This window comes from Stenotrophomonas sp. YJH_SMC_6 (assembly GCF_059371335.1).
The window spans coordinates 282327-339997 of sequence record NZ_JCAFUM010000002.1; the positions used below are offsets into that span (position 1 = coordinate 282327).

At 67.8% G+C, this 57671-nt stretch carries 46 protein-coding genes (2 of these 46 cut by a window edge); 10 read left to right on the forward strand and 36 right to left on the reverse strand.

All coding sequences use genetic code 11. The annotated features are described in order from the left end of the window. The 11 genes from AC5P9N_RS03065 to AC5P9N_RS03115 form a co-directional block, all read right to left on the reverse strand. A protein-coding gene (locus tag AC5P9N_RS03065) for a hypothetical protein (RefSeq protein WP_005409856.1) crosses the window boundary here: on the reverse strand, window positions 1–474 show its 5' portion. Its footprint begins 141 nt before the window's first position; the window shows 474 of its 615 coding nt (coding positions 1–474); its start codon is at window positions 472–474; the stop codon falls past the left edge of the window. A gap of 105 nt (window positions 475–579) precedes the next feature. Beyond that, window positions 580–1206 (reverse strand): ATPase, encoded by a 627-nt coding sequence (locus AC5P9N_RS03070; RefSeq protein WP_065183960.1) that lies wholly within the window; start codon window positions 1204–1206, stop codon window positions 580–582. A 3-nt stretch (window positions 1207–1209) separates the two neighbouring features. Then, window positions 1210–1551: a type II toxin-antitoxin system prevent-host-death family antitoxin gene (locus AC5P9N_RS03075; protein WP_005413623.1), complete on the reverse strand. Its 342-nt coding sequence runs from the start codon at window positions 1549–1551 to the stop codon at window positions 1210–1212. Window positions 1552–1621: 70 nt separating this feature from the next. Next, complete coding sequence (locus tag AC5P9N_RS03080) at window positions 1622–3217, reverse strand: sensor histidine kinase (RefSeq protein WP_005409859.1); 1596 nt, start codon at window positions 3215–3217, stop codon at window positions 1622–1624. A 9-nt stretch (window positions 3218–3226) separates the two neighbouring features. After that, window positions 3227–3631: a response regulator gene (locus tag AC5P9N_RS03085; RefSeq protein ID WP_024956513.1), complete on the reverse strand. Its 405-nt coding sequence runs from the start codon at window positions 3629–3631 to the stop codon at window positions 3227–3229. A gap of 136 nt (window positions 3632–3767) precedes the next feature. Beyond that, the gene (locus AC5P9N_RS03090; protein WP_099484672.1) at window positions 3768–5222 is read right to left on the reverse strand and encodes a surface lipoprotein assembly modifier; all 1455 of its coding nucleotides are present in this window, start codon (window positions 5220–5222) and stop codon (window positions 3768–3770) included. A 90-nt stretch (window positions 5223–5312) separates the two neighbouring features. Further along, on the reverse strand, window positions 5313–6077 hold the full coding sequence (locus AC5P9N_RS03095; RefSeq protein WP_024956511.1) for a Slam-dependent surface lipoprotein: 765 nt from the start codon (window positions 6075–6077) through the stop codon (window positions 5313–5315). Between the two features lie 53 nt (window positions 6078–6130). Next, on the reverse strand, window positions 6131–9253 hold the full coding sequence (locus tag AC5P9N_RS03100) for a TonB-dependent receptor (protein ID WP_495223809.1): 3123 nt from the start codon (window positions 9251–9253) through the stop codon (window positions 6131–6133). A 182-nt stretch (window positions 9254–9435) separates the two neighbouring features. Beyond that, window positions 9436–10392, reverse strand: coding sequence for a FecR family protein (locus AC5P9N_RS03105; protein WP_044570307.1), 957 nt, complete (start codon window positions 10390–10392; stop codon window positions 9436–9438). A gap of 82 nt (window positions 10393–10474) precedes the next feature. Then, window positions 10475–10978, reverse strand: coding sequence for an RNA polymerase sigma factor (locus AC5P9N_RS03110; protein WP_099484673.1), 504 nt, complete (start codon window positions 10976–10978; stop codon window positions 10475–10477). Window positions 10979–11107: 129 nt separating this feature from the next. Continuing rightward, entirely contained in the window at window positions 11108–12034 is a 927-nt protein-coding gene (locus AC5P9N_RS03115) for a LysR family transcriptional regulator (protein ID WP_099484674.1), read from the reverse strand. A 151-nt stretch (window positions 12035–12185) separates the two neighbouring features. Here AC5P9N_RS03115 and AC5P9N_RS03120 point away from each other — a divergent pair, with 151 nt between their 5' ends. From AC5P9N_RS03120 to AC5P9N_RS03135, 4 genes are all read left to right on the forward strand, one after another. After that, window positions 12186–13052 (forward strand): pirin family protein, encoded by an 867-nt coding sequence (locus AC5P9N_RS03120; RefSeq protein ID WP_099484675.1) that lies wholly within the window; start codon window positions 12186–12188, stop codon window positions 13050–13052. A gap of 72 nt (window positions 13053–13124) precedes the next feature. Further along, entirely contained in the window at window positions 13125–13805 is a 681-nt protein-coding gene (locus AC5P9N_RS03125; protein ID WP_005409868.1) for a hydrolase, read from the forward strand. Between the two features lie 55 nt (window positions 13806–13860). Then, entirely contained in the window at window positions 13861–14502 is a 642-nt protein-coding gene (locus AC5P9N_RS03130; protein ID WP_005409869.1) for a hydrolase, read from the forward strand. An 84-nt stretch (window positions 14503–14586) separates the two neighbouring features. Beyond that, window positions 14587–14985: an OsmC family protein gene (locus tag AC5P9N_RS03135; protein WP_005413631.1), complete on the forward strand. Its 399-nt coding sequence runs from the start codon at window positions 14587–14589 to the stop codon at window positions 14983–14985. 42 nt (window positions 14986–15027) lie between these two features. On the opposite strand, the gene AC5P9N_RS03140 is transcribed toward AC5P9N_RS03135, so the two are convergent. The 6 genes from AC5P9N_RS03140 to AC5P9N_RS03165 all read right to left on the reverse strand — a co-directional run bounded on the left by AC5P9N_RS03140 (window position 15028) and on the right by AC5P9N_RS03165 (window position 21811). Next, entirely contained in the window at window positions 15028–15357 is a 330-nt protein-coding gene (locus AC5P9N_RS03140; protein ID WP_005409871.1) for a hypothetical protein, read from the reverse strand. A 97-nt stretch (window positions 15358–15454) separates the two neighbouring features. Next, window positions 15455–17200, reverse strand: coding sequence for a putative porin (locus tag AC5P9N_RS03145; RefSeq protein ID WP_099484676.1), 1746 nt, complete (start codon window positions 17198–17200; stop codon window positions 15455–15457). A gap of 42 nt (window positions 17201–17242) precedes the next feature. Further along, a complete protein-coding gene (gene tolA, locus AC5P9N_RS03150; RefSeq protein WP_005409873.1) occupies window positions 17243–17908 on the reverse strand; it encodes a cell envelope integrity protein TolA in 666 nt (221 codons plus the stop codon). A gap of 39 nt (window positions 17909–17947) precedes the next feature. Next, the gene (locus tag AC5P9N_RS03155; protein ID WP_005409874.1) at window positions 17948–18361 is read right to left on the reverse strand and encodes an ExbD/TolR family protein; all 414 of its coding nucleotides are present in this window, start codon (window positions 18359–18361) and stop codon (window positions 17948–17950) included. A 10-nt stretch (window positions 18362–18371) separates the two neighbouring features. Next, window positions 18372–20156, reverse strand: coding sequence for a DUF2341 domain-containing protein (locus tag AC5P9N_RS03160; protein ID WP_099484878.1), 1785 nt, complete (start codon window positions 20154–20156; stop codon window positions 18372–18374). Between the two features lie 38 nt (window positions 20157–20194). Then, on the reverse strand, window positions 20195–21811 hold the full coding sequence (locus tag AC5P9N_RS03165; protein WP_099484879.1) for a ShlB/FhaC/HecB family hemolysin secretion/activation protein: 1617 nt from the start codon (window positions 21809–21811) through the stop codon (window positions 20195–20197). Between the two features lie 201 nt (window positions 21812–22012). Here AC5P9N_RS03165 and AC5P9N_RS03170 point away from each other — a divergent pair, with 201 nt between their 5' ends. Then, window positions 22013–22348: a hypothetical protein gene (locus AC5P9N_RS03170; protein ID WP_049396083.1), complete on the forward strand. Its 336-nt coding sequence runs from the start codon at window positions 22013–22015 to the stop codon at window positions 22346–22348. Window positions 22349–22478: 130 nt separating this feature from the next. Here the strand turns inward: AC5P9N_RS03170 and AC5P9N_RS03175 are convergent, their stop codons facing one another. Next, entirely contained in the window at window positions 22479–22940 is a 462-nt protein-coding gene (locus AC5P9N_RS03175) for a general secretion pathway protein (protein WP_180863285.1), read from the reverse strand. Window positions 22941–23043: 103 nt separating this feature from the next. Between AC5P9N_RS03175 and gspH the strand changes: the two genes are divergently transcribed. The 3 genes from gspH to AC5P9N_RS03190 are packed head-to-tail and all read left to right on the forward strand — an operon-like array spanning window position 23044 to window position 24460. Then, a complete protein-coding gene (gene gspH / locus AC5P9N_RS03180) occupies window positions 23044–23490 on the forward strand; it encodes a type II secretion system minor pseudopilin GspH (RefSeq protein ID WP_495223810.1) in 447 nt (148 codons plus the stop codon). Then, window positions 23487–23849: a type II secretion system minor pseudopilin GspI gene (gene gspI, locus AC5P9N_RS03185; RefSeq protein ID WP_005409880.1), complete on the forward strand. Its 363-nt coding sequence runs from the start codon at window positions 23487–23489 to the stop codon at window positions 23847–23849. Before gspH ends, gspI begins: the two co-directional genes overlap by 4 nt. Continuing rightward, a complete protein-coding gene (locus AC5P9N_RS03190) occupies window positions 23846–24460 on the forward strand; it encodes a prepilin-type N-terminal cleavage/methylation domain-containing protein (RefSeq protein WP_032966058.1) in 615 nt (204 codons plus the stop codon). Before gspI ends, AC5P9N_RS03190 begins: the two co-directional genes overlap by 4 nt. Before the next feature lie 558 nt (window positions 24461–25018). Here the strand turns inward: AC5P9N_RS03190 and AC5P9N_RS03195 are convergent. From AC5P9N_RS03195 to AC5P9N_RS03265, 15 genes are all read right to left on the reverse strand, one after another. Further along, on the reverse strand, window positions 25019–37402 hold the full coding sequence (locus AC5P9N_RS03195; RefSeq protein ID WP_164212642.1) for a filamentous hemagglutinin family protein: 12384 nt from the start codon (window positions 37400–37402) through the stop codon (window positions 25019–25021). A gap of 199 nt (window positions 37403–37601) precedes the next feature. After that, on the reverse strand, window positions 37602–38777 hold the full coding sequence (locus AC5P9N_RS03200) for a substrate-binding domain-containing protein (RefSeq protein WP_076740074.1): 1176 nt from the start codon (window positions 38775–38777) through the stop codon (window positions 37602–37604). 452 nt (window positions 38778–39229) lie between these two features. After that, window positions 39230–40429 carry a type II secretion system inner membrane protein GspF gene (gene gspF, locus AC5P9N_RS03205; protein ID WP_076740075.1) on the reverse strand — a complete coding sequence of 400 codons (1200 nt, stop codon included), beginning with the start codon at window positions 40427–40429 and terminating at the stop codon, window positions 39230–39232. Window positions 40430–40436: 7 nt separating this feature from the next. After that, window positions 40437–41870: a type II secretion system ATPase GspE gene (gspE, locus tag AC5P9N_RS03210; protein WP_099484882.1), complete on the reverse strand. Its 1434-nt coding sequence runs from the start codon at window positions 41868–41870 to the stop codon at window positions 40437–40439. Further along, window positions 41867–44248: a type II secretion system secretin GspD gene (gspD, locus tag AC5P9N_RS03215; RefSeq protein WP_099484883.1), complete on the reverse strand. Its 2382-nt coding sequence runs from the start codon at window positions 44246–44248 to the stop codon at window positions 41867–41869. Before gspD ends, gspE begins: the two co-directional genes overlap by 4 nt. Further along, a complete protein-coding gene (locus tag AC5P9N_RS03220; protein ID WP_099484884.1) occupies window positions 44245–44772 on the reverse strand; it encodes a type II secretion system protein M in 528 nt (175 codons plus the stop codon). The genes gspD and AC5P9N_RS03220 overlap by 4 nt, the downstream gene beginning before the upstream one ends. Next, the gene (gene gspL, locus AC5P9N_RS03225) at window positions 44769–45932 is read right to left on the reverse strand and encodes a type II secretion system protein GspL (protein ID WP_099484885.1); all 1164 of its coding nucleotides are present in this window, start codon (window positions 45930–45932) and stop codon (window positions 44769–44771) included. The genes AC5P9N_RS03220 and gspL overlap by 4 nt, the downstream gene beginning before the upstream one ends. Next, a complete protein-coding gene (gene gspK, locus AC5P9N_RS03230) occupies window positions 45929–46834 on the reverse strand; it encodes a type II secretion system minor pseudopilin GspK (protein ID WP_164212641.1) in 906 nt (301 codons plus the stop codon). The genes gspL and gspK overlap by 4 nt, the downstream gene beginning before the upstream one ends. 9 nt (window positions 46835–46843) lie before the next feature. Next, complete coding sequence (gene gspG, locus AC5P9N_RS03235) at window positions 46844–47281, reverse strand: type II secretion system major pseudopilin GspG (protein WP_076740081.1); 438 nt, start codon at window positions 47279–47281, stop codon at window positions 46844–46846. Between the two features lie 57 nt (window positions 47282–47338). Beyond that, a complete protein-coding gene (locus tag AC5P9N_RS03240) occupies window positions 47339–47899 on the reverse strand; it encodes a hypothetical protein (protein ID WP_224481818.1) in 561 nt (186 codons plus the stop codon). Between the two features lie 144 nt (window positions 47900–48043). Then, window positions 48044–48595, reverse strand: a complete 552-nt coding sequence (locus AC5P9N_RS03245; protein ID WP_012480451.1) for a hypothetical protein — start codon at window positions 48593–48595, stop codon at window positions 48044–48046. Between the two features lie 58 nt (window positions 48596–48653). Beyond that, window positions 48654–49634, reverse strand: a complete 981-nt coding sequence (locus tag AC5P9N_RS03250) for a FecR family protein (RefSeq protein WP_005409893.1) — start codon at window positions 49632–49634, stop codon at window positions 48654–48656. 69 nt (window positions 49635–49703) lie between these two features. Then, window positions 49704–50234, reverse strand: coding sequence for an RNA polymerase sigma factor (locus AC5P9N_RS03255; protein WP_012480452.1), 531 nt, complete (start codon window positions 50232–50234; stop codon window positions 49704–49706). 16 nt (window positions 50235–50250) lie between these two features. After that, the gene (locus AC5P9N_RS03260; RefSeq protein WP_099484887.1) at window positions 50251–50931 is read right to left on the reverse strand and encodes a TonB C-terminal domain-containing protein; all 681 of its coding nucleotides are present in this window, start codon (window positions 50929–50931) and stop codon (window positions 50251–50253) included. Window positions 50932–51587: 656 nt separating this feature from the next. After that, window positions 51588–52052 carry an Lrp/AsnC family transcriptional regulator gene (locus AC5P9N_RS03265; protein WP_005409896.1) on the reverse strand — a complete coding sequence of 155 codons (465 nt, stop codon included), beginning with the start codon at window positions 52050–52052 and terminating at the stop codon, window positions 51588–51590. Between the two features lie 127 nt (window positions 52053–52179). On the opposite strand from AC5P9N_RS03265, the gene AC5P9N_RS03270 reads away from it, so the two are divergent. Next, window positions 52180–52911: an AzlC family ABC transporter permease gene (locus AC5P9N_RS03270; protein ID WP_099594703.1), complete on the forward strand. Its 732-nt coding sequence runs from the start codon at window positions 52180–52182 to the stop codon at window positions 52909–52911. After that, window positions 52908–53222: an AzlD family protein gene (locus tag AC5P9N_RS03275; RefSeq protein ID WP_005409898.1), complete on the forward strand. Its 315-nt coding sequence runs from the start codon at window positions 52908–52910 to the stop codon at window positions 53220–53222. Before AC5P9N_RS03270 ends, AC5P9N_RS03275 begins: the two co-directional genes overlap by 4 nt. 52 nt (window positions 53223–53274) lie before the next feature. Here the strand turns inward: AC5P9N_RS03275 and glgX are convergent, their stop codons facing one another. The 3 genes in view from glgX to treY are tightly spaced (each overlapping or abutting the next) and all read right to left on the reverse strand, a layout consistent with a single transcriptional unit that may run on beyond the window. After that, window positions 53275–55395 carry a glycogen debranching protein GlgX gene (glgX, locus tag AC5P9N_RS03280; protein WP_099484134.1) on the reverse strand — a complete coding sequence of 707 codons (2121 nt, stop codon included), beginning with the start codon at window positions 55393–55395 and terminating at the stop codon, window positions 53275–53277. Next, a complete protein-coding gene (locus tag AC5P9N_RS03285; RefSeq protein WP_005413658.1) occupies window positions 55382–55552 on the reverse strand; it encodes a DUF2934 domain-containing protein in 171 nt (56 codons plus the stop codon). Before AC5P9N_RS03285 ends, glgX begins: the two co-directional genes overlap by 14 nt. Continuing rightward, on the reverse strand, window positions 55521–57671 hold the 3' portion of the coding sequence (gene treY / locus AC5P9N_RS03290) for a malto-oligosyltrehalose synthase (protein ID WP_099484135.1). It continues 423 nt past the right edge of the window; the window shows 2151 of its 2574 coding nt (coding positions 424–2574); its start codon lies beyond the right edge, outside the window — the gene reads right to left on this strand; the stop codon is at window positions 55521–55523. Before treY ends, AC5P9N_RS03285 begins: the two co-directional genes overlap by 32 nt.

The following is a 57671-nucleotide window of genomic DNA, read 5'->3' on the forward strand; positions in this document are numbered from 1 at the left end:
GCGATCACCCTGGATGCGGATGGCACGGATGGCGCCTGGAATCTGTTCAGCCGCGTCGTCAGCATAGCCATACCTGCGGATGGCGGCATAGTCCTCTGCTTCCACCGGCGACAGGCTGTTCGGGTTCTCCCGGCCGCGCGGATCGTTTGCCGTCAGCGCCGTCATCACCGCAACAACGTTGCTTTGGGCGAAGCTGCCGCCGGAATAGTCGGACGTGTAGAAATACACGACCTCGGCACGGCCATCACCATCGAGATCGGCAACAGCGGTCCAAACCGGGCGGAAGCCGGATTCAATGTCGCCGCCGGGAATCAGCCGCAGGTTGGCTTCGGCGGCGTGGAAGGCCTGCACCAGGCTGGGCGGCGATGGTCGCTTGGCTGCAGGCGACGCGGCCATCGTCGGCATGCAGGACAGCGCGAGCGCGGCAAGCACCAGGCAGATAGAACTGAAGCGGAACGTCGCAGGTCCGTGCATGTCATCCTCCTTGAGTGTGCGGTCAGTCTAACCGCAGCTCCGGTGGCAGTCGTACACGGCGCGGTTTCGCGCGATGTGTGAAAGGTATCCACATATGGCGTGGCTCTAATCCGAGGTGTTCAATTCCATCGCACGCATCACGATGGGCTTGGCCCAATCCGGCGTATGCAGCAGCTCGGCCACCGAGACCGGGTACTGCAGCTGGCCATGCGCCATTGCCAGCACCGGCAGCGGCTCGACGCAGCCGTCGGCGTCGGCGGGAGCGCTGTTGTCGTAGACATGCAGCTCGGCCAGGTGTGGCAGCAGGTCCAGCAGGTTCTCGCGCGCCGAATCGAAGCGGGCGTGGATCTTCTCCACCGGAATATCGTGGCCACCGGCCGCTACCCGCGCAGCGACGCGGGCGATGTGCAGCTCGACGCTGGACAGGCCGCAGAACCATACCGCCACATGATGCTGCTCACAGGCCTCGCGCAGCAGGCTTGGAATGGTGTTGCCGCCCAGCGTGGTCTCGAAGGCGAAGTCCGTGCCATCAGCCATGGCCTGGCGCAGGCGGCGGGTGCCTTCCTGCCAGGCCTCCGCATTGGCATCGGGCAGCGGCCAGCCGGCCTCCACCAGGCGCCGGGTGAACGAATCTGGGTTGAACCAGCCCAGCCCTTCGGCTTCCAGCCAGGTACCCAGCAGCGAACTCTTGCCGGCGCCATTGACGCCGGCAAGCACCAGGATCCGCCCCATCGGTCAGAGCGGACGGCCGAGGGTGACCTTGCGACCGCGGCGGATCGGCTGGCCCAGCACCTTGCCCAGCCCCTCCCCGCGCTGCAGGCTGGCCAGCGTCTGGTCAAACTCACCGCGCAGGCGCAGCAGTTCTTCGCTGCGCTCACCGGCATCGCCGCCAGCGGCCTTGGCCAGCAGTTCCTGGTAGGTGCGGATGTCCACGATCACCGCTTCGGGGTGGTTGTGGTTGGTGATGACCAGCGCCTGCTTCTCGCGCACGGTGCGCATCAGGCTCGGCCAGCCACGGGTCTTCACCGACGACGCGGGGGCCTTTTCGAGGCCAGGCAGATCCAGCGGCAGGGTCATGGCACGGCTCCAGACGGGGACAGTTGAGGCCATTATGCCCAATTTGGCCCAATTGGGAATAAATGGACTTTTACCTGCCGGAACCGCCCGCCGCCGCGCCGGGAGCATCAGTCTGCAGCAGGCTGTCTCGCTCGCGCAGCGGAAAGCGGATCCAGGCGTCCAGGCCCTGCGGGCCAAAGCGCAGCTCGCCGCTGCCGGCGAGTTCGTAGGGCACGCGCTGCTCGATCAGCGCCCGGCCAAGGCCACGCTGCCGGGGCTGCTCCCAGTCCTCCACTTCGGCATGGCGCTCACACCAGTGCAGACCCAGCCATGGCTGGCCGGCCTGAACCTGCAGATCCCAGGTCACCTCGATCCGGCCATCCTCATGGGTCAGTGCGCCATGCCGCAGGGCATTGCTCGCCAGCTCGTGGATCGCCAGGGACAGTACTTCGGCCGCCTTCGGCGGCAGCAGCACATCCTCGCCCTGCAGGCGGTAGGCCGCCGCTGCCGGCGTCTGCGCCGCGATCTCCTCATCGAGCATGCCACGCAGGCAGACCCCGGCATTGGCGCCGCGGGTCAGCAGGCTCTGCGTGCGCGCCAGCGACATCAGTCGCCCGCACAACCGTTCAGCGTATTCATCCACGCTGCTGACCGACTCGCGGGTCCGCCAGGCAATGGCATGGATGGTGGACATGATGTTGCGCACCCGGTGCTGCAGTTCGGCCAGCAATACAGACTGGCGCTCGGTGGCACGCTTGAGATCGTCGATGTCCACGGCGATGGCAAATACGCCGCTGACCTCACCGTCGCCATCGCGCAGGGGCGCGGCCGCGACCCGGGTCCAGCGCGCGCGTCCATCGTCATGCAGATACTGGAACTCCAGCCCCGGCACCACGGTCTCGCCGCGCATCGCACGGGCGATGGCGAAATCCTCCGGCCCGATGGCGCTGCCGTCCGCATGCCAGCCACGCCAGCGATGCAGGTTCACCTCATCCGTGGACGGCACCTTGCCGCTGGGCAGGTAGGCACGCATCTGGTCGTTGGACAGCTGCAGGCGCCCTTCGGTGTCGACAATGCAGACGCCCACCGGCAGCACCTTGAAGGCCAATGCCAGGCGCCGGTCCGCCTCCCGCCGCTTCTGCTCTTCGCGCTCGCGTGCCGATTGGGCCACATGCGCCGCTGTGGTCTCGAACATGGTCACGAGCACGCCGTTGATGCGCCCTTCCTCGCCACGGATCGGGCTGTAGGTAATGGTGAACCAGACATCCTCCAACCGCCCGCGTCGCGCCAGGGGATAGAGTTTGTCCTCGTAGGTGATGGTTTCGCCCTGCCAGACGCGCTGGTAGATGGGCCCATTGATATGCCAGACCTCGGGCCAGCACTCGCGGGTCGGCTGGCCGAGCCCGCCGGGATGCTTGTCGGCCAGAATCTCGGCATAGCCATCGTTGTAGAGCTGCACCAGCTGCTCACCCCACAGCACGATCATCGGGAAACCATGGGCCAGCATCAGGTCGACGGTGGCGCGCAGGTGGGGCGGCCACTGCTCGCAGGCACCCAACGGCGTGGATGACCAGTCGTGGCGGGCGATGCGCGCGGCCATGCCATCGTGGCGCACATGCAGCTGCGGTGCAGGTGGCATCTGGCCACGCAGCTTGGCGGCGTGGATGTCTTCAGGACGGCGCGACATGCCGCGCAATCAGGCAATGCCCGCAGAGACCTGCGGCGCCGCCACCAGCGCGGCCAGCTGCTGCACCAGCGCTTCGATGTGATAAGGCTTGGTACAGCGCGGCGCGCTGGCAAAGCGGCTGGGCAGGTTGTCGTCGTAACCGGAGGTCAGCAGGAAGGGGATACCCGTCTCGGCCAGCCGATCGGCCAGCGGATAGACCTGCTCACCGCCCAGGTTGATGTCCAGCAATGCCACATCGATGGGATGGGTATCGACCAGCCGCCCCAGCGCCTGCAGGTCACCGGCAGGCCCCACCACCTGTGCGCCTTTCAGCTCCAGATAGTCGACCAGAAACATCGCGATGGCGAATTCATCCTCCGCCACCAGTACACGCAGCCCTTTCAGGCCCTCTGGTTTGTTGCCCGCTTCCAGCACGACCGGCGCTCCTCGATACACGCGGCCCAGCTCTGCCGCAACACCCGAAGGATGCGCGAAACGGGCTACAAGAGCGCGTGATGATGAATGAAGATCGCGGCCACGGCGCGTTCACCGTGGCAGCGCAGCGGCGCGTTCAGAAGGCCCGTTCCCATTTCAGGCTGAGCAGGCTGCGGTCGTGGCTGTACAGCCAGCCGACGTTGCTGTCGATGCGCGCGTAGCGCAGGCTCAGGCTGGGTACCAGCCCGGCCACCGCCAGGTGCTCGCTGCGCACGACAGCAATCAGGTTCTGTTCGCTGTCCTCACGCCGCGCCTCCAGCAGCGGGCTCCACGCATCGTAGTCGCGCTCGCGCAACGACACGAACACGGTGGCGGTGGTGCCCGTCCACTGGCGCGCCGCCCCCAGGCGCAGTCCACGCTGGCGGTAACCGTTGGCCGGATTGGCGGCGCGGCTGTCACTCAGGTCCAGCCCGGCAAAGAGGGTCCAGCGCGGGTTGAGCGCACGGAACCAGGTGGCATACACCGCGGCCAGCTCACCGTCGTAATTGGCGGCCAGGCCGCGCTGGCGATAGCGCTGGCGCTTCCAGTCGGCCTCCAGCCTGAGCAGGCTGCGCGCATCCAATGCATATTGCCATTCGCCATGCAGCCCGCTGCCGCCCTGCAGGGCCCGGTTGCCCAGGCTCTGGTAGTCATAGCTCGGCGCGATCTGCAGGGTATGCCGAGCGCTGCGCCAGCTATAGCCCGCCTGCACGCTCGCATTGAGCTCGTTGTAGGCGCTATGCCCGCGCCATGCCTGGCCGAACGCAAGCCCGCGCACATAGACGCCGTGATGACCGGCCAGTGCCCAGCGACGCTCCAGGTTGCCGTCGTAGTCCAGGCCCATGGCGCGCTGGGCATCGGGAAGATTGCGCTGGATGATGCAGGTGTCGCCCACTCCGAACAGGCAGGTGCGGCTGGCCGAGCTGCGGTTGATGTTGTCGCTCCATGCCGGGCCGGCTGCCAGCGCTCCTTTCCAACGCCTGCGCGCCTGCAGTGCGGCCAGGTAGGCGTCCACCCGTCCGCGTACACCTGCGGTAGTGGGGTCGTCGGCATTGATGCCACCGGCGATGGCCCTGAACAACGCCTCCGCATCGCGGTCGCGCTGGTCCTCGGCATGGACACGTGCAAGCTCAAGGCGGGCCGGCAGGAAATCCGGCTGCGCCGCCAGCAGTGCTTCGTACTCGTTGGCCGCGCGGTGGTGATTGCCGGCCACCCGCGCCAGGCCGCCCTGCGCGTAGTGGCGCAGCATCGGGTCGTGGCCGGGCAGTTCGATGTATTCGTCCAGGAAGCGCTGCGCTGCGCCCCATTGCTGATGCTGCAGCGACAGGTACAGCGCCTGGCCCAGATCGTCGACCGTGCGCTCCACGCGCAGGGTCTGACCGTCGATGGTGATGGTCGGTCGCGCCGACTCGGCCTGCTGCAGGCGCTGCTGGTCCTGCTGCTGGTGGCGCAGCTCGCTGCCCTGCTCCAGCACACGACGAAGATCATCCTGCTGGGCGCGCACATCGGCAGCCGCCAGCAACAGGATCACAAGGAAGATGGGATGGCGCATGGTCGATCCGTGGTGATGCATGCAGCGGGCCGAAGCAGGGACTGGCGGATCGCGGCTTGTCCCTGCCCTGCCCCGTCAGGGGCGTGGCAATCAGTTCTTGCTGCCGCCGAAGGCGGTGTCGTACTGGCTGTTGCCGGCGAAGGTGGCGATGCCGGCCAGGGTGGCGGCGTTGGCGCCGAAGAACTGGCCCTGGGTGGTGCCGTTGACGCTGCCATTGACGTTGGCCGAACCGGCGAACGATGCATCGGCACTGTTGATGTTGGCAACGATGGCCAGGGTCAGGCCATTGCCGGACAGCGCACCATCCAGGGTGCCGGCGCCGAAGTCGGCGTCGAAGGTGCCGCTCAGCAGGTTGCTGCCGTTGAACTTGTTCAGGCCGGCCACGGTGTAGGACGCCACGCCGGCGGGCAGCGTGGTGCCGGCGCGGTCGCCAACGAAGTAGACCTGGCGGTTGTTGAAGCCACCGGCGGCGCCATCCTTGGACCATTCGCCAAACCAGACATCACCACTGCCGACCTTGACGAAGTTGAAGTGGCCCATGCCGGCGTGGCTGCCCGGTGCGCCGGTGATCGGCATGGCCAGGGTACGTACCGTCACGCCATTGACGGTGGTGGGTGCCGAGTAGGCGCTCAGGCCCTGGAAGTCCACCGGCTTGGCCTGGGACACGGTACCGACACCGATGCCGGCCTTGCCAGCGCGGTGCGGGCCGCCATTGACCTGCGATTCGCCAACCGCCACGTACAGCTCGGCATCGGTCCTGGCACTGGCGGCACCGACGATATCGGCAGCATGCGCGGCACCGACCAGAGCCAGCGAGGCGGCAACGGCGAGCACCGAACGGGAGATCATTTTCATGGTATTGCTCCTTGGTTGAGGGAACTACGGGTACAACGCTTGAAGGTGGGAGATCAGAAGCGCGCGGTGACGCCGAGCTTCAGGGTGCGACCCGGGGCTGGCAGCGTGGACCGCGTGGCTGGATCGACGTAGTAGCGGTTGCCGAGGTTGCTGCCGACCAGTTCGACGTTGGCATGCTCGTTGAAGCGCCAGCGCGCATAGGCATCGACAGTGGTGATGTTTCCCCAGGTGAACGGCACGTTCTGCCAGAGCAGGCCGCTGCCCCCGCTCAGCAGGCGATCACGGTAGGCCTGCAGGTCAGGGTTCTCGTGCCGCTGGTAGTGCACGATGCGGCTGCCCAGCTCCAGGCGCTCATCGAACAGGCGGGTGCCCAGCGACCCGTTGATCGACAGCTTGGGGATGGCCTGGGTCAGCAGGTAGCCACCGACGAAACCATCCTGCACGCAGTTCGGAACCAGGCCGCGGTTCGCGTCCAGGAGCACCGCCGTGCTCTCGTCACACACCTCGTTTTCCAGCGTGCGGGTGATGCCCAGATCGGTGAAGAAGCGCCGATTGTCGAAGCGGGCCTGCAGTTCGATACCACGGATGGTCTGCTTGTCGATGTTGTCGAACAGGAAGTTGCCATCGCGTTCGATCACGTCACGGGTCTTGTGCACGTAGTACGCCAGCTTGACGTCGGCATCGGCGGTGTTGCCGAACAGGGCCGACAGGTTGTGCACGTAGCCCACCTCGTAGTTGTAGGCGTGCTCGGGCTTGAGCGCATGCAGCGGATTGAGGCTGCCGGAGAAGGCGATGGTGCTTTCGAACATGCTCGGGAAGCGCACCGCTTCGCTGTAACGCACGTAGGCACGGGCGGCCGGGGACAGGTGTGCAGTGGCCGAGAAGGTCGGCAGCCAGGCATGGTCGCGGCGGCGGCTGTTGCGTCCATCGACCGGCTGCGACTGTACGCTGTTGCCGATGTTGCAGACCTGGTCGCTGCCGGCGAACACCGGCTGCACGCCGGGAATGGCCGCCACTTCGCCATTGAGGCAGGGATTGCCGGCGCGGGTGTAGTTGCCATCGGCATCGGGCAGCCAGGGCCGCGTGTACCGGACCGGACGCGGCGTCTCGTACGGTGCCAGCAACGCACGGATGCTGTCGTCGATGAACCAGCCCATGCCGCGCTTTTCCCATACTGCGCGGCGTGCTTCCAACGCGTCGATGCGGGCCTGCAGATTGGCGGGACGGGGCGGCAATTCGTTCACGGTGTACTGCGCTTCCTTGCCACCTACGCCCTTGGTGAGCAGCTCGGGGTGCGCCTCGAGGAAATCGTCGAAGGCCCAGTAGCGGCTGTAGCGCACGCCTGCATTGAGGGTGAGGAATTCGACCGGCCGCCACTCCAGGGTCAGGTAGCCTTCACCCTCCTGGCGGCGCCCGGCACGCGGGAACATGCGCCAGCCATCGGTGGTGCCGAAGTACGGATCGCGGGACCCCAGCTTCTCGTACTGCCAGTTGCCGCCCACGGTCAGGTCCAAGGTCGAATGCAGCGCGAAGCGGTTGCTCAGGATCAGGCCGGTGCGGTCATTGCGCGCGTTGGCCAGCGCGGTATTGCGCAGGATCGGGCTGGCGTCCGGATTCCATGCCGGATTACCCACTGCGAAGTTCGGGAAGCCGCCAGCGCTGTAGGTATCGCTTTCCGTTTCCGTGCGCCACAGGTTGGCGTACAGGTCCAGCCAACGACTGCCGGCGGGCTGGAAACGGTATTCCAGGTTCCACGCATCCGAATCGACCCGGCTGAGCGGCCACTGGATGCGGCCGTAGTCGGGGGCCGACAGGATGCGAGACGGCATGATCTCGCCGTAGTGCGACAGCGTGCGCCGCCAGGTCGCCTTCAACTGCTGGTCATCGTTGATCTGCCAGCTGCCTTTGACCAGCCAGGACTCCTGTTCGCTGGAGGTATTGGGCACTTCATCGCCGGGCTTGAAGTAGCGCGCCAGCGTGGTGATGTAGTCGATGCCCTGGTACTCGAACTGCTCGCGCTGGTCCTGTTCGTAGTAGGCGCTGCCCTGGGTCCCGGAGAAGTAGTTGCCGCGCTTGCGCCAGGCGTAGGCGGCCATCAGGTCGACGTTGTCGCCACGCACGCCCAGCGCCAGGCGCCAGGCCTGGTCCTCGCCATCGAAGGGATTGTTGCCACTGCGCGACTTCACCGGCACCACCAGGGTGCGGTCGTCGTAGGGTGAGTTCGGCGAGCCCTGCGGGAAACCCGGCACGGTGCGGTAGTCCTCGCCGGTGTGCAGCCGCGGCAGGCGCGGTGCCACCGCATTGCTGCTGCCTTCGATCTTCAGCTCCCCGCCGAAGCGCTCGCCGGCAGCGACGACGTCATCGACGTCGATGGTCTTGATCACCAGCGCGCCACCGATCCCGCTGTGCACATCGCGCACCAGCCCTGGCCCCTTGATGACCTGGATGCCACCAATCAGGTTGGGATCGATGTAGTTGCGATTGCTGACGCCGTTGTAGCCACGCCAGACCGTGAGCGCCTGTTCGCCGCCGTCGATGCTGACCGGCACCCGCCCGGGCCCCTGGATGCCACGGATGTTGACGTCCAGCGCGCCGCTGTTGCGCGCATCGCCACTGAACACGCCGACCAGATCCTTGACCACGTCGGCCGGATTGGAGCCTCGGTGACGCTCAACCCGGTCGCGCCCCGAATACGCCGTGGTCAGGTCCAGCGCGAACACATCGTCGTAGCCACGCCGATCGCGGGCCTCCCCCCCTTCCGACTGAAGGCGACCGGCCACGTCCAGTGTTTCGGTCACCCGCACCCCTTCGCCCTCACCCGCCTCCGCTGCGGCCCGCAGGCTCCAGGTACCGTCCATGCCGCGCTGTGCACGCACGCCGCTGCCGCGCAACAGCTGCTGCAGCGCCTGCATCTGGCTGTACTCACCCTTCACTGCGCTGGAGCGGCGGCCTTCCACCAGGTCGCTGCGGAACACCACCTGCACATCGGCCTGGCGGCCAAAGGCGCGTACGGCATCAGCCAGCGGCTGCTCCGGAATGGTGTACTGCCGCACCGGCGCGACGATCGCCGGCTGCGCCTGCACGGCCGGCACCCAGGCCAGCGGCAGCAATGCGGTGGAAACAGCCAGGGCCAGAGCGGTGGCGCGACGATGACAGGCGGCTGCCGTGGACGGCATGGACGGGAACTCCTCAAGCGTGGCGGAACCACGGGCACATCCGGTGCCGGTGGCATGTCTGGCTTGAGGAGAAACGGTGTTTCGCTCTGGCTATACCTCTATAGACAGCGGGGCACTGCAGTTGCCCACGGTTCTTTCATGTTTTTTTCATGCGACCCGTTCATCCGGGTGCTGCGCGGGCCTCACCACAGCACCAGCGCGCCGCCGGGCAAGCGCTGCACGCGCAGTCCTGCCTGCGAGGCCACCGCGTCGATGGCCGTCTCCGGTTGCTGCAGGTGGAACAGGCCACTGACCCGTACGCTTGCGCCCTGCCCGCCCAGTACCCAGACCGGGGCACGGCGGTAGCGCGCCAGATCGGCGATGGCCTGCGCGGCGGGCTGATCGTCGATCACTACCTCGCCACGCCGCCACGGCGCCATGGTCTCGGCATCTTCCAGCTGCATTGGCTGCAGCCAGCGACCGTCACGGAACACGCGTGACTGCCCCGCATGCAGGCGCTGTACGCTGCCATCGCCCGGACGCACGTCGATCACACCCTCGCTGACCTCGGTGGTGACCGTGGTATCCAGCATCGACACACTGAAGGCGGTACCGATGTCACGGACCAGGCCGCCCGCCGCCTCGACCTGGAACGGTCGCGCCTCATGGGCCACCTGGAACCAGGCTTGGCCGCGCAGCAGGCGCAGGTGCCGCTGCTGGCCATCGAACGCAACCGCCAGTGCGGTGCCCGCATCGAGCACGGCGGTGCTGCCGTCCTCCAATTGCACCACGCGCGGTGCATCGCTGCTGCGCAGGTCACTGCGTGCCAGCAGCAGCGCGTGTGGCGCAGCGGCAACCATCAGCACCACCCCCGCGGCACTGGCCAGCAGCCAGGGCAGGCGGCGGCGCGGTGCGATCGGGCGCAACCCCTGCCGATCTGCGGTCAGCCCGGGCAGCGCGGCCAGCACGTCGGGCCCGGCGGCATCCAACCCTTGCCAGAAGGCCTGCTGCTGGCGCCAGGCCAGCGCATGGCGCGGATCGGCCTGCAGCCAGCGCTGCAGGGCTCGTTGCTGGCGTTCCGGCAGCGGGCCTGCACTGCACTGGATCACCCAGCGCAACGCCTGCCTGGCCTGACGCGGCGAGGGTTCGGACGTGGTCATGGTTGTGGCCTGCCGCACCACGAACGGGTGCGCCTTCCTGTTGTGACAACGGCGGGCGCGATCTGCCCACGGCAATCGCCGCTCATCGATGCAGTCCCTGCTGGTGCTGCTGGATCAACAGCGCCGCGCGCAGCACGTGCTTGCCGACCAGGCTCTTGGAGATACCCAGCCGGGCGGCGATTTCGCGCTCGCTCAGGCCCAGGTAGCGGTTGAGCACGAAGCACTCACGCACCTGCGCCGGCAGCGCGAGGATGGTCCTGGTGATCTCGCGCAGCTGCGCCTGGTCCAGCGCCTGCGCCTCGCCATCGCGACTGGCCTCGGCCATGTCGAGGGCGTACTCGGCCATCGCACGCCGCTCGCGGGCGTCGGACTGGCTGCGGTTGAGCGCGTGATGGTAGGCCATCCGGTACAGATAGCCGCGCGGCTCCAGGATGGGCGGATCGCCGGGCACGCTGCTGGCCTTCAGGTACAGGTTCTGCAGGGTGTCCTCGGTACTGGCCGGGTCGAGATAGCGCGCGATGAAGCGAGACAACGCACGGCGCTCGCGGATCAGCAGCTCGACCAGCGCCAGGGCATTGGGAGACATAGGTGCCAAGGCCGGACCGGGGAATGATGGGCGTGATGGCGACGGTCCGGACGTGGATTGTGGGCTGCACGGCCGCAGGCGGCAAGCCGCGGCCGAGAGCTTCATCCACGCATGGCGTGGATGGAAGAGCTAGGGTTCCTCCAGCGCCTCGAAGCGTTCGGCGAGGTAATCGATCAGTGCACGCACCGCCGGCAACAGGCCGCGTCGCGACGGGAACACCGCGTGCACGATGCCGTGCTTGGGCACCCACTCCGGCAGCACCGGCACCAGCGCGCCACTGGCCAGTTCGTCACTGATCATCATCCGCGGCAGCATCAGCAACCCCACCCCGGCTACCGCAGCGGTGCGCAACGCGATCATGTCATCGCTGACCAGCCGCGGTCGATGGTGCACGCTGGCCAGCACGTCGTCCGGCCCGGTGTATTCCCATACATGCTGCTGGCTGGGCGATGCCAGATCGACGGTCGGCATCATCGCCAGGTCGGCCGGCACCTGCGGCGTGCCCAGCCGCTGCACCAGCGCCGGACTGGCACTGGTACACCAGACGCGACGCGCCAGCACGCGTACCACCAGGTCGCTGTCCTCCAGTGGCGGCGGCCGCACCCGAATCGCCACGTCCACACCCTCGCCCACCACGTCGACGCGCCGGTTGGTGGCGTCCAGCTGCACCGTCACCTGCGGGTGCTGGGCCAGGAAGTCGGCCAGCATCGGGCCGATGCGCGCGTGCAGGATCGCGATCGGGCACGCCAGGCGGATCGTGCCGCGCGGCTCGGCGCGCGACATCGCAATCGCTTCTTCGGCTGCTTCGGCTTCGACCAGCATCGCCTTGCAGTGGCGGTAGTAGTCCTGGCCGACCTCGGTGACCGAGAAACGCCGGGTCGAGCGCTGGATCAGGCGCACGCCCAACCGTTCCTCCAGCAGCGCGATGCGCCGGCTCAGTTTCGACTTCGGCATGGCCAGCGCCCGGCCGGCCTGCGAGAAGCCGCCGTGCTCGACCACCATGGCGAAGTAGAACAGGTCGTTGAGGTCGCAACGGCGGATATCAGCGATGAACACGGGGCGATCTCCTGTGGCGCAAGGCGCGCACCCATTGTTCACTAGATAGGACTATGACGGCAAATATTGGCGTCTACCGGCCCAATTGTCGCGGCGATATCGTCTCCTGCAACGAAGAACAGCGGCCGGCAGCCCCGGCCAGGAGATCGCCATGAAGCGTGTCACCGGTACCTACAGCGCCCCGCGCCCGCACTGGGTGGGCGACGGATTCCCCGCCCGCTCGATGTTTTCCTACAACACCCACGGCCAGCACCTGAGCCCGTTCCTGCTGCTGGACTACGCCGGCCCTTATACCTTTGCCCCCAGCAATACCCCGCGCGGGGTCGGCCAGCATCCGCATCGCGGTTTCGAGACCGTCACCATCGTCTATGAGGGCGAGGTCGCCCACCGCGATTCAACCGGCGCCGGCGGCACCATCGGCCCGGGTGACGTGCAGTGGATGACCGCGGCCTCCGGCATCCTCCACGAGGAGTTCCACACACCGGAGTTCAGCAAGCGGGGCGGCACGCTGGACATGGTCCAGCTGTGGGTGAACCTGCCGGCGCAGGACAAGATGGGTGCACCGGGCTACCAGACCCTGCTCGACGCACAGATCCCCTCGGTTGAACTGCCTGAAGGCGCCGGCCGCGTGCGTGTCATCGCCGGCCGCCTCGACGGTCATGCCGGCCCGGCCCGCACCCACACGCCGATGGATGTCTGGGACATCCGCCTGCGGCAGGGCCACCACGCCGAACTGCCGGTGGCCGATGGCCGCACGCTGGCGCTGGTGGTGCTGAAGGGCACGGTGCGGATCAACGGCGGCCAGCCGGTCGGCGAGGCACAGCTGGTCACCTTCGACCGCAGCGGCGAGGACGTGTTCGTCGACGCCGACAGCGACGCCACCGTGCTGCTGCTCAGCGGTGAACCGATCGACGAGCCGGTGGTGGGCTATGGACCGTTCGTGATGAACAGTCAGGCCGAGATCGCGCAGGCGGTCAAGGACTTCAACAGCGGCCGCTTCGGCCAGATCGCGCACTGATCGTTTCAATGCGGCGGGCATTGGCCCGCCGCACCTTCCGGGCCATCGCCCACCTTCTCCAGGAGACTGACCATGAGTACCCCCGCCAACTTCAACGGTGCCCGCCCGGTGATCGATCCGGACAACGCCGCGATGCTGCTGATCGACCATCAGAGCGGCCTGTTCCAGACCATCGGTGACATGCCGTTCACCAGCGTGCGCGCCCACGCCACCGCGCTGGCGAAGATGGCCACGCTGGCAAAGATGCCAGTGATCACCACCGCCTCTGTTCCGCAGGGCCCGAACGGCCCGCTGATCCCGGAGATCCACGACGCCGCCCCGCATGCCCAGTACGTGGCACGCAAGGGTGAGATCAACGCCTGGGACAACCCGGAATTCGTTGCCGCGGTGAAGGCCACCGGCCGCAAGCAGCTGATCATTGCCGGCACCATCACCAGCGTGTGCATGGCCTTCCCGTCAATCGCCGCCGTTGCCGATGGCTACCAGGTGTTCGCAGTCATCGACGCGTCCGGCACCTACTCGAAGATGGCCGAAGAGATCACCCTGGCCCGCGTGGTGCAGGCAGGCGTGGTGCCGATGGACACCGCCGCGGTGGCCTCGGAGATCCAGCGCACCTGGAACCGCGACGATGCCCAGCAGTGGGCCGAGGTCTACACGAAGATCTTCCCGAACTACCAGCTGCTGATCGAAAGCTACCTGAAGGCGCAGGACGTGCAGAAGAACCACGAACAGCTGGATTCGCAGCGCAGCTGACCTACGCCCGGGGTGCCGGCCCGCTGTCGGCACGCCTCTCAACCGGAGACCCACCATGTCCAGTGAACCGATCCGCGACCCGGCCAGCGATCATCTGCTGACCCCGCAGAATTCCGCCTTCATCATCATCGACTACCAGCCGGTGCAGGTGAACTCCATCGCCTCGATGGACCGCCAGTTGCTGGTCAACAACATCGTCGGCACCGCCAAAGCCGCCGTCGCCTATGGTTTGCCGATCGTGCATTCGACGGTAAACGTCAAGACCGGCCTGAACAAGCCGCCGATTCCACAGCTGCGCAAGGTCCTGGGTGACTACCCCACCTACGACCGCACCACCATCAACTCCTGGGAGGACGTCGAGTTCCGCAAGGCGGTGGAAGCCACCGGCCGCCGCAAGCTGATCATGACCGCGCTGTGGACCGAGGCGTGCCTGACTTTCCCGGCCCTGGATGCGTTGAAGGAAGGCTATGAGGTGTATGTGGTGGTCGACGCCGTCGGCGGCACCTCGCTGGCCGCGCACGATGCGGCGCTGCGCCGCATCGAACAGGCTGGTGGCCAGCTGATCAGCGTGCCGCAGCTGTTCTGCGAGCTGCAGCGCGACTGGGCCCGTTCGGAAACGGTGCCGGCCTTCATGAACCTCTTCATTGAAACCGGTGGTACGGCAGGCATCCAGTTCTCGTACGATCGTACCGAGTGATTGGGTGGCGGCGCCGGTCCCGGCTGGCGCCGCCTTTTGGAGCAGTCGAGCATGGCTCGACGCCACAGACAGATGGAGAACGTGATGGCCTACGCACGTATTGTTTCAACCGCCGACAACTACCTGCACCACATCAGCAATGGCACATTCGCCGTGGATGCGGACGAGCCCGCCTCACTGGGCGGCCAGGGCAAGGGCTTCGCACCGTTCGACCTGTACCTGGCCTCGCTGGCGGCGTGCACCGCCATCACCCTGCGCATGTACGCGCAGCGCAAGGGCTGGGAACTGGGCGAGTTCCATGCCGAGCTGCGCTCGGAACGTGACGCGGATGGTCGCTTCCATGTGCACCGCGTGCTGCATGCCAGCGCCGAGCTGAGCGATGCGCAGTGGCAGCGGTTGCTGGAGGTGGTGGAAAAGACCCCGGTGACCCTGGTGATGCGCGAGGGTGCGCGCATCACCAGTGAGCGTGGGGCTGCAGCGTAACCCCATCCACGCATGGCGTGGATCTACTGTAGAGGCGAAAGCTCAGCGCCGTGAATGCAGCACGGTGCGCTGGCGCATGGCGTTGAATTCCTGCTCCACCTGCTGGATGTCTTCGGCCTGGAAACCGGCCGCATCCAGCAGCTGGTCGGCGGCAGCGGCGGCCAGCGGATCATCGTCACGCTGGCGCCAGCAGCGCGCCGGCAGGAAATAGCCCACCTCGCTGCGCCCGCGCATGATCACCACCGGCCGGCCTGCATACAGCAGGAACTCGGCCAGGTGCTGGCGCAGGCCCTCGACGGAAACATAGGCCGGCCCAACACCCAGCATCTGGCTGGACGGTTCGGGACTCTCGAACAGCTTGCGACGGCTCATCCACTCCTCCTTTTGAACAACGCGTGGTCTCCTTTCCTTAGACGGGCGCATCGCTGCGCCCCCGCCACGCACTACGTGATCCGCATCACGCCGCCACTCAGAAGCCGGTGTTGAACTCCAGCTGGAATACGTCGATCGACAGCGGCGCACCGGACACTTCCTTGGCCGCCATCCACTTGCCGCTGATCCAGCTGCGCGCGTCCAGCGCGTAGGCACCGCCCACGTAGTAGCCGCGGGCGTTGGTACCGCCCAGGTGGAAGTTCGGATCGTTGTAGGCGTCCGGCAGCGCATCGGCCTCGATGTGCTTGTAGCCCAGCAGCGCCTGCCACTGACCCTTCTCCTTCAGCTCGGTGGCTCCGAAGGTGGCCTGCACCATCCAGGCGGTGTCGCCGCTGCGGAAGGTGTGGATGCTGGCGGTACCGCCGGCGCCGTAGTTGTTGACGATGCCGTTCTGGGCGCGACTGAACATGGCCTGCTTGTCGTAGGCCAGGTTGCGGATGTAATCGCCGTCCAGGCGCAGACCGATGCCCTGCGCCAGCTGTGTATCCCAGCGCAGGTTCAGCGTGGCCAGGCGGAAGGCCGAAGCCAGGCCGACATACTGCGGGGTCGGCGTACCGGCCGGGTCCTGCGGATTGCGCGCGATGTTCCGGATCAGCATCAGCGTGTTGCCCTTCTGCATGAACGCCGGGCGCGACCAGTCGGTATCGCAGCCTACCGCGCCCGAATACAGCGAGCACGTTGAGGACAGCCGGCCGCTGATGTTCTTGAAGTCGTAGTAGCCCAGCGCGGCACGCACTGCGTTGTCGTCGTTGAAGCGCCAGTTCACGCCCACCTGGGCACCGGACAGCCACTTGTTCTCGTTCGGAGTCTTGACCTTGCTCTGGCTCGGCGAGCTGTCGGAGGTGTACTCCAGCGGCACCACCGCGAGGTTGCCGAACAGATCGAGATCCCCGCCGTTGAAGTCGTACTTCAGGTTCGCGGCCAGGCCATCGAAGTTGAGGTCGTTGGAGAACAGCGTGTCGCTGGTCCAGAACGGATTGCCGAAGCGGCCACCGCGCACCGTCACCCAATCCGCCGGGCTGTAGGCCAGCCAGGCCTGGTCCAGCCACACGTCCTTCTTGCTCAGGCCGCCACCCAGCTGCTCGGTAGTCGACACCGGGCCATTGCTGCTGCCGCTGGCCAGGCGCACGCCGGCCGTGGTGTGCTGGCCAATGGTTGCCTCGATGCCCAGGCGGGCACGGATGCGCCACAGGTTACGGCGGTCCTGGCGGGTGTTCAGCAGCGGCGGCAGCTGCAGGTTGGTGTTGGTGTTGGTGTCGAAGCCGTTGCCGGAATTGATCGACGACCAGTTGCTCACGATGTCGCTGTTGCGCTCGGAGTAGAAGCGCGACTCGCTGCGCACACGCATGTCACCGGTGACCTTGATGCGCTTGGTCCACTCGGCCACTTCGTTGGGTGCCGCCCAGCCTTCCGATTTCGCCTGCGCCATCACGTCCTGGCGCACCTCATCACGGATGCCGTCGCGCACGCTCTGCGGCACGTAGGGCACGCGCACGTCACCGGCCTCCAGGGCCACGCCACCACTGGCGGCCGAGGGCGCGGCGACTGTACCGCGCTGGGCGGCCGCTGCTTCGGCCTCCGCCTGCACCAGCAATGCCTGGCCGTCTTCGGGCTTCAGCGCACCACTGGCGATCAAGCCCTTGATCAGCTTGACCATGGTGGTTTCGGCGGCCATCGCACCGGCCGGGGCGGCCAGGCTGAGCAGCACGGCGCAGCACAGCAGCGCCCGTCGGGCCGGCCGCAGGCGGCGGGAGTCGGTTCGTGCGCGGACGTGGTCGTTCATCACGGTTCTCATCGAAAGAAGGGAAATCACGGAGGTCGGGAATCAGGCCCCGGGCCGGCGGCCCTGGATCAGCACGCGGGCGGGGAAATCGAGCGACGGCGGCGGTGCCTGGTCGACCTTGCCGATGCGTCGCAGCGCATCGAGCACGGCCGCGTCGGCCTCCTCGTTGCCACTGCCGCGCACCAGCTCGACCTTTTCCAGGCGGCCATCGTTGGCCAGCCACACATTCACCTGCAGCTGGAACGCCAGGCGCTTGACCTTGTCATCGCGCGAGATCGCCTGCTGCATCAGGTAGCCCAGGTAGCGGCCGTAGGTAGCGTTGCCGGCGCCACCACGGCCAACGCCGGACGAACCGCCACCGCTGCCGGACTGGATACCGAAGTTGTCACCGCCGGCCTGCGCATCGGCATTCATCGTTACCGGGTCGGCATTGTCCGGGGTCGGGGTCGGTTCTTCGGCCGGCGTCGGCTGATCCAGCGGCTCCGGCTCGGGAATGGTCTCTTCCGGCGGCGTTTCGGGTTCCGGCGGCTTTTCCGGTGGTGGCGGCGGCGGCGGAGGGGGCGGCGGCAGCGCCAGCATCGGCGGCTGCACCACCGGCCGACGGGTACTGGCAGTGTCCCTGAACAGCATCCACCACACGGCGATGCCGAGCACCAGCAACGCGGCCAGCACCAGCGCGACGGTCACCAGCAACTGGCGGCCGCGCATGCCGGGCTCCGGCCGAGGGGGTTGATGGGCCGTCATGCCTCAGCCCTGCGCCTTGCCGGTGACCAGGCCGACCTGGGCCAGCTCCAGCCGCCGCAGCAGGTCCAGCACCTCGACCACGCGGGCGTACTGCACCTGCGCATCACCGCGCACGATCACCGGGAAATCCGGCGTGGTCGCGCGCTCGGTGCGCAGCCGGTCTTCCAGTTCGGCCATCGTCACCGGGTAGGCATCCAGGAACACCTGTCCACTGGGGTCGATGGTGATCGCCTTGGTCTTCGGCTTCTCCAGCGCGACGCTGTTGCTGGCCTTCGGCAGGTTGACCTCGATGCCGGGGATGGAGGCGTTGCTGGTCAGGATGAAGATCACCAGCACCACCAGCAGCACATCGACGAAGGGCGTCACGTTGATGCCCTTCTCGCGCTTCTTGATGCCGAACTTCGCCTTCTGGCCCATGGCGCGCCCCTCAGCCCTGGACCGCGGCCGGGCCGCGCCCGTCCTGCTCTTCGGCCAGGCGCGCGGCGAACTCGTCGATGAACACCGCCATGTCCGCGCCGATCGCTTCGGCACGCGCGCCCAGGTAGTTGTAGCCGAACAGCGCCGGGATCGCGACGCCGAGGCCGGCAGCGGTACACAGCAGCGCCGCCGCCATGCCGGGCGCCACCGAATTGATGTCCACCGCGCCAGCCATTGCCGCCACCACGAACACCAGCATGATGCCGATCACGGTACCGAACAGGCCCACGTACGGCGCGCCTTCGATGGTGGTCGACAGCCAGTTCATGCGCCGCGCCATCGCTTCCTGCTCGCGCACCATCACCGCATCCATCGAGGCGCGGATCGCCGCAATGGTGGCACCACTGAGATAGCCACCATTGCCGTCGCGCTGGTGACGCTGCTGCATTTCATCGATGGCCACCTGGTAGATGCGCCACAGCGAACCGTCGTGCATCGCGGTGGGGGCCTTGCCCTGGCGATCCATGTCGGACAGGGTGCGCAGCGGCACACCGGACAGCTTGCCGAAGCTCTCGGTGAACACTGCATTGGCCTTGCTGGTACGGCCGAAGTGCCGCCCCTTGGCGATCATGATCGCCCACGACAGCAGCATCATCAGGCCCAGGATGGCGACCACCACCCAGGCGTCGAACGGCATCGCCTTGAGAATGAAGGCGAAGTGGCTCTGCCCGGCGGACTGCTCGTCGGCGCCGTAGCTGATCAGGCGCGAGTCGGCGCCCTGCGCGGTGGCATCGGCCAGCAGCAGCGCGGCCGGACGTGCCACGCGCGAGATACGCAGCTCATCCAGCGCGCCTTCGAAGCTGGCCAGCGGCTGCACCGCGCCCGGCGCATCGGCGCCCACCACCGGCGCGGTGGTCAGCGCCGGCAGCTCGCCGCTCAGCTGGGCGACCACGCGGCCATTGAGGTACAGCTGCAGTGCGCCCTTCTCTGCGGTCAGCGCCACATGCGCCCACTGCCCTTCCGGAACCGGCTGCGCCGGCGTGCTGCGCTGGCCATTGAGCTGCACGAACGGCACCCGGTTTTCGATGCCCAGCACCAGTTCGGACGCACCGTCGCGACGCGCGTAGATCGCCTGTGCAGCGTTGTTGCTGCCTGGCTTGATCCAGGCCGAAACAGTGAGCGGCGCGCCCGCCTCCTGCGCAAGCGATGCGCTGGCCGGCAGCGGCAGCGGGGCTGCACCCAACTGAACGCCGCGGCCGATCACCGAGCCTTCCGATGGCGGCACCACGGCACCGGCATTGTTGCCATAAGCGGTGGTGTCGCGTGCCGGCGCATTGGCCTCGGCGAAGTGGTAGACCAGCGTATAGTCCGGATCGAACACCTGCTGGCCGTTGCCGCTGGCGGGGGCCTTTTCATTGCCGTAGTACATCCAGATCGTCTGCGGTGCCGCAGCGCTGACCGCCGGCACGTCCACCCAGACCAGGGCCAGGCCCAGCTTGGGATCGAACTGTTCGATCTGGTGGGCCAGCACGGTGCGGCCATCACCCGAGACAAAGCGCAGGTCGTTGCCCGCATCCTGGGTGCCGTCGAAGCCGAAGTTGCCGGTGTGCAGGCGCAGCAGCAGCGGCGTGCGACCCGGATCACCGGCCAGGCCCGCGCCCTGCGGGCCGGCGTCGATGGTGATCGGCTTGCGGTACTTCCATTCGGCCTGCCACCAATTGGCATCGGCCGCAGCGGCCGGCAGCGCAACCAGCGCGGCCAGCAGCAACAACACTCGGGAAAGCAAACGGTCCATGCGAAGGGTCTCCGGAGAACGCATGTTCAAGGGAAGGGTCAGTAACTGGTGCTGATGTTGAAATGCAGGCGTGGGTCGTCCTTGCGCGTGACCGGGCCATCGGCGTAGGGCCAGGCGTAGTCCAGGCGCAGTTGCAGGTGTTCACCCAGGCGCAGCTGCGCGCCCAGGCCGACCGAGGCCAGGTTGTACTTGTCACGCTGTTCGGGCAGCGGCTGGCGCAGGCGCAGGTAGGCGGCGTCGGCAAAGCTGTAGACGCGTAGATCCGTGCCGCTCCACAGCGACCATGCCGGGGTGCGCCATTCCAGGCTGGCCAGGCCGCCGTAATCGCCGATCGCCTCGGCCGACAGATAGCCGCGCACGGTGTGCATGCCACCAGCGGCGAACTGCTCGGCCGACACCAGCGGCGCATCGGTCACCTGCAACGAGCCGCGTGCATACCACTGCCAGTCGCTGCTGAACGTGTGCGTGTTGGCGACGTCCACCTTGAACGCGACAAAACTGGGGTCTGCCCAGTAGCGCTTCTGCCCGAACCCGATGGCATCACTGCCATAGCCGAACAGACGACGGGTACCGGCCACCAGCTGCGTATTGATACTCAACTGATCCTGCTCGCCCTGGCGCACACCGACAAACCCCAGAGTGATCGGCGCGTACTTCAGCGGCGTCTTCAGGCTCTCCTTGCCCATCTGCGTGTCTTCCTCGGTGTCCTTGAAGTCCACGCCGAGGCTGAGCTGGCGCCACCACTGGCTGCTGCCGGCCAGTCGATAGTTGAGCTTGAGACCGATCGAATGGCCGTTGCCGATCACATTGGTTCCGGTGCCGGTACCGACCTGTCCGCCCGCGTTCAGCACGCGGCTGTCGGACGTGTAGCCGGAGGCTTCCAGGCTCCACGGCGTGCCTTCGAACGGCATCGTGTACGAGGCCGAGAACACCTTGGCCTGCTTTGCATCTTCCGGCGCCAGGTACACGCCGATGTTGGCGCTGTGCCCCCGCTTCCACAGATTGTCGTAGGCCAGCGACGCACTCAGGCGCAGCTTCTCGGTGTCTGCGCTGTGGTCGTTGTTGAGTGACGCGCTGGCACGCCACGGCGACTTCTCTTCGACCTGCAGGTCCACATCCATCGTGCCCGGCACCTGGCCCTCGCGCACCAGCGGCATCACCTGGCGGCGGCCACCTTCGTTCAGCGCGGTCAGTTCCTTCTGCGCCTGGTCGAAGTCCGGCACCTTGCCTTCCGCCAGTGCCGGCACGCGTTCGCGGATGCGCTCGGGCGATTCGTGCTTCGTTCCCACGACCCGCAGCTGGCCAATCGGTGTCTGCTGTACCTTCAGCAGCACCACGCCGCCGCTGACCTGCTGCTCGGGCAGCTCCACGTAGACCGACTGGTAGCCCGCCTGCTGGTACAGCGCATTGACCGCATCGCGTGCCTTCTCGACATCGGCCAGGGTCTTTCCCGGTCCGAGGAAGGGCTCGACCGCGCGTTCGATCTGGCGCGGATCGAGCACGGTGTTGCCGCGCACGATGTACTCATTGATGTTCACGCTGGGCGCGGGCGCCGCCTCCTGCGCGAACAGCGGCAGCGGCAGCGCCGCCAGGGCCAGCACCAGCGGATGCAGGCGCAGCGGGAGGCGGACGGCTCGGCACGGAACAGGAGTCATCGAAGGCATCGCGTCGTATCGAAGGAAAGGGCCATGGAGCGGCGCGTGGGTCTACCAACAGGACGTGTACGTCGCGTCAAAACCGCCAACAGTTTTGTGACAGCACTGTCATCTTTTGACGGCACCGCAACGCACGCAGGCGGACCCTGCCTTCTCCACACGTCTTCATTGCAGAACGTCGATTGCTGCGTAAGATTCGAGATGCGTGAATCACTGATGGTGGAACTGCGCGCTGCCCTCGCCCTTGCCTTGCTGCTGGTGTTGGCCCCGGTGCGCGCCGACGAGGCGAAGAAGCAGGAAGACGCCGCGCCCTGCATCGAAGTACAGGTCAATGGCGAGCGCATTCCGGCTTGGGACTGCCTGCAGCGCAAGTTGGCGCCGGCATCGAAAGCGGCGAAGTCACCGGCACTGCCGGAGGCCGAGCGGCTGATGCGGCAGCCGGGCAACCAGCTGATGCAGTACAACCTGGAAGGCACGCGACAGCGCATGGGCGATGCCTTTGGTCGTTCGGTGGTACCGCAGCGTCCGGCGCGATGAGCCTGCGCGGCCGTAGGGCCGAGCCCACGCTTGGCAGGATTTGAAGGGTCGAGCTATCGCTCGGCAGGATTCTGTAGAGTCGAGCCAGGCTCGACTGTTCTTCCAGACGCAGCCGAGCGTAGGCTCGGCACTACGGTGCCGCGGGCACGATGCCATCGCTCGGCACCGGCGGCAGCTCAGGCACCGGCAGGCTGCGCAACTGCCCCGCCTGGTTCAGCTCCACCGCGTTGGCGCTGATGCTGGCGAGAACCGTGCAGGGCCCCAACCGCTGGCCCGGCGCGTAGGCTTCGGCAGGACGGCCATCCACCGAAAGCAGCGCCAGCGGCGCGTGGTCGCCGGCCATCACGCCCAGCACGACAACCTCGGTCTGCACCGCACCGGGGGACAGCAACCGCACCAGCGGCAGGCTGGCCACTGCATCGAACAGGGGGCGTGCAGGGGCCTCTGCGTACGTTTCGCTGGCCGCCGCCGTCGGTGCCACCGCAGACAGGGTCACGCCCCAATAGGCCACCACCGCCAGCAGCAGCGTCGCCGCCAGCAGGGTCAACATGCGATTGCGATCCCAGCGCCTGCCATCCATGTTCCGCACCATCGCCACGTTCGTGTCCGCCTACGCTAGCAGCTGCGGCTGACGCTTTTGTTTCATCATGCGGGCCTACGCTGGCAGCTATCGACCCGGACAGGAGGCAACGTCGATGCAGCACGTGCCGCGTGGTTTCACCCTGCTGGAACTGATGGTGGTGCTGGTGATCATCGGCATCTGCACGGCGGGCATCGGCCTGGGCCTGGGCAGCCTGCTCGACCCCGCGCGCCCGCTGCGGCAGGAAGCTGAACGGCTGGCGCAGCGCCTGCAGGTGGCGCGCGACGAGGCGCGCATCGATGGCCGCCCCCTGCGCTGGCAGGCCGACGCCGCCGGCTACCGCTTCAGCCGCCGCGAAGGCAACCGCTGGATTGACGTGCAGCGCGATGACCTTCTGCGTCCGCAGCAATGGCAACCGGCGGGCATCGCGGTGCAACCGACCACGCCGATTGAACTGAGCCCGGAGTGGATCGGCGTGGCGTGGGAGCTGAGGTTGTCGTTGCAGGGCCGCCAGCTGCGTCTTCATGATGATGGCAGCGGACAGTTGCAGGTCGTGCAGTGAAGCAGAAGGCACACGGATTCACCCTGATCGAAGTGCTGATCGCGCTGGCGATCGTATCGATTGCACTGGCGGCGGTGATGCGCTCGGTGGCAGTGGCGACCGACGATCAGTCGCGCCTGCGGGATCGTCGTCTGGCACTGATGTGCGCACAGGACCGCTGGCAGGAGCTGCGCCTGGCCGGGCAGCCGCCGCAGGATGCACGGCAGCGCTGCGTGCAGGGGCGCAGCAGTTTCCTGGTGCTGCAGCATATCGGCACAGGGAGTGACGGACAGCCGCAACTGGAACTCAGCGTGGTGGCCGAAGATGCACCGCGGCAATCGCTGGCGCGGATGCAGTTGCCATGGACGGCGGCGCCGTGACGCGCGCTGCGCGGGGTTTCACCCTCATCGAGGTGATGATTGCGATCACCATCATGGGCGTACTGGCGCTGATCTGCTGGCGGGCGCTCGACAGCGTGGCCAGCAGCGACCAACGCCTGCGCCGGGCCGATGCCGAGACCACGACGGCGCTGCGCGTGCTGCAGCAGTTCCAGCGCGACATCGAGATGCGTGCCGACGACGCGCTGATGAACGGCGCAGTGCGCCCGGCGGATCAGCCTCAGCGCCTGCTACCCCCTTCACTGGTGAGCGAACGGCATCCGGATGGAAGCTTCGCGCTGGAGATCACCCGCAGCTTGGGCAGCGACGGGTTGCGCTGGCAACGTGTTCGCTGGTGGCGACAGGGAAGCACGCTGTGGCGGGCCAGTGGCGCTGCGACGGATCGCTACCCCTTGCCCGCACCGGATCGGTCAAGGGGGATCGCGGTGGCGCAGGATGTGCAGCGATTCGAGGTACGCGCCTGGCAGCCGGGCGCCGGGTGGGCGCTGCTGCCGAGCAAAGGTGAGGTGCTGCCGGCCACCGGGCTGGAACTGCGGTTGGGCCTGCGCGATGGGCGTGGGCCGTTGAGTTACCGGCGCGTGCTGGAGCTTTAGGATTTCTTCCAGGCAAAGCATCCACGCATGGCGTGGATCTACTGCCGAGCGGCTTCTACTGCCGGGCCTGCCCTGGTGGGTGCCGACCGTTGGTCGGCACTGAGGCTGGCCCAGCCATCCACGCATGGCGTGGATCTACTGCCGAGCGGCTTCTACTGCCCGGCCTGCCCTGGTGGGTGCCGACCGTTGTCGGCACTGAGGCTGGCCCAGCCATCCACGCATGGCGTGCATCTACTGCCGAGCGGCTTCTACTGCCCGGCCTGCTTTGGTGGGTGCCGACCTTGGTCGGCACTGAGGCTGGCCCAGCCATCCACGCATGGCGTGGATCTACTGCCGAGCCCGCCGCCGGGTGCTCTCCTGCACCCGGCGGCGCCGTGTCGGTGGTCCTCACCGCTGATGGCCGCTCCCTGCCCTCCGTGCCATCCTGGCTGGGGCCGCTGCCGTTCCGTGGCGGCTGGCCCGATGCTGTTCGTTCTTTCGGCCCGGTCGCATCCACGCATGGCGTGGATCTACTGCCGACCTTGGTGGGCAGCAACGTGTGCCGACCAAGGACGGCACCTACCGGCGCTGCGTGCCCTCGTCGCGACTTGCCTGCGGGAACTGGAAGGCACTGTTGGCGTCATAGCCGCTGTTGGCAGTGTTGCCACGCGCCGGCGGATTGATGGCGCTGGTGCCACTGCCGAAGCCGAGGATCTGCACGCTGATCACCGACGGCTGGTTGCGCCGTGCCTCGTCCTGGCTCTTGCGCATCACATCCTGTGCCGCCTGGCTGGCGCTGTTGGCTGCCGCACTGGCCGAGGCCAGCGCATTGACGTTCACCGATGCCAGCACCGGCAGGCCCTTGCTCTCGCCCTGTACCTGGATGTTGGCGGCATTGAGCACCTGCAGCGCCGCCAGGTTGATGTTGCCCGAGACGCGGATACCGGCCTCGCCCGCGTCGATGGTGCCAAGCGGTGCGATCAGGTCGACGTCGCCCGGTCGTACTTCGGCGATGGGGTTCAAGGTCGCGATGCCGGCGCCACTGGCGGGAGCCTGCGGCGACAGGATCACATTGCCCCAGCCGTCATAGACGCGACGCGGTGGCGTGTACAGCAGCGTCGTCTGCGAACCGCGACCGGCATTGATGTCACCCTGCTCCGACCACGCCAGGATGTCGCCGCCGAACGTGGTCATCACCCGCGACAGGCCCAGCAGCACGCTGTCCTGGCTGAACAGGCGGATATCGCCCTGCCCCTGGGTGACAAGGCCGGCGCTGGCAGGTGGCACCACGCCCTGCACACCGATCACGATCTGCCCACCCGGTGCCATCAGCTCGATGTTGCCGCCCGCCTCGGTACGCACGCCGGAGCCACCGTACATCACGATGTCGCCGGTACGGTCGATCGTCGCACCGGCCGCATTCCTGTCCGGCATCAGCGTGGCGATGGCTTCGCGCCCACGCAGGTAGGAGCCGAAGCGGGGCCCTTCTACATCGGTATATTCCCTTCCACCTTCGCGCAGCTCGGCGTAATAGACCTGGCGCAGGAAGATGCGCTGCTGTTCCTGCGGCAGCGCATCGAACGCGGCCAGCGCCCCGTCGCCGTCGGCAGCCACGCCGAAGCGCTGCTGCAGCCACTGCTTCAGCTCCTGGTTGTAGACCTTGACTGCCTTGCCCGGCTGCGATGCAAGCGATTGCGCGGGATCGGCAAGGTTGACTGGGTCCAGATAACGGGCACGCAGGGCCGCGAAGTCGATCTGCTGGTTGCCGGCCGTCAGCGCGATGCTGGCGCCGGGACGGGTGTCGCCCTGCACGATGCCACCGAGGCTGACGATGCTGCCCGCATCCTCCTGGCGCAGCTGGCGGCCGGCACTGATCTCGGTGTTGCCGGGGCCAGCGATGGTCGCGTTCAGATGCACGATGTCGCGGCCTGCCGCCGCCACCGTGATGTCGGTGGGCGCGGTGTTCAACGCGGTCATCGACACCCCGAGGATGTCCCGGCCTGCCCGCAGTTGCACGGCGCCGGCGGCTTCGAACCAGTTCAACTGCGTGCGCTGCCCCGCGTTGGGATTCAGCGTGCGCCGGGCGCCGGTGGCCAGGCCGATAATGTCCCCCTGCACCGCGTAAAAACGGCTCGGCGCCAGGGCCGCAGACACGGAGGACAGCGGAGTATTCGGACCGAACGCAAACAGCGGAAGCGACGCGTCCGGCGATGCAATGTTGCCGTCGACCGAAAGGTTGTGCCGCGTGCGGGTCACATTGCCTGCGGAATCACCCTGCTCGGCCATGAATGCCGGGTCGAAGGGTCCCGGCAGGCGCGCGTCACTGGCCGAGCGCGCGATCTGGGTCGCGCCAGGCTGGGCGAAGATGCCGCCACCGGCCAGGACGTCCAGCCGTCCTGTCGCCGAGGGTGCCAGCAGGATCACATCCTGCGTCCCCGGCGTGGTGCTGATCCGGTCCAGCTTGATGTCACCCTGCGCAGCAATCGCGCTGAAGCGCGAAGGATAGAGCCAGTAATTCAGCAGATCATCACCGCCACGCACAACAAGCTGGACCTGCTCGCGCCACAGATTGCTGCCCGTCACGTTTTCCGGCCCGGCGAGGCCTGGCGCGAGGTCACCACCGGCACTGAACAGATCCACGGCCGTGTTGGCGGTCCACAGGGAGAACCACGTACTGCCTGCAGCGCGCGCGCCATCATCCAGCAGCACCGCGCTGTAGTTGGCCAGCGGAACCCGGCCGGCATCGGCGACGCCGCCGAGCACCACATCGCCCCGCGCCTGCAGCTGCGCGACCGCATCGCCCAGCACCAGCACCGGCCCGCCCATCGGGCGAACGGCGTCGGCGGCGAACAGATCGGCCGCACGCAGCTGGCCCAGCGTCGCGTAGCTTTCCAGGGTGACGCCCATTGCACCGATGCGTCCCGCATCCAGCTGCAGGCTGCCACGCAGATTGCTGAAGGTACCGTTGAGATCGAGATTCTGTCCCGCCCTGGAGGCATTGAGGCTGGAGAACGTCGCCCGCAGATTCGGATTCAGTGCGCCACCGATACGCAGTTGCAGGTCGCCGCCGCCGGTCAGGTGCAGCTGGCCATCGCTGACCCGGCCGGTCGATCCCACCGCCGCGATGATCGCACCCGAGCGCGGTGCGATCGTCGAGTCCAGCGCGTCACCTATCGCATCGCGCACGCCGGCGTCACGCCCGGCCTCCAGCGTCAAGTTGCCGCCGCCCAATGTACCGAAGCCGGTGAAGCCGACCATCCGCGGAGAGGCGCCAGCAGCAGCGGACACGTTGGTGTAGGCGCCAAAGTTCACCCACCAGCTGGTCGGCACCGGCTCCACACCGGTGGTGCTGCCGGTTCCCTGCCGCCACAGCCAATTGCCGACCGCGGCACTGGAGTACAGCGCCCAGTCGCGCTCGCTGGTGCCCGACTCTGCGCGCCCGGTCCAGACGTCACCGACGATATCTCGCCCGGCTTCGACGCGCAGGTTGCCGCCATGATCGGGATACCAGGCCTGGTAGCCGACCAACGCGGCATCATAGCTGCCCGGCACCAGGTTCGGACCCAGCAGTGCGGTGTTCCTGGGGGCTGCTGCACGGGGCGAATTGAAGGCAGCGTCGCGGCCCTCGCCCAGCGTGGTGGGAGCGCCCGCCGTGTACACACCGAAGCCGGACTTCATCACGACATCACCGGCAGCGAGCAGTTCGAGGTCCCCCTTGCCGGTGCGCAGCACGCTCCACGCCGGCGTGCCTGCGCGCTTGCCGTAAGTGGTCACTTCGGTCTGCGTGCCGCCGCCGGCGCAGTAGGTGGGCGCCGTGCTGCAGAACTCGTCTTCGGTCATGCCAAACATCGCGGCGAAGTCCTTCGCAGGGGTGCCTACGTAGGACTCGTCGCCCCAGTAATCCAGCGAGCCCTGCGCGGCCACCTGGCGGGGGGCCGGGCCGCAGTAGTCGGCCGACATCGCGCAGAACTCGTCTTCGGTGAAGCCGAACATGTCGGCCAACTCCGCAATCGGACGGCCTGCATAGGAGGTGTCGCCGATCCAGTCCAGCGATGCCCGCTCAGTCAACGCACGATCACCCACCCAGATGATTTCGGTCTTGACCGTACCGATCGAGCCCTGGTGGGTGTCGGCCAGCACCACGCTGCCTTCACTGCCCCAGCGCCGGCTGCGTGGGTCGGCTGCCCCGGTATCGGCACCGGCAACAACGGTCAGGTCCCAGGAGGTGGTGCCCTCGGCCAGCATCGGCGCCAGCGCCCAGTTGTGCCCCTGGTTGCCGCCGGCATCGGCCGGCCGCAGATTCACCGGCCCGTTGCCGGGCAACTCCACCTTGGTCAACGATGGGATGTACGCGCCCACCTTGAGCTCGACTTCCCGTGCCAAGCGCAACGCAACCGGCAGCGTCGCGCCGGCGGGCCATTCCTGTGCCGCCATCTGTACGGCACTGCGCAGGCGGAAGCCGGCCCCCAGGCGCGCACCGGCCGCCAGCACCAGCGGCTGCTGCAGCACGGTGCCCGCCGCCAGCGTCTGCCCGGAGTCGGTGGTCACCGCCGCACCCAGCACCGTGCCCGCTGGCAGGCGCAGGTTCTGCGAGATCACCATCGGCGCGGGCAGCACGGTACCGACCGGAAGCGTTACCGATTCGACCGGCACGTCATAGTTCAGGCGGGTGCCGGCCTGGAACTCGGTGCCGGGCAGCAGCTTCACTCCGTCCACCGGCACCACCAGGCCGCCGCCAAAGGGGGTTTGCCCCGCGCTGCCATTGCGACCCTCATACAGCTGCCAGCCACCCTCATCCGGCGTGGACGGCGGCGGTGCGAACCCATCGTTGATGCTGCCGTAGACGTTGATGTTGCCTTCGGCCCGCAGCACCAGCGAGGCCGATTCGCCGAAGCCACGCCGCGATGGATCGGCGCGGTTGGCTTCGGGCCCGTAGCGGTAGCCGGACAGATCGATGTCGCCGGCAATGGTCAGGTCGCCGTCCGGGTTGGCGTCGCTGCGCCGCGCCAGCACCTGCACGCCGGGACGAAGGCGGACATCGCCCAGCGCCCGCGTGCGCTGCTGCAGATCCGCGTTGTCCAGCGCAGCATCGATCCAGGCCACGCTGTGCGGATCGACCACCTGGTCCAGCCACTGCTGGGTGACCAGCTGCGCGCGGTTGCCGCGCACGTCAGCGGTGGCTGCCAGGGGCGCATCGTCGTAGCGGCGAACACCATTGAGCTGGATGTCGGCCGCGCCATCGATGCGCAGGCCGGTGGCCGCGGCAATCGCCGCGTCGTTGCTGCCCAGCCGCGGCACATCGATCTTCAGCGTGCCGCGCGGGGTGCCATCGTTCTGGCCAGGACGTCCACCGACGGTAACATCGCTGCCCGCACGCAGGTCCAGCTGCGCCGCGCTGCCCAGGCCGACGGCACCTTCGGCGCTGCCCAGCGTGATGGTGGCCCGGTTTGGACTGTCGATGATCTTGCCATGGCTGTCCACGCGCAGGCCGGTACCGTGCGCGTCCAGCGTGCCGTCCACCTGCAACTGATCGCGGGCGTACAGGCGGATGCTGCCGACCTGCTCGCCGCTGGCATCGATGCGGCCGGCCACGGTCAGGCTGCCCGCATCGACGCTGATATCGACCCGGCGCGCCTTCACTTCGTCGCCGATCCGCAGATCGCCCTCACCGATCTGGAAGCTGCGACCGCCGACGACGCCGCCGGCGGTCAATCGCTGGTTGAGGCCGGCGAAGTCCTGCAGCTGGCGTGCCCGCACCACCAGTTCACCACCGTCGTAGGGCACCAGCGTGCCACCGGCATCGTAGCGACCAGTGGCGGCACCCTGCAGAACACCGGCCAGATCGGCTCGGCCGGCCATTGCGGTGACCGTCAGGCGTCCGCCTCGGTTGTTGCGGGCGGAAACATCGATGCGGGAGGCCGCATCGGCGCGGATGTCACCCGTGTCGCTGGACAGCAGGACATCGCCGCCCCAGCTGAACTTGTCCACGTCGTACAGCGAGACCTTGCGTCCGGCCAGATCCAACGCGGCCCGGCTGCCAAGCGTGATGCCCTGGCGTGCGTTCGCCGACAGCCGTCCGGACGCCAGCGCGATCGTGCTGTCCAGCGTGATCCGGTTGGCGTCGATGCTCAGCTCACTGCCCAGTGCATCGCCACCCGCCTTGCCGGTGCCCCCCTGCAGGCGGAAGTCGCCGCCGGTGCGCACGCGCAGCCGCGCGGCGGGATCGGCCGTCAACAGCGGTGTATCGATACCCAGGCTGCCTCCGCTGTACTGCCAGCCCTTGTCGGCCAGATAGTCGCCGCGCTGCTGGAACACGTCCAGCGTGCCCTGCGCGGAGAACGACAGCTGCTCCGAAGCACTCAGGTTCAGCGCACTGAATCCGAGCACCTGCCGGTTCGCAGGTACTTCAGAACTGGGACGGCTGAATGGCGCCCGCCCCAGCTGCAGCTGGCGGGTAAAGATGTCCAGCTGCCCGGCGCCGAGCCGGTCCACCATCGGATCGGCCGGCGGCACCGACGCGTCACTGCCCGGCGCTTGGCTCGCCGCCAATGAGCCGTCCCAGACCAGCGTGTCCACCAGGATGCGCGCCCGGTCAGTCGCAGCACCGTAGCCGCGGATGGCCTGCGCACCAAGCACGAGCGTCTGCAGGCCACTGCGGCCGGTGGCACTGTCGCGCGCGTCCAGGTCGACGCTGCCGAACACGTTGACAGAGTCCCGCGCGACCAGGCTCAGCGTGTCCAGCGCCGGCGCGCCGGTGGCATCATTGCCGCGCAGCAGTTGCTGCAGCACGGACTGGTTCATGGTCATGCCACTGGGCAGCGCCCCTGCCGCAGCGGCCAGGGCGATCGCTTCGGCACTGCCGAGGTTCAGCGCCGCCATGCTCAGGCCGAGCTGACGGGTGCCATAGCTGGCCGAGTCGCGCATCTGCAGCGCGCCATCGGTCGCTACCGCGATGCTGCCATCGGAAACCAGCCGGGTCTGGCCGTCGCACGCCGTCTGGCACCCCCCGATGTCGATCGCCACTGGACCGGCCTCCACCCCGGTGGTGCCGGTGATCAGGTTCAGGCGCTGGTTGGACACCGCCAGCAGGCCGCCGGAGACCTGGTAAGGCAGGGTCGCGCTGGCATTCGCGTTGGCGGATGCGAACGGCAGTGTATCGAGGGTCGCACCGGCCTCGACCAGCACGCCGCTGCCACCGGAGGCCGCTGCCACCAGCACTTCCGGTGCGTTCAAGGTGACGCCGGAACGGATCGCCACGCTGCGCGCCTGGCCGGTCACCGCCACCTGCGAGGCCTCCTGGTTGAACTGCCCGCCGATCATCATCCGCGCCGGCAGGAAGGCATTGAGCGCGTCGTCGCTGAAGGTGGCACCGCGATCACGCGCCTGCGATTGCGCACCGCCGTCGACGATCTCCAGTGAACCGACCGCCGGGCTGGCCAACGTGGCTGTCAGCGTGCCGCCGCGCCCGTTGTCGGTGGCGGCGCCGAACCGCGCGGTGCCGGCGAAGCGGATGGCAGGCGTGTCTGCACGACCTGCGCCTTCGCCCAACGCAAGGGTCAACCCGAGCGCATCGATGGTCTGCCAGCCACGCGACTCGCCGCGGCGGTCGGCCACCGATTGCGCGAAGCTGTTGTAGGAGGTTTCGTTGTAGCCCGAGTGCCGGCGTACTACTGCGGCGGGGGTCAGCAGGATGTCGGTGAGCAACGGCGAGATTGCCGCGCCCAGCGCCGTGCGCTGCTGTCCGGACACACGCCAGGTGCCGGTACCGGTCGCGATGGGTTGCGCGATGCCCGAGGTGCCGGTGGCGCCCAGCTCAACCCGGAATGCACCGGGCTGCAGCGCATAGCTGGCCGGCATCAGCGTGTAGGTGCCTGCCGCCAGGCCGGGCACGCCCGCCGGCACGGTGATCTGCTGGCCCACGGCCGGTGCGGCGAATCCTTCCTCGCCGCTGGGGGCAAATGTCCCGGCGCGTCCCGGCACGATCGCATACACCGGGTTGCCCGACGCACTGAATTCATAGCGCGGATTGGCGTCGGCCAACGCCGTTCGCAGCACGTCGACAGAGCCACCGCGTCCTGACACAAAGGCGGCACCGGTCAACTCACCACCGCCGGACATGTCCAGCAGGGCCCCCGGCGCCACCTCGATCTCATTCGCCTTCAGGGTCACCCCCATGGAGGAGATGCCGGCCGGCGTCAGCGAACCCAGGCTGCGCGTACCGACCCGCCAGTCGACACCATCGACGGTGCCACCATAGGGTAGCGACAAGCCGGCGCCACTGATCGAGGTGACGCTGCCTGGCAGCAGTTCCACCCGGCTACCGACGGTTCCGTTCTGGATAAGGCCACCCAGCTGCAGCGTGCCCATCGGCGCCTGTACGTTGCCGCCCTGCTGCACCGTGGCGGCCACCAGGCGAAGCGTACCCAGCGCCGATTCCGGCGCCGGCCTCGTGGCCGCACCGGTGCCGTGGATGCGCAGCACGGCATCCGGATCGGCCCAGTAATCAGCGGTCTGCACGGTCTGCGCCGACGCGCCGGCCACCAGCGTGCCGACCGCGCCTGTGGTGGGGTACAGGCGCGCAGCGGTCACGTCCATCGAACCAGCCGTCATCAACGCGCTGGTGTTGCCACTGCTGGCAATGCCATTGGTCAGGCGCACGTCACTGCGGCTTTCCAGCGCCACATGCTTGAAACCCGGCAGCCAGGTGACGTCGCGGATGTCGATCAGCTCGGCCTGCACCGCCAGCGCGTGATCTTCCGGCCCGGACGAAGCGACCGCGGCGGTGCCCTGCAGGTTCTCGCCCGGCATCTGGCGCCAGCGTGCCTGCGCCAGGCGAACGTAGGGCGCACTCAGTCGCAGCCCAGACGATAGCCCGGCATCCACGGCCATGCCCAGGCTCGAAGTGCCCTGGCCGTGGATGCGCAGGCTCTGGGCCAGGCGCAGGTCGACGTCGCCGACCGCGCGGATGTCACCGAACACGGACAGGTTGTCGAAACCGCCGGCTTGCAGCTGCTCGACCGACAACGCGGCGTGGCCATATTCCAATGCGGCCGGCAGTGGCTGCGCCGGTGCGCTGTGCTGGCTGAGGCTGATCGCACGCGCTCGCAGTACCTCGTCGCTGGCGCCACGTGCATGGATGCTCCCGCCAAAGGCCAGGCCAAGCGTGCCGCCGCGTGCGCCGGCACCACCGGCGGTCGCGTCCATCCCGCCCTCCAGGTAGAGCGCGTTGGCCGAACGCAGCACGATCTGCCCGCCGTCGCTGTCCACGCGCACGCGGCCCTGGCCATCGATGTCCAGTTCGGCCGACGCGCCCCGCGCCTGCAGGCGCGCACCGCGTTCGACCACCACGAAGGCTTCCGGTGGTCGGTTGTCGACGAATGCGGTGGTCTCCCAGTCCAGCGCCCCGCCAATCTCGATGCGCCCACCTGCGCGCACCTGCCCGCGCAGGCGGCCGCTGGAATCGGGCAGCGAAATCGCGTCTGCATCGGCATCCAGCAGCGCGCCTTCGGCGAAACGCCAGGTGCGTTCGGTGCGCTGCCCGGCGTACAGCGCGTTCTCCGGGCGCACATCGTCGATCAGGATGCGGCCGCCCTTCGCGCGCAGCGTGCCTTCAACATCGATGTTGCCTGCACCGAGCAGCGAGATCGTCTGCCCTGGATCGACCGCCACCAGTGCATCCTTGCCAACCCGAAGGTCACCGCCCACGCTGTTGCGCTCCGAACGCAGGCTGATGCTCGCACCCGCGCGCTGGCTGACGCGCCCGCTCGACGGATCGGCGCTGTACAGCGGCGCGTCCCACGCTGCCAGTGCGGACGCCCGGTCGGTCGCCATCCGCGCGTCCTGGGTCAGGCGCAGGCCTGGCAGGGTAGCGACCAGCCGCGCGCCATCGGCCACCTCCACACCGTGGTGGCCATTGATGTCGTACTGCGCGAAGCCACTGCCGAACAGGCCGGGGTCCAGTCGCAGCGATGTGCCCGCCAGGTCCGCATCGCCCACCCACACCTGGCCACCGGTCCCCAGCGAGAAGGAACCACCGCCCTGTCCTCGACCACTGAACCGGCTTCCCTCGCCCAGTTGCACCCGGCCACTGCCGTCGGTCGTCACCGTACTGCTGTTCGCCTGCAGGCTGACGCTGCCGCCTTTGCCGATATGGGCCTTGCCGCGCAGGTCCAGCGCAGCACCGGCCTCGACGTCAACCGTTGCCTTGGCGCCCACGGCCACGTCATGACTATTGCCCAGGCTCAGGCGGCCGCCATCCGTCCAGGCACCGCTCGCGTCGCGCGGCATCGCCAGTGACGCATTGCTCCATTCACCGGAGAGATCGATCCGCGTGCCGTCGGCGATGGCGGTGCGGGCGCGGCCATCGTGCAGCAGCGCCGTCGGCCGGCCCTGCACATCCAGCAGGTTGCCCGCCGACAGCTGGCCGCCGGCGATGCCGATGTCGCCTGCCAGTTCCACCTCGCTGCCGGTCAGGTTGAGCTGTCCGCCTGCCTGAAGCCGAAGGCTGCCGTCGATGCGGATGCGATCAGCGGTCGCCAGGTCGATCCGTCCCCACTGCTGGGCACTCAGCTCTGCGATATCCAGCCACACGGTGCCACGCCGCTCTTCGTTGACCGGGGCCAGCAGCGACCACGCGGCCTTCGTCCGAGCCTTGTCATCCAGGCGCACATCCGAGTCGAACACACCGCTGCGGCCCTGGCCGTCGTAGCGCCCCAGGTACAGCTGCGCATTGCGCGCGACCGCCGTCTGCGCCTGCGCATAACCCTCCAGCGCGGTATCCGGCCTGCGGTTCTGCTGCGCGCCCTGGAAGGTAGCCGTCTCAACCTTTCCATCCAGCACCGCGGTCGGTGCGGAGATGATCAGGCGTCCTGCATCGCGGCCGACCGTGTATCCGTTATCGACACGCTGCGCCGCGAATACAATCGGATCACGGAAGGTCTCGGTGATGCCCCAGCGCTCCTGCTTTACTTCATGGCCGCTGTACAGGCCATCGAAGAGCATCTCCGCCGGCGCGTCATCAAGGCGGTAGACCTGGCCATCGACGCCGCGCACCCAGCTCTGCCGGATCACGCCGCTCTGCACATCCAGGCTGCCACCGGCAAGGTTGATGCGTGAGCCGCCATGCGTGATCACTTCCCTGCCGCCCAGCAGGACGGTGCCTCCCTGCGCGGCCCATTCGCCGATCGAGTGCCCCTGATTGTCAAGGTAGCCGCCCACTTCCAGCAGGCCACCCGCCGCGTACCAGCGCTCACCCGCGTAGCCCCCGGTACCGGCCGGAACGTGGACCAGCCTGCGGCGGTCGACCCAGACCTCGCTGCTGGTCAGCTTGCCGCTGTCGCGGTTGTCCAGGGCATCGCGCAGTTCGTTGCCCTGCACCTTGACCTGGACATTGTTGCTTTCCATCGACACCTGTACGCCCACTGCGCCGGAAACATCCACGCGTGCCGCGTCGTCTACGTAGCTGCGGGCTGCCGCGTCGGCGATGATCTGGCCGCCCGTGGCAACCGTCAGCGAATCCGCACTGAAATGGATGTTGCCACCCGAGACGATCTCCACCCGCGACTGGTCCCGGCGATCATTGTGCTGGGACAGATTGTCGAAGGTTGCCGAGCGCGCGCCGGCGCGGATCGCGTCCTGCTCTGCCGACTCCTTGATGAGGCTGTTGCGCTGCGTATCCAGCACCGTGGCCTTGCCATCGTCCTCGACCAGCACCGCCGTGGTGGCTCCATCGGCAAGCGTGACGCTGCTGCCGGCATCACTGGTCGAAGCCAGAAGATGCACGGTGCCGCGCTGCGCCAGCGTGGTGCTGGCCACGGCCACACCGGCCTGCTCGACGTTGCGCCCGGCCAGGGTCACGTCACCCTCGCGGGCGCGTAGCAGACCGGTGTTGCGCACGCTGCCCGCCGTGCTGCCAGCGACAAAGCGCGGCGCGATTTCATTGCCGCGGGTGGTGGAGCTGGTATTGGTCGCCGTACCCACGCCGCGCCGGATCACGAAACTGTCACCGGCAGCGAGCTGCACCTGGCCCTTGCGCGCCTCGATATGGCCAGCATTCTCCACGCTGTGCCCGGCCAGCAGCACGTAGCCACCGCCGCGCGTCGCGCTGGTCGGCTCATGGGTCGCGATGCGGGCACCCTGCTCCACCATCACCTTGCCAAATGCATCGCTGAGCGCGCTGCTGCTGGCGTCGGGGCTGTACAGGCCGTTGTCACGGAACTGCGCATCGCTGATCCGTGCTGCAGCCGCCAGCAGATTGCGTACATTGACCTGGCTGTTGTTGCCGAACACCACCCCGTTGCGGTTGGCCACGAACACCGTGCCATTGGCCTTCAGCTGGCCCAGGATCTGGCTGGGCCGCGCCTGCGGATCATTGACGCGGTTCAGGACTGCCCAGTCAGGGTTCTGCAGGAAGTTCAGCGTGGTGTTGCCGCCGATATTGAAGGTCTCCCAGTTCAGGATCGCCTTGTCCGCGGTCTGCTCGACCGTAACCTGCACCCGCCCGTCGCTGCCCTGCGACTGGATCGCGTCGCGCGCATTGAGCCAGCCGCGGGTCAGCGGGTTCTGGTCGACGCTCAGGCCATCCTTGCCCAGGCCATCCGCAACGATGAAGCCAGCCTCGCGGCGCGCCTGCCGCGCCTGTTCCTGCAGGCGCTGCTGCAGGGCAATCGCCTGCGCCGCCGTACCGAGGTTGTCGATCGACTGCTGCAGCTTCTGCCGTGCTGCATCCTGCTGCTGGGCAGGCAACTGGAACTGGATCGGCACCCCGTTGGGCATCCGGCCACTCTGTGCCGCGCTGCCCTGGGCCGCGCCCCGCTCGGCGAACCAGCCCGGGCTGAACGCCTGCTGCGCCTGGCTGGCCGGGGCCACCATGCTGCCCAGGGCGACCGCGATGGCCCACGCCATCGGATGATTGCGGCGCATCGGCGCGGCCGGATGAACAGCGGACGGGAGCGGGTGCGACATCGGAACCTCATCAACCTGGTGGGCCGCGGCTGCGGCGACGATCGGGGAGACACGCGCAACGCATGCCCTGCCACTGATAGACGGTTCACGTGACACGAAGCCGACAGCGAAACACTGCGGCGGCGGCACCGTCGCGGAAATGGCGACGCCGGCCCAGGGGCCGGCGTCGGGTCAAGCAGGATTCAATCAGTGCTGCGGATTACAGCGGACGACCGATGCCGGCGCAGGTGCTGGGATTGTTCAGGCCGGCAGTGCTGCTGGCCAGCACGAAACGGTTGCGGATCGCATCGCGCCAGGCCTTGGTCAGCGGGATGAAGCCGTGGTCGGTGATCGACTTCTCATACGCGACGGTGTAGGTCGCCGGATAGTGGCGGGCCAGGAAGCCGCGCAGGCTGGTGGCGACGCTCGAATCCTTGTAGCACTGGCCGATCACCAGGTTGGTGTAGCCGGCGATCGGATAGCCGGCCGACGGGTTGCCGAACACCGGCACCCAGTTGGCGGGGTCCTCGGCAGCGGTGCCGGTCGGCGGAGCGACGGTGTCCAGGGTGGCCTGCACACTCACCTGATCCGGCGAGAAGCCCTTGACCTTGGCGACCTTGGTCGCATCGGTCACGCTCGGGATCACGTCCGGGCCAACGTAACCGATACGGCCTTCAGCAGCGTAGACAGCGTTGTACAGCGAGGTGCCACCGGTGGCCGGCGCGGCCACCAGGAACGCCGGCAGGTTGCCGTTGGCATCGCGCTTGTACAGGTCGGCGAAGGTCGACTTGATGGCGAACTTGCCACCCACCAGGTTCGAGGTGCCAGCGTTCTCAGCCGCACAGGCCGCAGTCAGGAAGCGGCTGAACATTTCGCTGGTGCCGCTGCTTTCCGGGCGGTACACCACCTGGATCGGGCCGCTGCGGTTGGCATCGATGGTCGACCAGTCGCTGATCGCACCCGAGAACACGCCGCAGATCTGCGCCACGCTCAGGTCCACCGCCGAACCGGCCTTGTTGAACGGAATGGTGACCGACGTGGCCACCGACGGCACCTGGATCAGCGCGCCGTAGCGGTTGGCGTTGGTCGGCTGGTTGAAGTTGGTGGCGTAGGTGCTCAGCTCGGTGCTGCTCAGCACCGAATCGCTGCCGGCGAAGTGCACGGTGCCGGTGGTCGAGAACAGCAGCGAGTTGTTTTCCAGGAAGGCCTTCTTGCCGGTGCCCGAACCGGTCACGGCGTAGGTGAAGTTCGCTGGCAGGATGCTGTCGGACGAACCCTTGTAGAGGTCGGCCGGCAGCGAAGCGCCGCCGCCGGTAACGGTCTGCGCGGAGGCGGCGCCAACGGTAGCGAGCAGCGCGGTGGCAACCAGCGCGGCCAGGGTCTTGTACTTGATCATGATCTTCTCCTGAAGGGTTTACTGCGAAGGGAAACGCCAAGGGAGGAACGGTCACTACACGCCTGCTGCCGCCGAGGGCCTCCCAGCCCACTCTGCGGCGACGTGTCCATGCTGGTCCGCGCCGATGACAGGCCGCTTAAGAAACCTGTGGAAGATCGAAAAAAGGTGTGGAGGATTGTGTGGAGAATCGGCCCATGCCACATTCCAGCGACGCCGCCCGATCGACTGAATTGAATCGACTGAATTGAATCGACTGAATTGAATCGACCTGATGGGATCGACCTGATGGGATCGACCTGATGGGATCGACCCGATGGGATCGACCCGATGGGATCGGCTGGGTAGAGTCGACTGTTAGTCGACTGCTTTTCGCACGCGGAAACGATCTGAATGCACTCGATCTCCGCGCTGGTCGACTAACAGTCGACTCTACCTGTGATGCGCGTTGCGCATCACTGCACCAACTGGTTCATTTCCATGATCGGCATCAGCACCGCCAACACGATCGTCAGCACCACGCCGCCCATCACCAGGATCATGGTCGGCTCCAGCAACGCAGTCAGTGCCATCGCGCGACGCTCGATCTCGCGCGAGATGGTCTGCGCGGCGCGATCCAGCAGCGGCGCCAGCGAACCGGTCTTCTCGCCACTGGCCACCAGATGCACCAGGATCGGCGGATACACCTTCTGTACCTTCAACGCAGCACCCAGCGCAGCACCTTCGCGCACGCGCGCGGACACATCGTCGGCACAGCGCGCCAGCAGCGCATTGCCCAGGGTCTGCCGCGCCGCCTCCAGTGCACGCAGCAGCGGCACGCCGGCATCCAGCAGGATCGCCAGCGTCGAGGCGAAACGCGCGCTGTTCACACCCAGCACGAAGCGCCCGACCATCGGCAGCCGCAACAGCATCGCTTCCCAACGCAGGCGCAGCTCGGGCTTGCGCAGGGCCAACCGCCAGGTCACCACCAGCGCAGCGATGCCCAGCCCCACCCACACGCCCCAGCTGCGTACGAAAGCACTGGCCGCCAGCATCACCTGGGTCAGCATCGGCAGCGTCTGCCGCGCCTGCACGAACGCGGTCACCACCTGCGGCACCACGTAGCTGAGCAGGAAGATCACGATCGCCACCGATACCAGGCTGATCGCCGCTGGGTAGATGAAGGCGGTCAGTACCTTGGCCTGCAGCGCATTGCGTTCTTCGATGTAGTCGGCCAAGCGCTCCATCACCCGTGCCAGATCACCGGAGTCTTCACCTGCACCCACCAGCGCCCGATAGATCGGCGGGAAGTCGCGCGGCCGCGCGGCCAGCGCAACGGTCAGGCGCTGGCCGGCACGCACGTCGGCGCGTACGGCGGTGAGTGCCTGGGCCACGTGCGGGCGCTCGGCCTGTTCAATCACCGCACTCAATGCGCCTTCCAGCGGCAGGCTGGCCGCCAACAGGCTGGCCAGCTGGCGCGTAGCCCAGGCCAACTCGCTGGCGGACAACCGGCGAGCGCCCCAGCCACTGCCGGCACTGCGCGCCGCACTCACCTGCACAGGGGTCAGCCCGCGCCCGCGCAGCAGTTGGCGAGCACCGCGCGGGCTGTCGGCATCCAACTGGCCCTTTTCGATGCGGCCCTGCGCGTTGGCAGCCTGGTAGTCGAACAGTGCCATGCAGGCCTCAATCGTCGCCGGTGACGCGCAGGATCTCTTCCAGCGTGGTTACCCCGCTGTCGACCCAGCGCTGGCCATCCTGCCGCAGGGTCCGCATGCCGGCCCGCCGGGCCGCCTCGCGTAGCGCAGGCTCGCCCTGCCCTTCATGGATCAGTGCGCGCACGCGGTCGTCGACCACAAACAGTTCATGGATGCCGGTTCGCCCCCGATAGCCGCTGTTGGCGCAGGCTGCGCAGCCCACCGCACGCCATACGGCAAGGCCCTCGCCGTCCACATCGGCACGTCGGCACTGCGTGCACAGCCGGCGCACCAGCCGCTGCGCCAGTACACCGCGCAACGACGAGGCCAGCAGGAACGGCTCCACGCCCATGTCGGCCAGGCGGGTCACCGCCGAGATCGCATCGTTGGTATGCAGCGAGGCGAGCACGCCGTGGCCGGTCAGCGACGACTGCACCGCAATCTGCGCGGTTTCCAGGTCGCGGATCTCGCCGATCATGATGGTGTCCGGGTCCTGGCGCAGAATCGCACGCAGCGCGGTGCCAAAGCTCATGCCGATGCGCGCGTTGACCTGGATCTGGCCGATGCCGGCGAAGTCGTACTCCACCGGGTCTTCCACGGTGAGGATGTTGCTGGTGCTGCTGTCGAGCTGGCCAAGTGCAGCGTACAGCGACGTGGTCTTGCCGCTGCCGGTCGGCCCGGTGACCAGCACGATGCCGTGCGGCTGACGGATCAACCCGGTGAACATGGCCAGCGTGTCATCGGCCATGCCGAGGCGCTGCAGCTGCAGGCGACCGGCATCCTTTTCCAGCAGGCGCAGCACAGCACGCTCGCCATGACCGGTCGGCACCGTGGAGACACGGATATCCAGCGGCCGCCCGCCCACGCGGATGGCGATGCGCCCGTCCTGCGGCAGGCGCTTCTCGGCAATATCCAGGTGCGCCATGATCTTGATGCGTGATACCAGCGCCGCATGCAGTGCGCGCCGTGGCTGCACCATGTCGCGCAGCGTGCCGTCCACGCGGTAGCGCACCACCGAATGGGTCTCGAACGGTTCGATATGCAGATCGCTGGCGCCATCGCGTGCGGCCTGTGCCAGCAGCGCGTTGATCATGCGGATCACCGGCGCATCGTCCTGAGCATCCAGCAGATCGGTGACCTCCGGCATGTCCTGCATCAGCCGGTCCAGATCGACTTCGCTTTCGGCGGCACCCACTACGGCAGCGGCATCGCCGCCGTCACGGTACTGCTCACCCAACCGCCGTTGCCACGTCGCAGCATCCAGCGCCTGGAACGGCAGCGGGCCATGCCGACGGCGCAGTTCGGCCACGGCCCACGCCGCAGTTTCGGCGGTGCCCAGTAACACGGGCTCGCCACCAACTTCGGACAGCATCACGCCATGGCTGCGCACCCAGACGTACGGCAGAGCTGTGGCGGCGCTCACGGCCCGATCACCAGTTCCGGCGTGTAGCCCAGCCCGCGCAGCTGCTGCAGCGCAGGGTCCAGCGTCGCCGGATCGCGCGGCAATCGCACGCGCAGGCGTTGCCCGCTCTCGCCGGGCGTCGCTTCGGCATAGGCCTGCAGGCCCAGTGCACGCACCTGCGCCACGCCCTGGCTGGCACGCGCCGGGTCCAGCCCCTGCGCGAACTGCACCAGCTGCGCGTCGCCGTCACCGGACGGGTACAGCGCCGCCAGGCTGCTGCTCTGCAGCGGCTGGCCCTGGCCATCGCGTGCATTGCCCTGGCCGAGGACAGACAGGTCCTGCGGTGGCAGCTGCGGTGCCGACAGCGCCGGCAAGGCCCAGCTCTGTGCCGGCTGCGCGCCCGCCTGCGCGTTGCGCATGTAGTCGTAGCGGTCGCGGGTCAGGCGCTGGCCGGCGGCCGGGTCACGCACCACGTGCGGGCGCAGGAACACCATCAGGTTGGTCTTGGCGCGCTTGCGCGTGTCGCTGCGGAACAAGGCGCCCAGGACCGGGATCCTGCCCAGGCCCGGCACCGCATCACGGCCATGGCTGACGCTGTCTTCCAGCAGGCCACCCAGCACCATGATCTGGCCATCGTCCAGCAGCACGCTGGTATCCAGGGCGCGCTTGTTGGTGATGATGCCGGCCGTGCTGTTCGCGCTCTGCGCGTCGATGCTGCTGACTTCCTGGTAGATGTCCAGCTTCACCGTGCCGCCCTCGGAGATCTGCGGGCGCACCCGCAGCTTCAGGCCGACGTCCTCGCGCACGATGGTCTGGAACGGGTTGTTGCTGCCGCCGCCGCCGTCGGTCACGTAGCGGCCACTGACGAACGGCACGGTCTGGCCGACCATGATGCTGGCCGCTTCGTTGTCCAGCGTCATCAGGTTCGGCGTGGACAGGATGTTGGCACCGCCCTTGCTCTGCAGCGCGTTGGCCAACGCCTTCATGTTGAGGATCTGGCCGACGCCGGGCAGGTTGATGGTGCCGTCGATCACACCGATCTTCAGGCCATCCTTGGGCAGCACGTCCAGGGTGGTGCGTGCGTTGGTGTTCAACCCGCTGCCACCGGTGGTGCCGCCGAAGTGGGTTCCGCCGAAGGTGCGGCCATTGCCCAGCATCCACTGCACGCCCAGTTCGGCCGCGTCGGTCTGGTTGACCTCCACGATCAGGCTTTCCACCAGCACCTGTGCACGGCGCTGGTCGAGCTGGTCGATCACCCGGCGCAGGTTGCGGTACACCGGCTCGGGGGCGGAGATCAGCAGCGTGTTGGTGGCCACGTCCGCCTGTACCGAGATGCCGTTCTGGCTGAAGCCGGTGCTTCCTGCATCGATCGGGTCACGGCGGCTCGGATCCAGGCGCTGCGATTCCAGCGCATTGCCTCCGGGCTTGGCCTGCTGCGGCTGCGACGGCTGCGCGGGGGTGGAGCGGCTGGCGTCGCCGGGCAGTGGTGTGATGCCTTCGTTGCTGCCCATCGCCGGTGCATCGCTCTGCCCGGCCACCACGCCACGCAGCACACCCGCGAGCTGGTTGGCCTGGGCATTGCGCAGGTAGACCACATGCAGGTTGCCGGATTCATCCTGGGCACGGTCCAGCTTCTCCACCAGCTGCCTAGCCAGGCGGGTGCGCCCGGGACTGCTCGACCGCAGCAGCACGCTGTTGCTGCGCGGGTCGGCCATCACCACCACCTTCTGGGTGGGCTCGGCGCCCTGCGCATCCAGCAGCGGCGCGACCATCGCCGCGACGTCAACGGCAATGCCCTGCTGCAGCTTCACCACATCGGTGTCCATGCCGGCCGGTGTATCCACGCTGGCGATCACCCGCGCGATGCGCTCCAGGTTGTCGGCATAGTCGGTGATCACCAGCGTGTTGTTGCCCGGATTGGCAGTGATCGGATTGTCCGGGCTGATCATCGGCCGCAGCACCGCCACCAGCGCGGCCGCGTTCTCGTAGCGCAGCGCGAAGGTGCGCGTGGCCACCTCACCGCCGGCACCACCGGTGCCGACGCGCCCTCCCAACAGCTTGGCATCGGCCTGCGGCACCACCCGGCTGACGCCGCCGTTCTCGACCACCGCGAAGCCACGCATGCGCAGTGCACCGAGCAGCAACTGGTAGGCCTGGGTACGACTGACCGGGCCATCGGAAACCACCGTCATCTTGCCGGTCACCCGTGGATCGACCAGGAACTGGCGCCCGGTGAAGCGCGCTGCCATGCGCAGTACGCCACCGATATCGGTGTCGACCAGGTTCAACTGCACCGGCTCATCACGGGCGTCCTGCGCCAGTACCAGCGCCGGTGCGTGGGCCATGCACACGATCAGGGCCAGTGCGGTACTGCAGGCAAGGCTGCGCATCGCCCTCATGGATGGGCACCCGCGGTGGCCACCATCACGATGTTTCCGGAAATCCGTGCCGCCGGCATGTTCGCATCCCCTGTGCGTGTCAGTTGCAGCTGCTGCAGCTCGATGGCCGGGTCGGCCAGTAGCGGCAGCAGCCAGTTCCATAGCGCATCCGCGGGCACCGCCTGCACCTGCAGGTGCCAGCGCCCGTCGCGCGCTTCGATATGCAGGCCGGCGGCAAGGCCGGCGGTCTTGATGCCATCGCGCAGCCCGGCCAGTGTCGGGTGCTGGCCCTGCGCCAGCTGCTGGCGCTCACGGGCGCGCAGCAGCGGTGCCAGTGCGCTGGACTGCGCCTGCAGCCGCGGCAGCTCGGCCTGCCAATACGTGCGCTGCTTCAGCAGTGGCTCCAGCCACAATGACCACAGGCCCGCCACCAGCAGCGCCACCACCATCACCCACAGCATCAGCCGGTCGCGCGGTGGAAGGCGTTGCCAGCGCTGCTGCAGGCCCACCAGCCCCTCGCCCAGCCGTAGGGTGCGGGTCGTCACTGCCCAGCTCCGCTCACTCGCAGGTGTCCACCGGCTTCGCGCGCCAGCTGCAGGCCCTGTGCCTGAACTGCTTGCTGCCAGTGCTCAAGCCGCTGCGGATCGTCGGCCAATGCCTGGGCATCGGCATCCAGCTCCATGTCCAGCTGCCCGGGTTGGTAATGCAGGCCGCGCACTTGCCCGGCCAGCTCCGGAACAGCCTGCAGCGTGCTGGCAACCTGACGCTGCAGCGCCGGCAACGGCGGCGCCGGCAGCGGCACCGCAAGTGCTCGCCTTGCCTGCAACACCGGGTCCACCACATCGGTGATCTCCGGGAAGCGCGCGCTGAACTGGCGCGCCATGTCCTGTTGCAGGGCCTCGCCCTCCATCCGCCAACGCGAGACCTGCAGCTGCAGGCCGAGTGCAGCCAGCAGCACTGCTGCCAGTGCCAGGCCGATCGCCAGTCGTGGTGCTTGCCGGCCTGCGCCGGGCAGCGGCAATGACCAGCCTGGCAAGGGGCCAGAGGTCTGCCGTTCATGCGTGACGGCGGTGGCCGGCAGGTTGTCCGGCCACGTCGGCGGCACACTATCGATCCACTGCACGGCCTGCACGCCGGCCTGTTGCAGGCGCACGGCCAGCGCCTGCATCACCGCACAGGCATCACGTCCGCCATACCATTGAACGAAACCCCGATCGCGCCCGCTGCGTACCAGCAGGTGCTCGCCGCTGACCTGCAGCGTGGCATGGCCGTCCTGCCAGGGCAGCAGCAGTGGCGTCGGATACAGCGCCTGCAGCTGCAGCGCACACGAGGCCAGCAGCTGCTGCGCCTGCGCGATGGCCTGCTGGCCAAGCCAGGCCACCGGAACCGTGCCGTCTGCTGCCTGCGCACCGTGGGCCAGCGCCACCTCCTGCAGGTCATCCAGCAGCATCGCCTCCACCTCACCCTGCAGCGCCGACTGCAGGCGGCGCCCGGACAATGGCGGCAGCTGCAGCTCCAGCAGGATCAGGTCGTTCGGATCGAGGCAGGCATGCACCGCGGCCTGCGGATCCCGCAGGCCCAGCGCCGCCAGCGTGTCGCGACCGTGAGCCAGTACATCGCCCTTGTGCAGCTGCGCCCAGTCCACCGCGCTGTCCGCGTGCAGGCGCTCCAGCGCCGGCAGGCGCACCCGAAGCTGCACATTCATGCGCCGATCCTCGTCCACACCCGTTGCACACGCACCCCATCGTCGCGGTACTCGCGCCACAGCAGCGCGCGAAAGTCGACCGAGCTGCCGTCAGCCTGCACCCGGCCGACGGCCAGGAACCATTCGCTATGGATGCCCAGGGGAAGCACGGCCATCTGTTCGTTGCTCAGTTGGAGTCGGTTGGCGATGTCGCCGCGATTGAGCAGCCAATGGCCAGCATCGCGCTCACCGAGCAGCGTCTGCAGCCGTGCCGGCTCGACCGCAGGCGTCACCGCCTGCAGGACCCGCAGGTCGCTGGTGTTGGCGTTGACCAGGGTCTGCGCCGGCAACACCGCGGTGCGCCGCGCCAGCGCCCGCAACGCCACCGGATCGGCGCCAGGCAACGCCTGTTCGATCAGTGATTCGCGCGGCAGCGGCGCCTGCGCCTGCATGTCGCCATCGCGCAGGCGCGCCTGGATGTGGTCGGCGGCGGATGCGCAGGCGCCCTGGCCCAGCCCCTGCCCGGCACACAACGCGATGAACGCGCGCCGCGCCTCGGGGTCCGGCCTGCCATGCGCAAGAAGGTTGCGCAGGTTGAACATCGACTGGGCATCGACCAGCTGCAGTTGCACCGGCAACGGCGCCTGCAGCTCCAATGGGCGCGCCCAGCGCCCGCTGCGCACCGTGGTCAGCTGTTCCTTTACATCCTCACGCAGCTGCTGTGCCGCACGCTCCAGCGTTGCGTCCACGGCCATGCGTACCTGTACGCGCAGCTGGTCGCCACGCAGCGCACGCAGCTGGGCCGACTGCCGGGTCAGCAGTGCGGTGGCAATCACCGCCACCAGTGCCACCACCAGCAGGGCGACGATCACCGCCATGCCACGTTGGCGGACACTCGAAACAGAACGCATCCGGGCTGACATCGGCCTGCCTCACAGCTGCCAGGAACCGATGTCCGCATTCCCGGCGTCGCCACCGGGCTTGCTGTCCGCGCCCAGCGAGAACACATCGATGTCGCCATGGGTTCCGGGAATCTGGTACTGGTACGGATGGCCCCATGGATCATTGGGCAGGCGATCCAGATAGGGCGTGACCGGCATCGCGCCACCGCCCTGCGGTGGCTTCACCAGTGCCTGCAGGCCCTGCTCGGCACTGGGATAGCGTCCGTTGTCCAGCTTGAACAGTTTCAACGCCTGCATCAATGCGGCGATGTCCTGGCGCGCCGCCACTACGCGCGCCTGGTCGGGGCGGTCCATCAACCGCGGCACGATCAATGCGGCGAGGATGCCGATGATCACCACCACCACCATGATCTCGATCAGGCTGAAACCCTGCTGCCGAGCCCTGCGAACACGAACCTGCCTTGCCATTGTTCCGCCCTCGTCATCCTGGAAGAGACCGCTGCGCCATGGTCAGCGGTGCATGTGTCAGTACGATAAACATCCGCTGGAAATCCGCTGCGCGGGTCGCTGTGCAGGCGCGATACGTGCAGCCGGGGCACATGCGGACTCGAACAGGTGCTGCGGCACGCTGGCCAGCGCATCGTCGATGCAGCCGCGCAGCAACGGGTGCGCGCAGGCCTGCAGCAGGCTCACGCACTGCATCGGCGACCATGCCGTTCCATGATCGAGGCCGATGAACATCCGATAGGCCTGGTGATAGCGCAGGTCGTCGTACACGCGCTGGGCACTGTTCAGATCGCGCACGACCACCAGCAGAGCCGCGCGCTGCAGCAGCCGCGCATCGCCTGCATCAAGCGGTAGCGGGCTCATCGCCGCCTCGGGCCAGGGCCGCAGCTGCAGGTCGAGGGCTTTTCGCAGCGCCGCCAGTGGGTGCGCACTACCATCCAGTGCCGCCCAGCGCGCCGCATCCGCCCAGGCATCGCTGGACAGCACCCAGACCCACGAGCGCCCATAGCGCTGCACGTTCAATGGTGCATGCCGTGCCTGCTCCAGTGACTGGCTCAGGTGACGATCCAGCTCCAGCATGCTGATCCTGCGACTGTCTGCCATCGGCGCCGCCCGTGCTCCACGACGCGTGGTGCGTCGTACTCTGGAGAAGACGTCAGCAAGGCAGGTGAAGCGACAGCGCGAATGCAGCTCTGTGCACTGCGTGGCGCTTCATCGACAACGTCATCGCAGCGTCATCTGCCTGCAGGCTTCGCGTTCCAGCCGCGGTGCTTCGCCTCCACAACGGCGTGCCAGTATCGCCACGTCGCTGCGCGCGGCGAATGTTGCCAGCGCATTGGACATGTCCACGTCGTCGAACCATGACGCCATCGCAACGCGCAGCGCCGGCAGCTGCCAGCCGTCCATCACACCATGGGTGCCTGCTACGAACCAATGCCAGAGGCGATGGTGAAGCACCTGGTCGTGCAGCTGTGCGAGATCCTCAATGCGATGCACGTCCATCAACAGCAGTGCGCGTGCAACCGCCGCGGGCGGCAACGCACCGGCTTCAGGCAGCGGAAGCGACTGCTGCTGCAGGCGCAGCAGCATCGCCAGCGGGTGCGACTGCGGATCAAAATCCAGCAGCACCGCCTGTTGCTGCCACTGCGCATCGGACACCACGCACACCCAAGGTGAGCCATAGCGATGCACCATCAATGGCCGTCGCTGCGTGGTTTCCAGCAGCGCCGACAGATTGCGACGCAGATCCAGCACACCGATGGTCTCGTTGCGCATCCTTGGCCTCTCCTCGCTTGCAACAGCCCTGCGCGGCGCGCACGGCCAGCGTCTTCATCTATCCAAGGACGGCAATGCCACCCGGAAAGCGACGCAGATCCAGCGACATCGTCAGTCGCAGCTGCTCCAGTGCCGCGTCCGGATCATCAATACGGAAGCGACCGCTGACCGGCGCGCGCGCCAACGCCGATTCACCCAACAGAACCTTGCCACGACGATAACGGTTGATCTCGTCCACCACCTCGCGCAGCGGTGCGCGGCGGAACACCAGCATGCCTTCGGTCCAGGCGCTCACTTCAGAAGCCACGGCTTCGGCCACCACGCCACTGAGGCGCTCGTCGTACTGGGTCTGCTGACCCGCCTGCAGCTGCAGCCGGCCCTGCGGATGCTCGATGCGGGCGCTGCCCTGCAGGCAGGTCACCCGTACCTGGCCGTGGGTGTTGCGCACATCCAGGCGCACCGCGCCTTCATCGGCAATCACGCAACCCGGGCCCGCGAACAACGCCAGGCGCAGGCCGGCCAGGGTCTCGATCGCGGCCTGGCCCTGCACCAGCTCGAAGCCTTCGCCCTGCGCGTCGGCGCGGCGGCGCAGGCTGCTCTGCGTATCCAGTTCGATCTTCAGCTGTGGCAAGGGTGCGATCTGCAGACGTTCACCGGTGCCGGTGTGGAAATCAGCCGTCATCGCCGTCACCGAAGGCCACAGCCCCAGCGGCGGGCGGATTGCCGCCACCACCACCAGGCTGGCCGGGGCGGCAATCGCCGCGCCCAGGAAGGCGCGCCGGCTCCAGCGCTGGGCCGGCGTCGGCGCCACCGGTTGGCGCGCGGCGGCGGGCAGCTGCTCGCCGGCCAGGCGTACCTGCTCCCATTGCCGGCGCGCACGGCCGAACGCCTCACGATGACGCGGATCCGACTCGCACCACGCACGGAACCTGCGCCCGTCGGCGGCGGTCGCCTCGCCCGAGGTCAGCCGCACCACCCACGCGTGCGCCTGACGCTCGACGGCATCCAGCGGGCGTTGCGGGCGATCGTCAGGATCCATGGGGGCTCATGCCGGACCCGCACGCTGCGGGGTTCTGCTCGGCGTCAAAGTGTAGACGGATGCCGCCGTTCAGAACCGCACCTGGCGCCCCTGCCCGCTGCGCTCGGCCAGGTAGTCCTGGGCCGCCTTCAGCTCACGCTGCACCAGCCGCAGCGACACACCGAGGCGATCGGCCACGTCACGCTGCTGCAGGCCATCGACGCGGATCGCCAGCAGGATGCGGCGACGGCGCTCGGGCATGCGCTGCAGCAGGCCGACCATGTCTTCCAGCGCGAAGTCCAGTTCGGCCGCCTGCGCCGGGCCGGGTGCAGGGTCGGCCATGTCCATCAGCGTATCCACCTCCTCCAGGCTCAGCAGGCGGTGGTCAGCACGTTGGCGGTCGATCACGGTATTCATCGCCATGCGCAGCAGGTAGGCCGCGGGGTTCTGCACGGCATCCAGGCGGTCACGCCGCGCGCTCAGGCGCATCCACGTGTCCTGCAGCGCGTCGCCGGCCAGCTCCTCCGAGCCCAGCTTGCGCACCAGCCGGCGCTTCAGCTCATCGTAGGCACCCAGAAGGTGGTCCATCAGGTCAACTGCCCCAGCCGTACCGTTGCTCATGTTCGAATCCTTGAAGTCATGGAAGGGGCGCGCGCCGGCCACAGTCGTGGTCGGTGCCGGAAGGACGGATCTGCAGCGTCACCGGCTGCGGCAGCGCAGCGGCATCGGGCGCCAGCACCAGGCCCTGCAGTGCCTGCAGCAGGCGCGCATCGCGGCGGGCGCTGCCACTGCCTGACAGCAGCTCGGGCTCGCTCACCTGGCCCGCGCCGTCGATGCGGAAGCGCAGCGTCGCGGCATAGCGGCCGGGCGCGATCTCCGGGTCGTCACAGAACGCCGCACGCAGCCGCTGCTGCAGGCCGCCGTAGCGACGCCGACGCTCGGCCTCGGGAAGTTCGGCGCCAACACCGGGTTCGGCTGCCGAGGGCGCGCCCCGGCGCAGCACCACGCGCTGCTCGCCGATCACCTCGGCCTCGATACCGGAGTCCTGCAACAGCACCTGCAAGGCAGGCAGCGGCGCCAGGCTGCCGCGCAGCGCATGGCTGCTGCGGCCGGCGGCCAGGTCACCCGGGTACATCACTGACCACCCACTGATGACGCTGAAGCGCTCGACCGCCTGTTCCAGCGGCTGCGCAGGGATGTCGTAGGCATGAACAGCGTCCTGCGCGGCAGCGGCAAAGGACAGCAGCAGCCATGCGGCGATGGCCACCTTCCAGATTCTGACCGCATGGTGTCCATTCAGCCCCCTGACGTAGAACACATGACCCTCGGCAGCGACAGCAGCTGCAGTGGACGCGCGCCACCACCGGAACCCCGGCCCGCGCGCGACCCGCAAGCGGGCTCAAACCGTACCGGCGCCACATGTCATTGCGATGACCGCCGCCCACGGCCTGGCATCGAGCCAGGCTCCGTAAAGCCAGTCACGCATCAGGAATCAATGAATCGAACAGACCTGTTCATTTGCTCACAGGGTCAGAGCCCGTTGCGCAGCAACGGGATCCGACCCCGTACCGACCCAAACGTGTCGACCAAGGTCGACACCCACCAGGAGCAGCTCATGCCGTTCCGGCAGATCGTGGAAATCTGTCGAAGGCGGGGTGGGTCCGGTTGCGGGGGCGTGAGCCGCATGGGCCCGAGGCATGCCTCGGGCGGGTTGGGCAGGACGCCCAACCCCGGTCTTGCCGTGTGCGCAGGACAGCGCACACGAGCAAGCCGCGACCGAGCTTACATGGACGTACTTGCAGCGTCCCCCGCAACCGGACCCACCCCGCCATCCCTCAGCAGGCCCGCTGTTGCTGTTGCTGTTGCTGTTGCTGTTGCTGTTGCTGTTGCTGTTGCTGTTGCTTCTGAGGTTGCCGGCCAGCGGCCGGCACTACCCGCGGGTGCCGGGTGCAACCCGGCCGCAAACCCCATCCCTCAAAGCGGCAGCTGGGTCGTCTGCTTGATCCGCTGCATCGGAATCTCGGTCTTGGTGTTCTGCACCCCGGCAATCCGGTTCAGGTGCTGCATCTGGAACTGCCGGTAGGCATCCAGGTCGGCCACCGCCACCCGCAACAGGAAATCGCAGTCACCGGCCATCAGATGGCATTCAAGCACTTCCGGGAACGACTTGATGCTGTTGATGAAATGATTGGTGGTGTCCTCGTCCTGCCCGCGCAGCCACACCCGCACGAACACCGTGAAGCCACGGCCCACCTTGGCCTCGTTCAACAAGGCCACATAGCGGTCGATGTAGCCGCCCTCCTCCAGCAGACGCACCCGGCGCAGGCAGGCCGACGGCGACAGCCCGACCTGGCGAGCCAGCTCCAGGTTCTGCAGGCGGCCGTCGCGCTGCAGGGCGTCGAGGATGCGCCGATCGAGGTTGTCCAGCTGGTACTGCATGGAATTTCACCCCTTTCACTTTTGGCCGCATGAAATATCAATCATCCAGAATCAAGTGGTATCAACGCAACCCGATTTCGCGATTGGACCGCTAGCATGGGCCACCCCCACCTTGTTGTGCCGTTCGATGGACGCCCGTACCACCCTCCCCCTGCCCGATACCTGCGATACCGCGCCGCGTGCCGAGTTCCTGCGCGGCCTGCGCGCTGCCGTGCCGGTGATGATCGGCTTCATTCCGTTCGCCCTGGTGCTCGGTGCGCAGGCGGCCCAGAAGGGCCTGAGCGCACTGGAAGTACCGCTGATGACCGGCCTCAACTTCGCTGGCGGCTCGGAGTTCGCCGCCGTCGAACTGTGGACCTCGCCACCGCACATTGCACTGATCGTGGCCATCACCGCGCTGGTCAACAGCCGTCACCTGCTGATGGGCGCCAGCCTGGCCCCGCTGCTGCAGCACCTGCCGCGCCGCCGGGTGCTGCCGGCGCTGTTCTTCATGTGCGACGAAAGCTGGGCGATGGGCGTGGCCGATGCGCGCAGACGCGCGCTTGGCTTCAGCCTGGCCTACTACCTGGGCGTATCGGCAGGCCTGTACACGGTCTGGGTGGCCTGCACCACGCTCGGCGCGATCGTTGGCCCGATGCTGGGCGACATCCACGCCTATGGTTTCGACATGGCCTTCCCCGCCGTATTCCTGGCGCTGCTGCGCGGCATGTGGCAGGGCATGAAGGCCGCGCGACCGTGGCTGGTCAGCCTGGCTGTAGCCGCTGCTACCTACCTGCTGGTGCCAGGTGCGTGGTACGTGGCCAGCGGCGCACTGGCCGGCCTGGCCGCAGCCTGGCTGCTGGCGGAGGACGCAGCATGATCTTCAATGGCCTGATCCACTGGACCTCGGTACTGACCATCGTGCTGATGGCCGCCGCCACCTACCTGACCCGCATCGTCGGCTTCCTCGCGCTGCGCAACCGCACACTGAGCAAACGCGCAGTGACGGTGATGGAAGCCGCGCCGGGCTGCGTGCTGATCTCGGTGATCGCCCCGGACTTCGTGGCCGACAAGCCGGCCGACCTGGCCGCGCTGGCGATCACCCTGCTGGCCGCCACGCGGCTGTCGATGCTGCCGACCGTGCTGATCGGCGTGGTCTCGGCGGGTGTGTTGCGCTATCTGATGGGGTAGCTACCGGTCCGCCGGGCAATGCCCGGCGGTCCGTAGTGGCGCAGCAGTGCAATCACGCGCTGCTGCTTGCCGCCAGCAGGCACAGGCTGCGCGGCGGCAGCGTCCAGGCGCCTTCCTCATCCGCCTCCAACGGCGTTTCGTCGGTCTGCAGGAGTACGCGCCGGAACGACAGGGCGTCGTCTGACACACAGAACCGCTGCGGCTGCTCCCCGGCGTTCAACAGCAGGGCCAGGCTGACATGCCGCCCGGGCTCGCGCAGGCCACTGTCCGGGCTGCGACCGTCCAGCACGATCGCCAGCGCACGCAGCCCTGCGTCATGCCAGTCCGCTTCCTCCATGCCGCGACCATCGGGATGCCGCCAGTCGATATCGCGCAGGCCCAGCGCCTCATCGTACTCGCCGCGCAGGAACCGGTTCCGGCGCAGCAGGCCGTAGCGCCGGCGCAGCGACAGCGCCCGCCGCACGAACGCCACCTGCGCCTGTGCAGCCGGCAATGCTGCGCGCTCCCAGTCGATCCAGCTCAGTGGATTGTCCTGGCAGTAGGCGTTGTTGTTGCCCTGCTGCGAATGGCCGAACTCATCGCCTGCCAGCAGCATCGGCGTCCCCTGCGCCAGCAGCAGCGTGGCCAGCAGGTTGCGCATCTGCCGCGCACGCAACGAAAGGATCGCCGCATCATCGGTGTCTCCCTCCACGCCGTGGTTGCTGGAAAGGTTGTGTGAGTGGCCGTCACGGTTGTCCTCGCCGTTGGCCTCGTTGTGGCGATCGTTGTAGCTGACCAGATCGTGCAGGGTGAATCCATCATGCGCCGTCACCAGATTGATGCTGGCCGACGGTCGCCTGCCGTGGTGTTCGAACAGGTCGGCCGAGCCGGTGAAGCGCGTGGCAAACTCTGCCAGCTGCCCGCCATCGCCACGCCACAGCGCGCGCACCGTGTCGCGGAAGCGGTCGTTCCACTCGGCCCAGCCCGGCGGAAACTGGCCCAGCTGGTAGCCGCCCGGGCCGATGTCCCATGGCTCGGCAATCAGTTTCACCTGGCTCAGGATCGGGTCCTGGCGTACCGCATCGAGGAAGCTGCCCGAGGCGTCGAAGCCATGCCGTTCGCGGCCGAGGATGGTTGCCAGGTCGAAGCGGAACCCATCCACCCGCATCTCGGTCACCCAGTAGCGCAGGGAGTCCATGACCATGCGCAGCGCACCGGCATTGGTCAGGTCGAACGTATTGCCGGTACCCGTATCGTTGATGTAATAGCGGCGATCATCGGCCAAACGGTAGTAGCTGGCGTTGTCGATGCCCTTGAACGACAGCGTAGGGCCCAGCTCGTTGCCTTCGGCCGTGTGGTTGTAGACCACGTCCAGGATGACCTCGATGCCCGCGTTGTGCAGGCGCGCGACCATCTGCTTGAACTCGGCCACGGTGCCCAGCGACAGATAGCGTGCCTGCGGCGCGAAGAAGCCGATGGTGTTGTATCCCCAGTAGTTGCGCAGCCCGCGCTCGAGCAGCTGCTGGTCATCCACGTAGGCATGCACCGGCAGCAGCTCGATGGCGGTCACCCCCAGATGGCTGAGGTGGTCGACCACCGCATCGTGCCGCAACGCGGAGAAGGTACCGCGCTCGGCCTGCGGGACGTCGGGATGCTGCATGGTCAGTCCGCGCACGTGGGCTTCGTAGATCACGGTCCGGTCCCAGGGCGTGGCAGGTGCACGCTCGACGCCCCAGCTGAAAGCCGGATCGATCACGGCACAGCGTGGCATGTAACTGGCGCTGTCGCGGCGGTCGAAACTGAGATCGCCATCGCGGTGACCCAGGGTGTAGCCGAACAGGTGTGGGGCCCACTTCAGTTCGCCGACGATCTGCTTGGCGTAGGGGTCCAGCAGCAGCTTGTTGGGATTGAAGCGATGGCCCTCTTCCGGGGCATACGGGCCGTGCACCCGGTAGCCGTAACGTTGCCCGGGCCGCACGTCCGGCAGGTAGCCGTGCCAGATCTCGTTGGTGTACTCGGGCAGCGCGATACGCTCGACTTCACGGTTGCGCGCGTCGAACAGGCAGAGTTCCACCCGGGTGGCGTGCCGCGAGTACAGCGCGAAGTTCACACCCAATCCGTCCCAGGTCGCCCCCAGCGGGAACGGCCGGCCTTCGCGCACCCGCGAGGTCTGCGTCCACTTACGGCTGGCCATCGGTTCCCTCCTCGTCGCGGGCAGCGGCAATCTCGGCTTCCACCAGGCGCTCGGCCATGTGCCAGTGCCGCTGCTGCTGGTCGTCCGGCCGCCCTTCCGCTTCCCATATCTGGTGGGCCAATGCCTCAATCCGCTGCCGTCGTTCCCTGCTGTCCATTCCTGTCCGTCTCCTCGTTGATCCATACCGCCAACGGGCTGCCAGCCAGAAGCCGTGCCGCGTCCTCGGTTGCCTTGAAATGTTCGATGCACCCGTCCAGCAGGTTGCGCATGGGGCCTGTCGGCAGCCCGTGCAGCATCACGCCAGTGCCGACGTCGTGTGCTGCGTGCAGGCTGGGCCCGGGCACGGCGGTGGGCGAACCACGCCGCACGATCACCAGCAGCACCTGCGCCTGATGCCTGCGCGCGAATGCCAGCCAGGGCGAACGGGCCGGTGCGGACAGCGCCTGCAGTTGGCCGTGCAGGAACAGCTGCGGGTGCCTGCGGCGGCACTCCAGCAAGCGCCTGAGCAGAAATGCCTTGATGCCACCGTCCCGCCAGTCCTCCAGCAGGGCGGGCCAACCGCGCGTATCGCGCAGCCACGCCTGCCGCACTGGATAGTCCACGGCACGCCGGTTGTCCGGGTCCACCAGGCTCAGGTCCCAGCCTTCTCCGCCCTGGTAGAGGTCGGGCACGCCGGGCAGGCAGTGCTGCAGGCACAGCTGTGCCAGGCCGTTGCAGGCGCCGGCCGGCGCAATGCGCGCCACGAACGTCGCCAGCGCCTCCCGCACCGGCTGCAATGGCGCTCCATCCAGCAGTGCGTGCAGCCACTGCGCGGCGGCCTCCTCCACCGCCACGTTGGGATCGGACCAGCTGCTGACCCGTTTGCCCTCGCGCAACGCCTTGGTCAGCCATTGCACCATCCTCGATGCGAAGTCGGCGCCCGGGTTACCGTGCATCGGCCACGCGGCCACGAGCGCCTGCCACAGCGCATAGGCCTCGGCACCCGGCAACGGCATCGGCGCGCCCGCGCGGGTCGACATCCGGCTCCAGCGCCGCACGGCGTCCCGCCACTCGACCGTGCAGGTGCTGAGAACCGCCAGCCGCGCCCGGCTGTCGGCCCCGCGCTTGTGATCGTGGGTCGCCAGCGCAAGCAATGCCCGCGGATGGCGCTGCAGGCGTCTCACTGCGTGTTCCAGCAGCTCCCGTCCCTCCATGCCCAGCCGCTGCGGATCACTTCCGACTTCGTTGCGCGACAGCAGCCTGAAGTAACGATAGAAGCCTGTGTCCTCCACCGACTTGGCATTCAACGGCGCGGCCAATTGCCCGAATCTCACCCGCAGCGCGCGCTCGGCCTCCGCCTCGCCGGGAAGTGCCCGCAGCAGCAGATCCAGTGCCGCGTGTGCCGTACCGTCCAGTGCCTCGCGTGCTGCCACGGCAGCGTCCACCAGGGCCTTCCGTTCACCTGCATCCTGCAGCGAATAGGGGCGGTAGGTACGGTAGTGCCGCAGCAGCGCGGCCAATGCACGGGCCAGCGCAGCGGCTCCGATATCGGCTTCGGCCAGCCGGGGCTGCAGCACCCGCTGCGCGCTGCGCAGCAGTCGCTGGAAGTCGGTGTGAAGCGACGTGCGCAGCAGCATGCCGCGGGCATCCTGCTGCAAGTCGTCAAAGCTGCGCGCGTCGCCACTCGCCGCTTGCCAGGCGCGGGAGAGCGCGGGTGCAGCTGCCGGATCAATCAGCCACGCGCCAACCTGGTCCATGAAGTCATAGCCCGTCGTGCCGTCGCAGGCCCAGCCATCGGGCAGCTGTTCGTCCTCCGCCAGTATCTTCTCCACATGCACGCTCACTGCCTGTGGGTCGCGACCGCCTGCCGCGCAGGCCGCGTCGAGCGCCGCACGCAGGTGTTGCAGGTACGGCCCGGGTGACGACAGGCCATCCACATGGTCAATGCGCAGGCCGTCAACCCACCCCTCACGCACCAGCCGCAACGGCAGCACATGCACCGCCGCGAACACATCGTCGCGCTCCACCCGCAGTGCAGCCAGTTCGTTGATGTCGAAGAAGCGCCGGTAGTTCACCTGATCGCCCGCCGTGCGCCACCAAGCCAGCCGGTAGTGCTGCCGCTGCAGCAGCGTGTGCAATCGTTCGACGCTGCGGTTGCAGCGTTCCGCCCATGCCGGCCACTGCGCGGGTGCCAGCGGATGGCTGCGCGGAGACAACGGCAATGCCAGCCCGTGATGACGCAGCATCGGCCGCTCATCGTCCACTGCTACGCGCAACACGCCATCGCGCACGGCCTC

Coding starts and splice junctions, on each gene's coding strand:
- AC5P9N_RS03070 (WP_065183960.1), bottom strand. CDS start 1,206: ATGGGGCGGATCCTGGTGCTTGCCGGCGTCAATGGCGCCGGCAAGAGT.
- AC5P9N_RS03075 (WP_005413623.1), bottom strand. CDS start 1,551: ATGACCCTGCCGCTGGATCTGCCTGGCCTCGAAAAGGCCCCCGCGTCG.
- AC5P9N_RS03080 (WP_005409859.1), bottom strand. CDS start 3,217: ATGTCGCGCCGTCCTGAAGACATCCACGCCGCCAAGCTGCGTGGCCAG.
- AC5P9N_RS03090 (WP_099484672.1), bottom strand. CDS start 5,222: ATGCGCCATCCCATCTTCCTTGTGATCCTGTTGCTGGCGGCTGCCGAT.
- AC5P9N_RS03095 (WP_024956511.1), bottom strand. CDS start 6,077: ATGAAAATGATCTCCCGTTCGGTGCTCGCCGTTGCCGCCTCGCTGGCT.
- AC5P9N_RS03100 (WP_495223809.1), bottom strand. CDS start 9,253: ATGCCGTCCACGGCAGCCGCCTGTCATCGTCGCGCCACCGCTCTGGCC.
- AC5P9N_RS03105 (WP_044570307.1), bottom strand. CDS start 10,392: ATGACCACGTCCGAACCCTCGCCGCGTCAGGCCAGGCAGGCGTTGCGC.
- AC5P9N_RS03110 (WP_099484673.1), bottom strand. CDS start 10,978: ATGTCTCCCAATGCCCTGGCGCTGGTCGAGCTGCTGATCCGCGAGCGC.
- AC5P9N_RS03120 (WP_099484675.1), top strand. CDS start 12,186: ATGAAGCGTGTCACCGGTACCTACAGCGCCCCGCGCCCGCACTGGGTG.
- AC5P9N_RS03125 (WP_005409868.1), top strand. CDS start 13,125: ATGAGTACCCCCGCCAACTTCAACGGTGCCCGCCCGGTGATCGATCCG.
- AC5P9N_RS03130 (WP_005409869.1), top strand. CDS start 13,861: ATGTCCAGTGAACCGATCCGCGACCCGGCCAGCGATCATCTGCTGACC.
- AC5P9N_RS03135 (WP_005413631.1), top strand. CDS start 14,587: ATGGCCTACGCACGTATTGTTTCAACCGCCGACAACTACCTGCACCAC.
- AC5P9N_RS03140 (WP_005409871.1), bottom strand. CDS start 15,357: ATGAGCCGTCGCAAGCTGTTCGAGAGTCCCGAACCGTCCAGCCAGATG.
- AC5P9N_RS03145 (WP_099484676.1), bottom strand. CDS start 17,200: ATGAACGACCACGTCCGCGCACGAACCGACTCCCGCCGCCTGCGGCCG.
- tolA (WP_005409873.1), bottom strand. CDS start 17,908: ATGCGCGGCCGCCAGTTGCTGGTGACCGTCGCGCTGGTGCTGGCCGCG.
- AC5P9N_RS03155 (WP_005409874.1), bottom strand. CDS start 18,361: ATGGGCCAGAAGGCGAAGTTCGGCATCAAGAAGCGCGAGAAGGGCATC.
- AC5P9N_RS03160 (WP_099484878.1), bottom strand. CDS start 20,156: ATGGACCGTTTGCTTTCCCGAGTGTTGTTGCTGCTGGCCGCGCTGGTT.
- AC5P9N_RS03165 (WP_099484879.1), bottom strand. CDS start 21,811: ATGACTCCTGTTCCGTGCCGAGCCGTCCGCCTCCCGCTGCGCCTGCAT.
- AC5P9N_RS03170 (WP_049396083.1), top strand. CDS start 22,013: ATGCGTGAATCACTGATGGTGGAACTGCGCGCTGCCCTCGCCCTTGCC.
- AC5P9N_RS03175 (WP_180863285.1), bottom strand. CDS start 22,940: ATGGTGCGGAACATGGATGGCAGGCGCTGGGATCGCAATCGCATGTTG.
- gspH (WP_495223810.1), top strand. CDS start 23,044: ATGCAGCACGTGCCGCGTGGTTTCACCCTGCTGGAACTGATGGTGGTG.
- AC5P9N_RS03195 (WP_164212642.1), bottom strand. CDS start 37,402: ATGTCGCACCCGCTCCCGTCCGCTGTTCATCCGGCCGCGCCGATGCGC.
- AC5P9N_RS03200 (WP_076740074.1), bottom strand. CDS start 38,777: ATGATCAAGTACAAGACCCTGGCCGCGCTGGTTGCCACCGCGCTGCTC.
- gspF (WP_076740075.1), bottom strand. CDS start 40,429: ATGGCACTGTTCGACTACCAGGCTGCCAACGCGCAGGGCCGCATCGAA.
- gspD (WP_099484883.1), bottom strand. CDS start 44,248: ATGAGGGCGATGCGCAGCCTTGCCTGCAGTACCGCACTGGCCCTGATC.
- gspL (WP_099484885.1), bottom strand. CDS start 45,932: ATGAATGTGCAGCTTCGGGTGCGCCTGCCGGCGCTGGAGCGCCTGCAC.
- gspK (WP_164212641.1), bottom strand. CDS start 46,834: ATGTCAGCCCGGATGCGTTCTGTTTCGAGTGTCCGCCAACGTGGCATG.
- gspG (WP_076740081.1), bottom strand. CDS start 47,281: ATGGCAAGGCAGGTTCGTGTTCGCAGGGCTCGGCAGCAGGGTTTCAGC.
- AC5P9N_RS03240 (WP_224481818.1), bottom strand. CDS start 47,899: ATGCTGGAGCTGGATCGTCACCTGAGCCAGTCACTGGAGCAGGCACGG.
- AC5P9N_RS03245 (WP_012480451.1), bottom strand. CDS start 48,595: ATGCGCAACGAGACCATCGGTGTGCTGGATCTGCGTCGCAATCTGTCG.
- AC5P9N_RS03250 (WP_005409893.1), bottom strand. CDS start 49,634: ATGGATCCTGACGATCGCCCGCAACGCCCGCTGGATGCCGTCGAGCGT.
- AC5P9N_RS03255 (WP_012480452.1), bottom strand. CDS start 50,234: ATGAGCAACGGTACGGCTGGGGCAGTTGACCTGATGGACCACCTTCTG.
- AC5P9N_RS03265 (WP_005409896.1), bottom strand. CDS start 52,052: ATGCAGTACCAGCTGGACAACCTCGATCGGCGCATCCTCGACGCCCTG.
- AC5P9N_RS03270 (WP_099594703.1), top strand. CDS start 52,180: ATGGACGCCCGTACCACCCTCCCCCTGCCCGATACCTGCGATACCGCG.
- AC5P9N_RS03275 (WP_005409898.1), top strand. CDS start 52,908: ATGATCTTCAATGGCCTGATCCACTGGACCTCGGTACTGACCATCGTG.
- glgX (WP_099484134.1), bottom strand. CDS start 55,395: ATGGCCAGCCGTAAGTGGACGCAGACCTCGCGGGTGCGCGAAGGCCGG.
- AC5P9N_RS03285 (WP_005413658.1), bottom strand. CDS start 55,552: ATGGACAGCAGGGAACGACGGCAGCGGATTGAGGCATTGGCCCACCAG.